Source organism: Microcoleus sp. S13C4 (assembly GCF_036700865.1).
GTDB lineage: Bacteria > Cyanobacteriota > Cyanobacteriia > Cyanobacteriales > Microcoleaceae > Microcoleus.
Window position 1 is genome coordinate 1 of the sequence record NZ_JAUBPS010000039.1, and the last position, 57671, is coordinate 57671.

Below are 57671 nucleotides of genomic sequence, written 5' to 3' on the forward strand. Positions count from 1 at the left end.
GCCGTGTGCCGGGAAATTGGCAAGCACGGTTCCGAATGGGAGGGAGAAGATGGTAACATCTTCTCTCGACCCTAACTGTTAAAGGATAAAAAATCCGTGCTGAAACTTTACGGCGGTGCCCGCAGCAGGGCCTCAATTGTCAAGTGGTATCTAGAAGAAATAGAAGTTCCCTACGAATTCGTCATGCTAGATATGCAAGCAGGAGCACACTTGCAGCCAGAGTATCTCGAAATTAACCCGATCGGCAAAGTACCCGCAATTGTTGACGGAGATTTCAAACTTTGGGAATCCGGCGCAATTCTGTTGTATTTAGCTCAAAAACATGGTAAGATGCCCGATAATTTGGAGCAGCAAGCTCAAATAGTGCAGTGGGTCATGTTTGCTAACGCCACCCTGGGGCCGGGAATATTTACAGAAGCAAGTCGCGATCGCGAAACTCCCAAGTTGTTAAAACCGTTAAATGAAATCTTCGAGAAACAGCCGTTTTTAATGGGTGATGAATTTGGCGTAGCCGACGCAGCACTCGGGTCAATGTTGGCATACATTCCGATGATGCTACAACTAGACCTCAGTGCTTATCCGGCCGTTGTAGATTACATCAAGCGGATCTCAGAAAGACCGGCATTTAAAAGTGCGATCGGCGGTAGCTGAACGCAGAAAGAACAACGAAACAAAACTTAACAGCTAAAAGCAGGGGCAATTTGTGAATTGCCCCTGCTTTTGAGGAAATCAAACTTATCTAAATCCGACAGCCGCCTGCCAAACAAAAGCCAGCAGCAAGAAAAATACGGGAATGACCGGCAAAACATTAACCAAAGGCTCAAAAATCGAATAAGCTTCGGGCAGTTTTGCTAAGAGTAATGCAGCTTCCATGAATCAACCTACCTATCCAACAGAATTTTCATAATTGTCGCATATCTTTACCCAAGGCAATCATGATCGATCGACTCTCGGTGCAAGCCAGTGGGCAAACTCTTCAGTAAATCGATCGGCAAAAATCGCCTCCCGCATCCTCCCAGTAAAGCGAATCAACTCCGTCACATTGTGAATCGCCAGCAAAGTATACCCCAGCACTTCGTTAGCCCGCGCCAAATGGGCCAAATAAGCCCGACTGAATTTTTGGCAGGTATAACAAGGACAAGACTCATCCAGCGGAGCAAAATCCTCCCGGAACCGAGCATTTTTCAAACTCCAGCGTTCCCCACCGACAAAAGCCGTCCCGTGGCGGGCCAGCCGAGTCGGAATCACGCAGTCAAACATATCTACCCCACTCGCCACCGCCAGCGCCATTTCCCGGTAAGTCCCAATCCCCATCAAATAACGTGGTTTATTTGCCGGCAACAGAGGTGCAGTCACCTTTACAATCTCTGCGATCAAATCCCCCGATTCCCCCACACTAACGCCGCCGATGGCGTAGCCTGGTAAATCCAAATCTACCAACTGGTTCGCCGCGCGCGATCGCAAATCGGGGAAAACGCCCCCCTGGACGATGCCGAACAAAGCTTGATCCGGGCGCGAGTGAGCTTGAATGCAGCGTTGCAGCCAGCGGTAAGTGCGATTTGTGGCAGCCTCCACCTCCTCCCGCGTAGCGGGGTAAGGGGGACACTCGTCAAAGGCCATAATCACATCAGCGCCCAACTGATTCTGAATTTCGATCGATCGTTCCGGTGTCAAATTAATCATGCGGCCATCGCGGGGAGAGCGAAAAGTCACCCCATTCTCAGAAATAGTCCGCATTTGGCTCAAGCTAAACACCTGAAAGCCACCCGAATCCGTCAGCATCGGGCCCGGCCAAGCCATAAATTTATGCAATCCCCCGGCGCCTGCGACAATCGCTTCCCCCGGCTGCAAGTGCAAGTGATAAGTATTTGCCAAAACCATTTGAGAACCAGCAGCCTCAAGATGTGCAGGTGTCAAAGTTTTGACATTAGCTAGCGTCCCCACTGGCATAAATTTAGGCGTTTCCACAACACCGTGGGGAGTGGCAAAAACCCCTGCACGCGCTTGGGTATGGCTGCAATTAGCCTGACATTTAAAAGAAAATTTCGCCTTGTCCTCAGTCATTAGTCCCCGATGCTCGTTAACCGCTACTCGGCCGTCCGTGTTATTTAATCTATTGTTGATGACATCGCGACAAAAAAAACTATGACCCCGCCCAAAAACGGAGACAAGTTTCCGACAATCGTCGTGGAGGGCAAAAAATTTTAGACCTTAGTTCTACCTCCCAGATTCAAAGCTGCGAGTAAATCTAAAATCTAAAATCTAAAATCTAAAATCGACTGACTGACCATTAAAAAGGGGAATCATCTTCGTCCAATTGCAGATCCCAGTTGCCTGAGAGTACCTGATCGACAACCGCATCCAAAGCCGCAGCATTTAAATTCCGGGCGAATTGCTCTTGCAAAGGATTGGATAGGGGAATTAACCGCAACTGCCGTCCATCTTGAATCAGGTCAAAATAAGCACCATCTTCAGGGGACTGTTTAAGTTCCAGGTAATCAAAACTATAAACGTTCAAATAAAGCGCATGGTTGGCAATCAGGGTAGAACGGTCCGGGTTGGCGAAGACTTCGAGCACATAACCTTCCCCTTCGCTATAAATCTGGCCATCTTGTATGTGAAGGTAGCGGACACGTCCTAAATCAAACAGCAATCTTTTGATATCGCGTTTGTTGACGACAATCCCTGTATCGATGATGCAAGGAGCAACTACCCTGTTATTCAATTGATCGTGACTCATGGAGTAAAAGCCTCTGTTGTAGTATTTTCCCGTCTTGAAAATCAGGGAGTTAGCTAGAATTCTTGGGAAGGGAAACGCGGATCTTGAGTTTAGTCATTTTAGATAGAGAGCTTGGGGATCGCTGCCGACAGAGGTTTTCCGGGGAAAAGAGCTCGGACAGGAGGAATGCTCGATCCAAAAAAACTAGGGTGTTACAGTCCAATTCTGGCACACGCTAATCGATTGACAACTGCATAACAGATGAAAAATTTTCTATCTTATGGTGCATGATAAATGGGTTCGCTCTACGATCGACTTTTTCCGGAATCAAGGCGCTGCCATCGCAGCCGCAGTCGCTTTTTATACTTGTTTACCCGTACCGGTGTCTTGGACTTTGGAGTTTCGGGGCATTGCCCGCTTGGCACCGGCGATCGGGCTTTTGATTGGGGGGATGCTGGGACTGGCGGATGTTGGGTTGCAGTTGTTGGGAATGCCTGCTCTGACTCGATCGGCCTTGGTGGTAGTCTTGGGCATCGCGGTGACTGGCGGGCTGCACCTAGACGGGGCAATGGACGCGGCGGACGGGCTGGCTGTACCCGACCCGGTACGCAGGCTGGAAGTCATGCGGGACAGCGTTACAGGGGCCTTTGGGGCGATGGCTGCGATCGCGATCGTGCTGCTGAAAACTGCCGCTCTCTCGGACTTGAATAACTATCGGTGGCTGGCTTTGATGGGTGTCGCCGGTTGGGGAAGGTGGGCCCAACTGGTGGCGATCGCCCGCTATCCCTATCTCCGGGCCGAGGGTAAGGGAGCTTTTCACAAAGAATCGATTTATTCTCCTTTTGATTTTATCCCCGGAGTGCTGTTGCTGCTGAGTTTGAGCGTGGTGCAAGTTGTCTTGGAGGGCGATCGGTGGCTGTTGGCGGTGGGGATGGCTTTGGGGGGAAGTGCGATCGGAATTTTTGCCGGAGCCTGGTTTAACCACCGTTTGGGTGGCCACACGGGCGATACTTACGGTGCTGTAGTCGAGTGGACGGAGGCTTTGTTGCTGTGTCTTTTGGCGGCTTTGGAAGGGTGAAGATGCAATGCTTGGGTTTTTTGTTTGCGCTTTTCCTTTACCTATACCCTCGCAGCAATGGCATATTTGGGTTTAAAAAAACGGTTTCAAATGAATGGAAAATGCAACTGCAAATTTTCCATTCACTCTTAATTTTTACGCTTTCGGCTCAACCCAAACCGTCATCCCCTCAACCCTCAAACCTTTGCCGCGAGTGCCGCAATATTGACCGTTAGCAGTAACAGGAGTATCACCTACATTCTGGATGTGAGCCGTATAAAATACATCGTATTTATCAGCTCCCGGCCCAGTCAGCCGCGCGGCAAATCCCTCAATGCGCTTCGCTTTGCCACGGAAACCGGCTAGATCCCCTTCCGAGATCCAAGCAGTATCGCCAACTCCTTCAACGTGAGCCATGTACTGCAAATTTAAACCGGCAACGGGAGGCTCTATTTTAATTTGAAATCCTTCGACGCGGCGGCCTTGAGCTTTAGTGCCTGCATATTCTCGATCGCTAAAAGTTCGATCGCCAATTCCTTGAATGTGCGCCAACACTTTTAAACCCACAGGTGCCGCTTTTTGGGAACTCGCAGACTGCGCGATCCAAACTTTGATGCCCTCTATTCTCAAAGCTTTGCCACGAGTACCGCAATATTCGCCATTGGAGGACACCTCAGTGTCGCCGATATTCTGAATGTGAGCGGTATAAAATACGTCGTACTTATCAGCTTGCGGCCCGCTCAATCGCACTGCAAATCCTTCAATTCGTTTCGCTTGACCCCGAAAACCGGCCAATTCTCCCTGGCTGAGCCAACGAGTATCCCCCACACCTTCGACGTGAGCCATGTACTCGACATTTAAGCCGGGAATTGGCGGATCGATACTAATTTGAAATCCTTCGATGCGGCGCCCTTGAGCTTTTGTACCCGCGTATTCTTGAGCACCGAAAGTTCGATCGCCAATTCCCTGAATGTGCACCAAAACTTTGATTCCCAAACCGCCCTCTACTGCCACCGCTGGTTGAATGTCCCGAGGTGCCCCAAAAACAATGTTCCCGGAACCGGTTGTCTGAAGAGACTTAGGTACTTCCACGCTGGGAACAATAATCACCTCGTGCATGGGGACAGATGGTGCGGGGGATTCCAAAATCTGGATCTGTGGCGCAACTGTAACTTTTTTCGGTGCCACATTTCCTGACGGGATGACAATCACTTCTGGCAAAGGTTCGGCGCTGATTTTTTGTTCGGGCGCTGCTTTAAATGCGGGTTCGACTTTTGCAGGTGTGGCTTTTACCATCTCAGCAATGGTTAATTTGCCTCTGGAAATGGCTACAGCTATTTGTTTGCCAAAAGCGGCGCTGACTGTTTCTTCGAGAATTACCCACTGTTCGTCATCTAATTTGTCTTGCTGTTCCACCAGGGCCAGCACTGCTGAAACTGGGTGTTTGCCGCTGACTAAGGATTCGGCGTCGGAATGCAGTTGAGTTGGGGTGGATTCGGAAATCGCGCGCTGCAGTTCGCGGGCTTTGGCATGAACTGATTGTAAGGGTGCGAAGTCGCTTTGTTCGCGGTGGGCGATCGCCAATACTCGATCGAGCACTTTCAAAGCTGCATCGCGAATTTCTGCTTTACCTTCAGAAGCTGCGGCAGTCTCGACTAAGTTTTGAATGTCTTTGAGGGAAGCAATTTCCCCCGGGGCGATCGCGGATTTGTTTGCTTCGAGAGCTTGTTTTTGGACTGCAGCAAAGTTGCGGCTGTAGGCGGCTACTTCTTGCAGCAAGCTGTCAGAGGGAGGAAGGCCGGAGTCTTGCAGTTGTTTTGCTGCCATTGACAGGCGATCGGCCAAATTAGCATAAGTTTCCGATAGTCGGGCTATTTGTTGTAGCAAATCTTTATGAGCTAGTTCCATATGTCTTGCCGTAAATATTTAACTTGCTGATTATAGACGTTGAGCGTCTTCTGAAGGTAGAAGGCAGTAGTCATTAGTCATTACTCCCAGGGAAAAAGAAAAATGCTTCCCCTCTCCGACTCCTCCACTCGGACACTCTCCGACTCCCCCACCCAGACACCCGGACACTCTCCGACTTCCCACTCTCCGACTCCTCCTCTGGCATCCCCCGCGTGATCGCCGTCACAACCGTGCAAATACTTAGTCACACTCTGCGACTCCGGCTGTCACGACGGGCCTCTCAAAATGTCACACAAATCGAGCCATAGCCGTCACTGCGGACTTGATTTAAACGGTTGATACTGAGGCTATTCAACCAATAAAACGCAGAAGTGTTATGGTACTCATTCGCGACCTCGCCCAACAAGCTCTGACCCAAGGTTATCTAACTATTGAAGCGGAAAATCAACTGCGGCGGATGTTAACTAACACTCAGTATGACTTAGAAGACTTAAATGCTTTTATGACTTTGCAACTAGCAGCTATGTCCGGAGGAGTGAAACAAGAGTCTCGCGAGCTGAAACAATTTGAAACCTTGGGCGAGACCCCTAGGAAATTTCCTATTAGTAATTAGTTGGCTTTTGATACATTAAAAATTAGTAAGGAACATTTCTATTATGCGGATTCGTGAAGTTGTCAAACAAGCTATGGTGGCTGGATTTCTGAGTTGGGAAGCGGAAAATGAAATGCAGAAAATTTTTTCCTCAGCGAAGTGTGATTTGGAAGATCTGAATGCTTTTATGAGCTTGCAGTTAGCTGCAATGGCGGGTCGCGTCAGAAAAGAGTCTTTGGAATCGATCAATTTGCCCAACTTTTCGGGAGAAAGTTAATCCGCTTTATTCCGTCTTCGGGCTGGATATATCTTAACTCCTGTGCCAGAAAACAGAATTATATGATAATTGAATTCTCTCCTAAAGTTTCTACTGTTTAGAGCTAAAGTTGGGGTAGATTTAAAACCAGGTGTGTTAATTTACATTAACTCATCTTAAAAAAATTATTTAAGTTTGTAGTGAGGATTGAAGTCCTAAAAGACAATGCTTGGATGACTGCCAACAATTTTATGAAAATTGATTAACTACACTTGCTGTGAAACAGCTAAGGTTATGTAATTTAGCTCTACCGCTATCAAATTTGTTGGTAATGAGGACTTTATTCCTCATAAAAGTCCCTCGGACTGAAGGCTCACTAAAAACATTATAACGGTTATTTTACCATACCTTATCAGAAAACTGGGTTTAAAACCCCGTCACTTCGGCTACGCTCAGTGCATCGCCTTATAGGACGGCTTTAATTGTAAACCTTTGTTGCCAAGCTTAGTTTTTCCTATATGCATTGGTAACAAGTTAAGCTAAGAAAGCATTTGTCAATCAGCAATTATGCTCAACATTTACTCGGATTTTGGACATAAAACTGAGATTTGGGCGATCGAGGAATCATGCCGAGGGTGATATTTATACTTACTACTTCTCAAATCGTGAATTTTCCACTCCTAAAAAAGCAGTTTTTTTGAGTAATATTACTGATTGAAAGGTGATAATTATACCTAATCCCTCTCAAATCGTGAATTTTCCACTCCTAAAAAAGCAGTTTTTTTGAGTAATATTACTGATTGAAAAATGCAATTAAGTCTTAACTTGTCACCAATGCCTATATGAGGAGTATGAACTCGCTAGAACCAGGGTTTATACAAACTTGACAAGTCCTGCCCATTTATATTGCTCTTGTAAAGATTAGCTTTAGGTACTTGCATAGTTTTGGTACCGCTGTTACAGTGAAAATGTGGAATAAAAAAAGGTTCCAAACAAATCCATCTAAAGTCACTCGGCAAACAACAAAGGGAGTTTCGATAAATGAAAACTACATTATTAAAAGCACTGTGTCTCGCATTCATCTCTCTACCAGTCGCATTACAACAAGCTAAAGCTGATACCCTAACTGTAAACTTGAGTGATGTAACTAATACTAATACTGGAAATTACCCTACACTTAGATTCACCCTTTCAGATACTGGACTTGCGGCTGGCACTGTCAAAGTTAAAGTTGAAGTTGTACCAGGTCCCACCGGCGGTATCGGTGACTTACGTGCTGTTTACTTTAACATACCTAGTGGCGTAACTAATGCTTCGATTACTCCGATCGCAGGAAGTGGTATTACTCAACAAAGTACCACCGGTCCTTCTTTTGGTAAGAGTGCAAATCTAAACGGATCGGGGGCTACTTTTGGTGCTGGTGTTGAAGTTGGTGTTCAAGGCATCGGCGGCAATCCTCCTGACGACTGGAGAAGCACTGAATTTACCGTTAGTGGTACAGGCTTGACCTTGGCTAAATTTGCTTCAACGCAATTCGGCGGCAGAATGATGAGCGTTAGCACTTCCGCCAATGGCGCTAGAACTGCGAGCAGTAAGACTCTCGGTACTGCACCTTCTACCGTCGTAGCATCAGCCCCAGCGCCAGCGCCAGCACCAGCCCCAGCGCCAGCGCCAGCCCCAGCACCAGCGCCAGCGCCAGCGCCAGCACCAGCCCCAGCACCAGCCCCAGCGCCAATTTCACTAACACCATCACCAGCACCAGCGCCAGCGCCAGCGCCAGCACCAGCACCAGCGCCAGCACCAGCGCCAGCACCAGCGCCAGCGCCAGCACCAGCCCCAGCGCCAATATCACTAACACCATCACCAGCACCAGCACCAGCGCCAGCGCCTGCACCAGCGCCATCACTATCACCCGCAACTGAGCCTGAACCAGTAGCAGTTCCAGAACCAATCACAATGGTAGGTATGGGCTTAGGTTTAGGCGCACTGGTCGCACGTCGCCGGCATCAAAACAAAAAGAACTAACTGACACTTAGACTAAAATCCTGCCTTAGCTTTAAGCTGGGGCGGGATACTTCATTTTTGGGATTAACTTTTTATAGCAGAAGTCTGAAGTCTGAAACTATTTAAGGATAATTATATTATTTCTGAGTACAGGGGAATTATATATTTTGTGGTGCGGGCCGGAAAGATAGTAGGGTGCGTCAGTAAATAAGCGTTTCCCATGTATAGTAAGTGTTCTAGGTGACGCACCTTACCTAGAGCGTTAATGGTTTAAATGCGTAACAGCTTAGCTAATATTAGGTAACTTGGCTCGACCGCAATCAAATTTGTTGGTAATGAGGACTTTATTCCTCATAAAAGTCCCTCGGACTGAAGGCTCACTAAAAATATTATAACGGTTATTTTACCATACCTTATACTAATTCTAAAAAATCATGCAACAGTAGCTGTAGGGTGCATACAGTCTTTCACGAAACAAACCAAAAACTTATAACTGTTCCAAGATTTGGGATAATTGGTATTATTATATAATCACTGAGACTATTTCCGACGAGCCCGAGGCTCTAACTTTTTAATTACTCTCAGAACAAACAGTGACATTAAAGCGCCAATTAATGCCAGTTGCCACAACCCGCATCCTGCCGCAGTTCCTAAAGCTGCTGATACCCAAATAGCGGCGGCAGAGGTAAGCCCGTGAACTTCAGGTTTGCCTCTTTCCTGCTGAGATTCCCGCAGGATTTCTCCACCTCCCAAAAACCCAATCCCGGCAGCAATGCCTTGAATTACGCGCGCTACAGCATCTCCTCCGTTTTCATTTTTACCCATTGCCAGCGGCATTAAAACAAACAGTGCAGAACCCATACTAACTAGCATATGAGTTCTCAATCCCGCTGGTTTGTGCCGGAGTTGGCGCTCCCATCCAATAATGCCGCCAACAAACATGGCTAGGCACAACCTTAATAGTATGCCTAGCCAATTATCGGGAGCCCACAAGTTAGCGATCGACAATGTTTTACTGCAAATAATTAATCGGAAGATTCCAATATTAGCGGAGTACGATGTCCGATCGCAATCTCACTGCCAAATCTTGTTCCGGGCGAATCACGATCACGTCAACGCTGCGTCGCCCTAACAATACTCCAGCTAAAGCGCCGATTCCAGCGCCTCCTAATACTTCTTCAGTCGCGATCGCTTTGTCGCCGGTAATCCCTGCTAGTGCTGCTGCTGCTGCTGCACCCAATGCTGCACCTTGCCCTACTGAACCTGCGCCAGCACCTTTTTGGACTCTTTCGGTTCGGGTAATAATCCCAGAATTCCCGTCAATCCGATAGCGTTGGCGGCGGCTGACAATTAACTCTCTGGCAACAAATTGAGTACCCATTTGATTGCCCCTTCTGACAGGTCGTAGTTCCCCGACAATCTGGCTGCCGGCAGGGATTAATACTCTTCCTTGATCTGTGCGGATGTCTCGCGCCACTGTTAAAGTTAACGGTGCAGTTTCTTCGCGGGTGACAACTATTTTGTCTTTTTCATAGCTAACTGGAATGACACTGCCCGACGGAATTCGGATGCTATCAAATTGTGAAATTCGTTGTTGGGCTTCTGCGGGAGTAGCTACCACTAGCGGCGCGCTAGTTCCAACTGTAATGCCCAGTGCGAGGATTGCTGCTGTTGCTGAACGCCATTTTTGAGAAGTAATCATATAAATTGTCTCCTTGCTGCTGTTTTTGTTTACTTAGGAACGCACTACTGCTAAATTTGTTTCTCGTTTCGTATTCATCTGATGTTTTGATTATGGCAGCCCGGAATTATACAAGTTGGGAAGATAAGGTAGATAATCCAGAAGTTGAAAATGTGGAAAAATCGAGAAAATCGGCAAGATAGGGGCGATCGGGAAGATAAGGAAGATAGTCAAAAGTCAGCAGTCAACACTCAACAGTCAACAATTAATTGTTGAGAGCGTTTAAAGCTAACAATCCAGCACCGAAAGCTGGTTCGTATCGGGGCGAAATTACCTGAGCTTTTGGGGCGATCGCACTTATGGCCGCTTCAAACCGACCCCGAAAATTTGCCTCCCCGCCCCACACACCCCCTACGATCACAATTTCAAATTCTTCTGTTTGGTTAAATAGCGCTGAAATGGCTATTTTTGTTGAATAGGTTAATTCTGCCACAGCATTATTGATAATGCCGTCAGCGACGCGATCGCCCTCTGCTGCTGCTTGATCGACAATCGGCGCTAAAGTAGCAATTTCTTTGACTCCCCAACCGCGCCCGTAAACGACTTCTACCAATTCTTCTAGGTTATTGAGGCCTAAATGCTTTTGAAATTTTTCCGCAAGCGTGGTAAAATCTTCGCGTCCGTCATAGAACTTCAAAGCAGCTTGCAAACCCTCAAGGGCGATGTCATATCCGCTGCCTTCATCGCCCAAAATATATCCCCAACCGCCGACTCGTTTAGTTTTCCCTTGACGGTTTTGCCCGAAAACAATCGAACCGGTTCCGGAAATAACGGCAATACCCACTGGATGACCTGTACCGCCAGCAAGTGCGATCGCGCAGTCGCTGCAAATTACTATATTCCTGGGCAGGAATGAGCGGGTTACTGGTAAAGTATTCGTCAACTGCAAGTTCTGCACTACAAATTGCACTATTTCACGATCTTTGGGACGCCCGACGCCTGCTAGTCCCAGACCAATTGCTTCTATGTTGAGATTGCCTACAGCCTCGACCTGAGCGGACAGAACTGCTCGTTCGATCGCCAATTGGATGGATTGTTTTGCTGTCTCAATTCCCAGGGTTTGATAATTAGACGGCCCTGCTTCACCCCGTCCTAAAACAAAGTGGTTGTCATCCATTAAAAGGCAGATAGTTTTAGTGCCGCCGCCATCGATGCCGAATACGTAGCTCATGAATAATTTAGAGAATAATAGAGCAACCCAGATTAACAGATATCTCTCTATTCTACGCTTTGTACAATCCGATTAAATCGACAGAGCAATGCTAATAATAATTAAACCTAATAAAGCTAACCAAACGAGATGGCGCTGACACCAATTTTTGAGTGATTGCGGCCAGCCGCCGCTGATGTAACGGCTCGTCTGTGGCACAAGTGGCTCAGCTCGATCGTGATAAAGCGTGCATTCTTTGGCAAAGGGACGCTGCGGGTAGTTGCAAGTGTCGTCTTCGTGATAAATACAGGTAGCACACAGAAATTCTTCGGGTTTCGATCGATAAAGAGGGATACCCGGATGACCGAAAGCTTTGAGGGAGATTTTGCAGTGTGGACAGGCGAGGGCTTGGGCGTCTACAGGTTGGTGACAGCGGGGGCAATCAGGCATAGACAGCAGGGTGATGGGGTAATGTGGTGGGTAGGCTCATTAGCGGGTTTTCCGAACGCCGATTAGCGCGATCGACTCCCCATCAGGCGGCTGAATGCTCCAAAATAGAAAGGTAGATGTGCGCTGATGTAACTTTAAGTTTACAGATGGTTTCGCAGCGACAGCAGGCGACCTGAGCCGATCGGGAATGAACAGGCAAACAACTGGAAAAATCTATGGATAACAATAGCAACTTACTCAAACAACTGGTAATGCTGGGCATTGGTACTACCTCTCTGGTAGCCGAGAAATTGCAGGAAGCTAGCGAGCAATGGGTCAAAGATGGCAAAATCAATCCCGAGCAAGCCAAAACCTTTGTCGATGACGTGACGGAACACCTCAAGTCTGAGCAGGGCAATTGGGATACGCAGTTGCAGCGGCAATTGCGGAATATTCTCCAAGATATGGGAGTCCCCCGACAGTCCGAAATGGATGAGTTGCGGGGAAGGCTCGATCGTCTCGAACGTCAGATGCGGGATTTAGAAAACCGTAACTGGCGCTGAGTTCGATCGGGTCGCGCGGTTCGCTACTATCTTGTGATAAGATTGTCACCCGAAGGCAGAAGGCTCAAAAAGGCACTTATGTAGAAGCCACTTATGTATAATTACAAACATTTTGACTTCATACTTTTGCCTTTAAAATTATCTGGAACCTGCCATTTTTTGGTGGAAAAATTCCGATAAAATTGGTAGTTTTTTTTGTACTAGATGTCTTAGATATCTGAGATATCGCGGTTAAAAGTATTAGGAGGATTAATTTTGCGAGGAGTTCTAGTCAGCTTGGGGGTAATGCTGGTTTGCTTTGTGTTTTTGATAGTCGCTCAAATGGGCGGTTCTGGGTCCCAAGCAGTTGCCGCCGAATTGAACAATCTTTTACCCGAGACTGCTATTGAGAATTTGTCAGCGCCGTCTTTGAAAGAAGATAGCTTGCTAGTAGCTGATGCTACTTTACCGGAGGTACCAGCTACTATCGCTGGCAATAACATGACTGATAATACTGAGAAAACTGTCACCACAGATTCAGGTCTGAAATATGTTGAATTGAAAGAGGGTAATGGGGCGACTCCAAAAACCGGGCAGACGGTTGTCGTGCACTACACTGGAACTTTGGAGGATGGCACGAAGTTTGACAGTTCGCGCGATCGCAATTCTCCTTTTCAGTTCAAAATTGGCGTGGGTCAAGTAATTAAGGGTTGGGATGAAGGTGTCGGTACGATGAAAGTTGGAGAGCGCCGCAAGTTGATTATTCCCCCTGAACTCGGTTACGGCGCTCGCGGTGCGGGCGGGGTGATTCCTCCTAATGCTACGCTGATTTTTGATGTGGAATTGTTGAAAATCGCTGGCTAGGTAGCTCAATCTAATTCAACGTAAAACTTTTACGGTGTTTAGAAACCCGGTTTTTTTAAGAAACCGGGTTTCTGTGTAAGAGCGCGTTTGGTAAATAACTACAATATTTGTAGTGGCAGGTTTCACCAACAATCTTTCATTCATATCGATACGAAAATATCTATAAACCCGCCCCCACTTAATCGACCAAACATTTATGACTGCCAATTCAACGGACATAATATCAGCCCTAGTTGATTTACGATCGCTTCGGAGATGCCAGATTGCGAAAGCAGGTAAATTGGGCGTCGAATAATAGTTTGATGATTCCTGTGGGGCCGTTTCTGTGTTTGGTAATAATTACTTCTGCAATTCCGCGATCGGGCGAATCAGGGTTGTAATATTCATCACGGTAGAGCATAATTACTAAATCTGCGTCTTGCTCGATACTATTATGAACTATGATGTCATTAGCGACAAAATTATGCAGTGCAGGCACGGTTAAATCGTAAACCTCTGCTTCGCCATCAACTTCTATTGAGGCGATTTCATCCCAGTAAATATCGCTCTTCGATAATAGGGAAAGTTCATCAGATTTAACAATTGTAGCTACTCTCAATGCTCGTTCCCGACCGAGATTGTGTTTGTAAAGGGTTGTACCACAATATAAGTTGCCAAGCTGTACTTGCATCTGGCGTGTAGTTAAACCAAATTGCTGCATAGCAGGAACAGCATACATTTTCCACACATCACGGGGTATGACATCTCTATTAGTATTGCTAGAACGAATTTCAATGTATTCTGCAATTTCTGTCAGAGCTTGCTGTTTGTAGTTACCTACTGCACCAATCAACTGAATAAACTTATCTAAATCAGGTCTTCCAGTAACCCAAACTTGAAGTTGATCTCGCCCTTTCCCTAGCTGGGGGCTTAAAAATAAGCGGGCATTGATACCAAGTCTGAGTAACAGTGACTGAACATCTCTTGCCAATTTTTCACTACTGGAAGCATAGTAAACACTAGGGTAATGACATTTACCCCTACCTGTTTTTATGCAACCATCAGTACACCAAAGATGGCGTAAAAATAAAGCTATTGCTTCTTGAGGCTGCTCAAATATTTGATTAGGGACAAATTTCTGGTACGAACGCAGACCAAAAACACCTAAAGCATCTAGCCATTCAGTTACAGGATTCCTCACATTATGTGTGAGATGATAGGCAGCAGGAAGATAAACTTGATACCAATCACGTTCTTTACAAATACGAGGTATGATTCGCTCTCCAAAGACTTCTATTGCAAGATTTGCAACTGTATTCGCTAAATCTTCCTCTCGAGTAGTGTATTGAATAACGTGTCGAGGTAGAGTACATCCGTCTCCAATCATGTGTCCTAGCAAGGCTATTTCGGCATTGTCCATCGATTGGATGAAGGAACTTGATACGTATCTAGGTAGGGCAATGCGATCGCCTATTTTTAACTCGTCCAATCGTCGCCAGCCGTGAATGGTTAAGAACTTATGATTGCCCGTGGCTCTAATTGCTCGTCCCAAACGAGTTTGCAGTCGTAGTAGAGGCTTAACACCTGTAGCAAACGCATTGCTAACAACGGCTTTTTCTAACTGCATGGTGGCTTCATTGAGCGCCCAAACTGTGAAGCCAGATTTTCCTACTAATTCACGAATGGGTACGCGCACACCAGTATCTGCTAGCATTACCAAACTATCACCTGTTAAGCAGCCACTTTCTCTCAAATCAGACATCATCGGCCGCTTGTTTGTCCTTGCTTCCACACCCCGACTCAACTGAGATAAGGCAATAATCGGCACGTTGAGTTCTCGGGCTAAACCTTTAAGACTTCTGGTAATTCGAGATAGTTCTTGCACGCGGTTGTCGCTGCTACCTTCCATTAATTGCAGGTAATCTAGCAAGACTAATCCTAGTGTTCCGCCTTGTTCTGCTTGGAGGCGGCGGACTTTCGATCGTATTTCTGTGACGGTAATATTGGGAGTATCGTCAATAAATAGTGGCAGTTCTGATAAATTGCCAATGGCTGTACTGATTGGTTCCCATTCGTTTTGACTGATTCTACCCGATCGCAACCGGTTACTTTCTATTTTGGCTTCGCTGGACAGGATACGCTGCACTAGCTGTTCTTTCGACATTTCTAAGCTGAAAACGGCAACCGGCAATTTCTGCAGTCCGGCGGCGATGTGGTGGGCGATGTTGGTACAGAAAGCCGTCTTCCCCATCGCCGGTCTAGCCGCAACGATGATTAAATCCGATCGCTGAAAGCCTCCTGTCATAGCATCTAAGTCATAGAAACCGCAGGGAATGCCGGGAAGCGTGAGACCTTCATTGCGATTTTCTAGGTCTTGAAATGTTTGGTTTAGCGTTTCGCCGATCGACACTAAATCCTGTTGCGGGCGTTCTTGAGTTATGCTGAAAATTTCTTGTTCGGCGCGGTCTAAGACTGTTTCTAGTGGTGTTGCCGTCTCGTAGCCTAATTGTACTATGTTGTTGCCAGCTTCGATTAATTTGCGACGCTGATATTTGTCTTCAACTAAAACTGCATATTGGTCGATGTTGACTGCAGAAACTGTACGATCGACTAATTGTGCTAATTTAGTTAGTCCTCCTACTTGCTCTAACTGGTTGCGGTCGGTTAGCGCAGTTGTTACCGTCATTAAATCGGTAGGTTGACCCTGTAAAAATAGCCCTAATGCCGATCGATAAATGACTTGATGAGCGGTGATGGCAAAAAACTCCGGCCGCAGAAGTTCGGCAATTCGGGAAATAGCTTCGGGGTCAATTAAAATCCCGCCCAAAATTGCTTCTTCTGCCTCTATATTTGTCGGCATCAAATCGCTCATTAGTCAATAGTTCTCAATCATTAGTCATTGGTCATTAGTTATTAGTCATTAGTTTAGAACTTACGCACCAACTCTATCTGTAGGGTGCTTATGAGCGCACCTTATTCCTACCTATAGCGCATTAAACTATTTTTTGCGTAAACCCTATAGTTATTAGTTCCCAGTGATTAGTCTTCAGTTTTAAATCTGCCAGTTAGCAGTCCTCAGTCCTTAGTTAGCGTTACTCACTTCCTCGTTAGCGGTACTCAGTGCTTAGTTGTTAGCTAATTACTAATGACTAACAACTAATGACTGATCACTGATGACTGATGACTAACAATTACATCGGAACAACTTGAATATCAACTTCAGCGGTAACTTCTGCGTGTAGTTTGATTTCAGCTTTGTATGTACCAGTTTGGCGAATTTCGGGTAGGGTGATGCCGCGCCGATCGACTTCTTGACTGGTAGAGTTGAAAATCAGTTCTGCTACTTCTTGGTTGGTAACAGTACCAAAAATCGCGTCTGCTTCGCCAACTTGCTTGGAGATGATGAAAGGCCCAGCCGATTGGAGGGCGGTTTTGCGGACTTCAGCTTGCTGCTTGAGCTCTAGCTGGCGCAGTCTTTCTTCTTCACGGCGGCGCTCTGCTTGCTTGAGAATGCCTGGAGTGGCTCTAAATCCCATTCCTTGGGGTACTAGGTAGTTGCGGGCGTAGCCGGGGGCTACTTCTACTACGTCGCCAGCTTTGCCGAGTTTGCTGACATCTTTATTTAAAACTAATTGAACGCGCTTGGCCATGATCGTGGGTTGTGGGGTTTTAACTGCAACTTTTTATAATAGCGAAGTTTGAGGGGCGATCGCAAGGGAGAAGGCAATTCGGCAACGAGCAATGTACGGGATGTAACGGATGTAAAGGATTTAACGGATGGATGTTGAGATTCGAGGTTCGAGATTCGAGGTTCGAGGGAAGAAACAGGGATAATATTTTTAACGGGCAAATTCAGTTTGAAATTACGCAAAACGAGGGTGCTGTAATGAGCAAAATCCACTAACTTGCCATGTCTTACCGAGAACTCAGGCTTTATTTTCAAGGCGCTTGGCGACGATCGCTCGCGCTACAGTAGCAACTAACAGGGTCGGATCGATCGGCTTGGCTAAGTGTTTGTCAAATCCGGCTTGCAAAACTTGGCGCTCGTTCGCTTCTCCAGCATAGGCCGTTAAGGCGATCGCCAACAACTGCCGATACTCAGGCGCAAGCTGAGTGCGGATGCGATTTATCAACATATATCCGTCCATCTGCGGCATTCCGATGTCGCTGATGAGCAAATCCGGTGCAGTTTGTTCGATCGACTGTAACGCCTCAGCAGCAGATGACAGGGAAATCACCTCTGCACCCGCTTCCTCAAGCACGAAAGCGACAAAATCTCGCGAGTCGAGTTCATCATCTACCACCAAAATTCTCAATCCTGCTAGCGGGAAGGATGAGAGATCGGGACTAGCAGCCCCATGAGGTTCTTCCTCCTCCTGCCTTCTAGAATCATCATTTAATAGCGGTAATCTAACCGTAAACGTCGCTCCTTGACCTTCTCCGGCGCTTTCTGCAAACACCGTTCCCCCGTGAAGTTCGATCAGTTGGCGGACGATCGCCAATCCCAATCCCAAGCCGCCAAATTTGCGAGTTGTAGCGCCGTCTTCTTGTCGAAAATGGTCGAAAACATAAGGCAAGAAATCGGGAAGAATGCCTTTACCCGTGTCCGTGACTTTAATTTGAGCTTTGCCTTCGATTTGCGCTAATCGAACTTCAACTCGGCCGCCTTCGGGCGTGAATTTAACCGCGTTTGATAACAAATTCCACACAACTTGCTGCAAGCGACTTGTATCGCCGACAACTTTCCCGACATCGGGATTTAAGATTATTTGGATTTGAATTTTTTTAGCTTCGGCTGCTAATTGCACGGTTTCCACGGCAGACGGAATAATGGTTGCCAGATTCACCGGAGCAACATTCAATGTGAGTTTCCCTTGCAGAATCCGAGACACATCAAGCAAGTCTTCGATTAATTGAGATTGTAGTCTGGCGTTACGCTCGATCGTCTCAAAGGCCTTGGCGGTTTTAGCTGCACTCAACTTGCCGCCGACGAGCAATTGCGACCAGCCTAAAATCGGATTCAGGGGCGATCGCAACTCGTGAGAAAGCACCGCCAGAAACTCGTCTTTAATGCGGTTAGCTCGCTCGGCTTCCGCGCGAGCAGTTTGTTCTAATTGCAGAACCATATCGCGCTCGGTTTCCACTTGTTTGCGGTCTGTAATGTCGATAACAGAGCCGATATAACCTTCAAATTGTCCGCTTTCGGAAAATCTGGGAGCAGCCGCATCGATCGCCCAAGAGTATCCGCCATCCTTGCGCCCGACGCGAAATTCTACGCGGTAAGGTTCCTGGCGTTCGTTGGCGGTCAAAAATGCTTGTTTGACCTGTTCTCGGTCTTCTGGATGTGCCGCGTTTACCCAACCGAATCCCAAACCAGTTTCCTCCGTTTGACCCGTGAATTCATACCAGCTTTCACTCAGGAAAGTGCAATAGCCTGTGGAGTCTGTTACCCATACCATAAAAGGAGCGTTGTTAGCCATATTGCGGAATCGTTCTTCGCTTTCTTGCAGCGCTGCTTCTGCTTGTTTGCGTTCTGTGATATCCCGACAGACAATCACTCCGCCTTTGATTTCGCTGCTAGCATCAACTACTGGATAACCGCTGATACTGATCCAGCGACCTTGGGAATCTTCGCGGCGGACAAATACCTCTACATCATTGACATATTCACCTTTTATTGCTTTGGCTAGAGGTAGTTCAGCGTCGGGAAAGAGGGTTTTTTTGTCAGTCATAAATAGCCCGTAGGTGCTCGACCATTCCTCATGAGATTTTTCATTCGATAGCAGACCGAATATCCCCACGGCGGCTCGGTTAAACAATACCAACTCCCCTTGTTGGTTGGCCAAAATCAAACCATCCCCTATGCTGTTAATAATTACTTGCAATAACTTAGTTTGTTCTTGCATGGCGACTTCTGCTTGTTTGCGATTTGTGATGTCGCTGGAGATGCCAATCAAGCCGATGACTTCTCCCGCCGGATTGCGGTAGGGAGCTTTCATTACCAGAAATGTCCGAATGCCATCGTGAGATTCTTCGAGGACTTCTGTTTGACCAGATTCCATAATGCGCCGATCGTTTTCCGTGACTCTGGCTGCAAGTTCTACTACTGGGTATAAATCGATATCGCGACCACCAATTACTTCAGAAGCAGGTCTGCCCATTATTTCCAGCGTGGCTGGATTTGCATAAATAATCTGTCCTTCTCGATTTTTGACAAAAATTGGCGTGGGTGCTGACTCGTTAATTACGTTCAAAATCGCATTTTTTTGCCGCAGTTCTTCTTCAGTGCGTTTGCGATCGCTAATATCGCTCCAATAAACCGTAAGTCCTTCGGCCGCTGGATAGGCGCTCACTTCTATATACATTTGGAGTGAAGGCGAAAACTCTTCAAACTTGGCAGAAACTTGCTCGCTAACGACTCGATGAAATTCTTGATATAGCATCGAATTCGATTCTTTCTCGGCGGGGAATAGCTCCCAGATCGATCGACCTAGCAAGTCGTTTCTCGATCGAGAAAGCAGTTTTTCTGCTGTGGCATTAACGTAGGTATAGCGCCATTGTGCATCGATCGCCATAAAGGCATCGGTAATACTTTCTATAATATTGCTGACTTGCTGGGAGGCCGCGCCCGCGGCGAGTTCAGCGTTTTTGCGCTCGGTGATGATTTCGCAAAAAATCATGATGCCGCCAATCTCATTGGCGTTGGTTCGCCAAGGATGAATTTCCCAGCGCACCCAGTCGAGTAAGCCATCAGGGCGGAGAAACTGATCTTCTTGGCAGATTTCGACTGATCCCGCCAGACAGCGCTGGTGGATTTGTTTCAAACGATCGGGCAAATTGGGAAATATGTCGTAGTGCGATCGGCCCACAATGTTTTTAGCACCGATCCCATAACTTGATAGCCAGCGGTCGCTCACCAGCATATACCGCATCTGGCGGTCAAACATCGCCACCCCCGCAGGCGAATGTTTGACGAACAGCCGCAGTTGTTCTTCCTGTTGCCGCAGGAGATTCTCTGACTGTTTGCGATCGCTGATGTCTTTGAAAAGTATGGCGACTTTGCGGCTGTGCGGCTCAGGAGTGCGGAACGCCGAAACATCAAACCAGCGGTTCATGGGTTCCGAGCGGTGCTCAAAGCGCAAGGGTTCCCCCGTGAGCGCGACTTTGCCGTACACCTCAAACCAATAATTTTCGTGATCTGGAACGAGCTGTCGCATCGTTTTACCCGCAGCTTGTTCGAGTCCGGTTTGTTTCACAAAGGCAGGATTGACTTCCAAAAAGCGGTAATCGATCGGCTTGTCGTTGTCGTCAAACAGCATTTCGATGACGCAAAAACCTTCGTCTAGGGACTCAAACAAAGTGCGATAGCGTTCCTCGGAACGGTGCAAAGCAGCAAGAGCTTGTTTGCGATCGCTAATATCCATAAAGGCCGCCACACAGCCACGAACTGCGCCCTGCTCGTCAAATAACGGCACCGCATTCACCAACCAATCAAAGGCCGCCCCGTCCGATCGCACCATTTGAATTTCCACATCTCGCACTTCGACGCCGGAAGCTGCAGCTAGTTGCATTGGCAGTAGTTCTCCCGGAATTTCCTCTCCGTTGCGGAATCGTCTAAACGGAAGGGCTGCGGCTTGCTCTCCGGTTCCAGAAACATTGGTATCGGGCGGCACTATCAACATCGACTGGGCAAATCGGTTAGCGCGAATTACTTTACACTCTGGATCGTCAGCGATCGTAATACCGACGGGTACAGCATCAAGTATCGATTGCAGTTCATTAAGTCGTCGCTCTAGTTCTTGGTTGAGCCGTTGAATTTCTTTTTGGGTAGCTTTGCGATCGGTAATTTCATGCACCGTCACATTCACGCCCAGCACGCGATCGTCCTCGGCCCTCAGTGGATAGAGACTCAACAGCCAATCCTGTTCTAGTCCCCGCTGTGCTGAGTTAGTCCTGCGAACTTCGAGCTGTTGGAGTGGAACTTTAGTTTCAATAACTTCTCGGTAAAGCGGCTCTAAATCATCTGCCATTTCGGGCAAGATTTCGCGCAATGTTTTACCGATGTGGGCGGCGGCTGGAACTCGGTTAATTTCTGCTAGCCGATCGTTGAGGCGGACAAACCGCAACTCAGTATCAAGGAAGCAAAGTCCGATCGGCGCACTAGCATAAATCGCCTCGATTTCTGCTAGTTGTTGCTGCACCGTTTGCGCTTGTTTAATAAAAGCAGCCTTCGCCGCCTTCTGCTCGGTGACATCTTGAAAATAAACGGCAAGTCCCGATGCGATCGGATAGGCTCGTACCGCATACCAAGCATTGAGCGGTGGATAAAAAGATTCAAAACTAACCGTAACTTGGAAGGTGGCGGCGTGGCGATATTCTTGCTCGAACAAACTGCCCACAGCTTCGGGAAACTCTTCCCAAATAGTGTTGCCAATCACCTCTTGCGGGAGTCGATTCAGCCACCGCGCCGCTTGCAAATTGAGGTAGGTAAATCGCCAGTCTCGATCCAAAGCAAAGAACCCGTCCGAAATACTTTCGAGGGTGTCTGACAGTTGTTGCGCGGGCGCGTGAGTGACTGGTTCGGGCTTTTGTTGAGCGAGTTCCGTGAAGGTTGTTACTACCGCATAGGGAGTTGATCGATCTCCCTGAAATAAAGGTTGAGAATTGAGCATCAACCAAATCAATTTTCCATGTGGCTGATAAAAGCCCATGATGACATTTGAGCATGGTTGCCCGGTTTGCAGCGCCACCATCGCCGGATGAGTCTCGCCGGGAAAATCCGAGCCATCTTCACGCACAGTCTGCCGCAGACTGTTGATTGAAGTGCAGCCCTGCATCTGTTGTGCTGTCATCCCCAACAGCTCCTGGGCGTGAGAATTGCACCCCTGAATGCTACCATCTGCTAATTGCAGAAGCATCCCTACATCTGTTGGCGAAGGCGCGCCTGGGTAGAGCGGTTTGTTAGAATCCGTTGAAACAGAGGGGTCGATTTTCGGTTGGAGTTCAGTATTGCGTGGATTTTGCATCGGTTTCTAACAACGCTCGTTTTACTTTTGACCAAGCCAATCGCGCTCATCAATAATAGGGAAATAACCAGAGGAACTTTTGATTTAATCAGGGTGACAATTCAAACCTAAGAGGGATGTGGATCGTCCTGCTGAAATATCTAGAGCTAAACCATTTATTTTAGAGTAGAATCCCACGTCTTAACCAGTTGCGAGATTCAGCACAGGCTACGGGCAATTTTCGGGCTGTTTCAAATCCGAGCAAGTATGGAAAAGCCACGATACTGAAGATATGTCAAAATTGGTCTTTCATGCCGCGCAATCGAGCGAAGGTTTGCACTGGATCGCGGGTGTTGGCGGCTGATTGGATGTTGGGAAAATCCCAGCGCAAAAATGGGTTTGTGCTTTTTTCGAGGCCGATCGATGATGGTATTGTAGGTTGCGATCGACTGCGCGCTTCTTTGACTTCGCCCCAGCGCTGCTGCAGATCGGGATTGTCGCCGTCCACACTCAAGGCAAATTGCAGATTGTTCAGCGTGTATTCGTGGGCGCACCAAACTCTGGTACTGTCGGGCAAGTTTCGCAGTTGTCCCAGAGAGGCTAACATTTGGGCGGGAGTGCCTTCAAATAGTCTGCCGCAGCCTCCGGCAAATAAGGTGTCGCCGCAGAACAATTCGCCGGTTTCGCTGGGGTTGCTGGGGGGGAAATAGTAGGCTATGTGAGCTTTTGTGTGGCCGGGTACGAAGAAGATTTCGGCGGTTCTGCCAGCAAATTCAACGCGATCGCCCGCTTGTAAAAACACTTGCTGTCCGGGTATTCTGCCTCGGTCTTCTGCGCCGCCGTAAACTTTAATTTGGGGAAAGCGATCGATCAGTTGCTGGTTGCCGCCTACGTGGTCGCTGTGGTGGTGCGTGTTGAAAATTGCTGTTAATTCCGCTCCCAGCGAGATCAGTTGCTGCAAGACCGGCTCTGCTTGCGCTGGATCGACGACGGCTGCTGTGTGGCGATCGGGGTCGTGCAGCAAGAAAATGTAATTGTCGGACAGTACGGGAAGCCGATAAACCTGCATAGAAAACTGCCTCTCTAGGAAAAATATTATATAATTAAACTTAGTCTGAACGCTATCCGAAGGCTAAATGCAGACTTATTAAATCCGCACATCTACCTTTGGAAGTAAAACTCTGATACCTTATTTCTGCTGTTGAGCAAATTTAGTTACAGTGTGGTACGCACGATTTTTGGTTTTGGGTAAAAAACAGCAATCCCGTTTAACTATTGTGACATAAAAGCGATCGAATAAATGCGAACATCTCAGAACAAATCGAACTTAACAATTTCTCAAATGGTCGATCGGATTGTAGGGTCTGGCAAAATATCTCGCCGGGAACATTTAGTTTTGACTTCTGCTATCCTCTCAGATGATAAGATTTCAGAAGAGGATCGACATCAAATCAATCGGATATTTGATTATCTGCAAATTAGTCGCCTCAAGTTTATCGATTGAACAGAAGACTTGCTCCGTCAGCATCTATCTGGAGTGTAACAAGCGTTTTTTTAGGAGTGCGATCGTCCCGCACAGCAAAGCCTATATATTTCGCTTGAATCCTCCGGCTCACGCCGAGTGTGAAAGGGTCAGATGTGCAAGTCTCAAATTAACACGGCTCTTGGCAATCCCAGCTACAAAAACAGGCAGAAGAAAATGAGTGCAGAAAAACAAACTATTTTGGTGACGGGTGGAGCTGGATATATTGGCTCTCACGCGGTATTAGCGCTGAAAAACGCCGGTTACGGTGTGGTGATTTTGGATAATTTAGTTTACGGTCACAGAGATATAGTAGATCGGGCTTTGCAGGTCGAGTTGGTAGTTGGCGATACGAGCGATCGCACTCTTCTCGATAACCTGTTCGCTAAGCACAAAATTGCTGCGGTAATGCACTTTTCGGCATACGCTTACGTGGGCGAATCTGTTACCGACCCAGCTAAATATTACCGCAACAATGTCATCGGCACTATTACGCTTTTGGAAGCAATGATTGGTGCTGGGGTGAATAAATTGGTGTTTTCTTCTACTTGCGCGACTTACGGCGTACCGCAGAAAATCCCGCTCACAGAAGACCACCCGCAAAATCCGATCAATCCCTACGGTGCTACTAAGTTAATGGTAGAACGGATTTTGTCTGATTTTGACGCTGCGTACGATTTCAAGTCTGTTTGTTTTCGCTATTTTAACGCGGCTGGGGCCGATCCGAACGGGTTGGTAGGAGAGGATCACAATCCCGAAACTCACTTAATTCCGCTGGTGTTGTTCGCTGCTTTGGGGAAACGAGATTCGATCGCGATTTTTGGCACGGATTACGATACTCCCGACGGTACTTGCATTCGGGATTACATTCACGTTAACGATTTGGCTTCGGCTCACATTTTGGGATTAGAATATTTGCTCAATGGTGGCAAATCTGATTTCTTTAATTTGGGCAACGGCGGCGGGTTTTCTGTGAAAGAGGTGATAGAAACGGCTCGCCAAGTGACGGGAAAAGAGATTAAGGCTGTTGAGTGCGATCGGCGTCCGGGCGACCCTCCTGCTTTAGTTGGTAGCAGCAAAAAGGCGATCGAAACCTTGGGTTGGTCTCCTGAATATCCAGACATCAAGGATATTATCTCCCATGCTTGGCAGTGGCATCAAAAGCGTCACAGTTAGCATAAACTCAAATAAAACAAGTGCAAAAATTGACTCGAAAGTAATGTTAAACAGTCAGAAATATTTTTGTTTTTGCACCTTAGCTTTTGGGAAAAAGTATCGCGAATTAGCCAAACAACTAGCAGCAGACTTAGAAACTCATTCTCTAGGGACGATGCTAGTTGTTTGTACTGACTACCCAAATGACTTTCAGAATTTGACGAATGTTTTCGCCTTTAAAAAAAGTCGCGAAGGTGTAGATTATTGTTATAATGATAAACGATTTGCACTAAAAAAAGCCTTAGAATTCTGCCGAGTGACAATCTTTGTGGATGCAGATACAAGAATCATAGGAAAAGTACCCGAGAGAGAATGGATGTCAGGAATTACTTGTAAAGGGTTTATTCCCATTCTAGAACATCCACCAAATCAATCATTGCCGGGGAGAAAAGAGGCAATTCATAAATTAGCAAAAAAGCTAGAAATACCCTTAAAAAAGGTAAGTTTTGTTCAAGAAAATTTGTTCGTAATTGCGAGAGACAATGGGAAAGAAATTCAGTTTATTCAAGAATGGGGAAAGATTGGAAGATTTTTTGAAGTGCAAAAAGTCAAAACAAAAGACGGTAATCCCATTGGGTTAGCAACTGCTAAAGTTGGGTGGAATATTAGTAATGACGGGTGGCAGGAACTCGCTCAAATTATGGAGCATTCTTTTGCTCATTGGGACTGGCAAAAAAATCAAGTAAGAACCTTTTGGGATAAAGTTGGGGATAAATTGCAGTTTGAGCATTGGCAATACCTCTATCGGTTATTAAAAACACAGTTAATTGCCTTATTAAATTTCGATTTTTACTATCGTTAGAGGAAAGATATGGATAGAGGATTTATCACCATTTTAATTGGATTGTACTCATTTCAAGACTGCATACATTTTCTAGCTTCAGTCAGGAAGTTTCACCGCGAACCAATTATTATTTTAATAGATAGAGTCCCGCGATTTTTATATCCCTTACTTTTGGTGTTCGGAAATGTGAGATTGCAGGCCGCACCGAAACATGAAAATCCTGTTTTAGCATCGCGACAAGCTAAGCTGACTTTGTATCAAGAATCTCCTTTTGAGAAAACTATTTATCTGGACTGCGATATTTGTTTGCTATCGCCAATATATGAAGTTTTTGACTATGTTGATGAAGTAGATTTGCTGGTAACAGAAGACGTGCAGCCTGCCATTGCTAAAGCAGCAAATTTATTAAGAGTCAAGCAGGATATTCTGTCAACTTTGCAGTCGGTCGGGTTGCCGCTAAATGAAAATAGCATTCAATACAATAGCGGATTTATCGCTTTTACGAAAAGCAGTAAAACTCAGGAATTGTTCACAAACTTTAAGAAATATTTCGATAGGGTAGTTGCATATCAAAATGTGCTACAGTTAAAAGACCAGGGAGCTTTTGCGGCGGCTGTTGAATCGGTGAAACCGAAAATGACAACTTTGTCCCCGGTTTACAACTACTTGGATAAGTGGAAAGATGTTTATGCGATCGACCAACCCATTAAAGTAATACACTGCACTTATCCTTACCGCCCTCAGTACGCGAAGAACGTGACGCGATCGCTCTTTACTAGAATAGTCGATCGCACGGCTAAAATATTTTTACCAAATCAACTTAACAATCCCTGGCGTTTAAAATAATTAAATTTTGTTGAAAAACTGCATCAAAAACAACAAAATTCAGCCAACTATTTAAAAACATTAGCCTCAACATATCCAAAAATTTATTTAGAATAAGTATTGCTGGCTTGAATAACAGTCCTGGATGCCTCACTGTTTTTTTTACCAAAATACTTAGTTGCGGCCATTTCCCGTGGTTAAAAACCCGGTTTCTTGGGTCTGGAGCGTGTCAGTCCCCACCGCCTTGACAAAAGCTGGGTTAAGCAGGAAAATCAAACAAATGTTTTAAACAAAATACTCAGTGAAAGTTTCATTAGTAGTAAGCGATTTGTCAGGAGGAGGGGCAATTCGTGCTTTTCTCTTAGCTCAAGTCTTAATAGAGCTTAAATGTGATGTAGAAGTTGTTGGATTTCAGTTTGGCAAGGAATTGTATGCTAATCCTCCCAGAGACATCCCGGTACGTGCGATACCGGGTAAAAATTATCCGGGGTTTTTAATGGATGCTCAAAAACTTTGGAAAAAAATAGATGGGGATATTATTTATGCAGTCAAACCTAAACCTACAAGCTTTGGGTTATCACTGCTAAAAAAACTGGCGAGTCGCCACTTTATAATTTTAGATATAGACGACTGGGAACTGAGCTGGTACGGCGGAGATGAATGGAAATACCGTCCATCTTTTAAACAACTTTATCGAGATATTTTTAAACACAATGGTCAATTGAGAGAACCAGATAATCCGCTCTATCTCAAGTGGATGGAAAGTCTCATTCACCGTGCGGATGCAGTCACCGTTGATACAGAGTTTTTAAAACAGCGTTTTGGTGGTGTATATTTGCCTAATGGCAAGGATACTGCAATGTTCGACCCTGCGAAATACAATCCTGAATTGAGCAGACAGTGTTACGGCTTGTCCGGGTATAGAGTTCTGATGTTTCCGGGGGCACCGCGACCTCATAAAGGCGTAGAGGATGTTTTGATGGCCCTCGAACAGTTAAATGAACCCGATTTAAAATTAGTTATCGTCGGCGGAAGTCCTTATGATGATTATGATGATAAACTTGTGAAACGCTGGGGGCGTTGGATTGTTAAACTGCCAAGGTTTCCCGTCGAGACGATGCCGTCGGTTGTAGCGGCGGCTCATGTTGTCGTTGTTCCTCAGCGAGAAACTCTCACAGCCGTGGCTCAGTTTCCACTCAAGCTGACAGATGGCATGGCAATGGCTAAGCCTGTTTTGTCTACGCGAGTGGGGGATATTCCAGCCATTTTAGGGGGAACGGGTTATTTAGTCGATCCGAGTTCTCCCGCTCAAATTTCACAAAAAATTCAATGGATATTTCAAAATTTGACAGCGGCTAATTTACAAGGAATGAAAGCTCGGGAAATATGTGTTAAAAAATATAGTATTCAAGCAATGAAACCGATACTTTCAGATATAATCGCAGGTATGTAAATGTTATTTTAAAACAACTCGCGGGAGGAAGAAAAACTGGCTGTTATTAAAGAATATTTTGAGATGCCGTACTGTTTAGCTGGGAATGCTTCATGTCTGCCAATAAGCTACTCCTAAAATTTGCCAGACGATATCCCGGCAGGATTCTATTAACTGTGATGCTGGGCTTTTCTGGCGCTTTATTCAACGGTATCAGCACTACTTTGATTGTACCAGTGCTTTTAAGTTTTGTAGAGGAAGCTATCGAGTTGCGTGGTGCTCCACCTCTCATTAAAACTTTGATGTATCCCTTTGAGGGAATGCCCGGAAATCAGCGTTTAATGTTGATGACCGGGGCGATTGTTTTAGCAATTTTTTTAAAAAATGTTGCCAGTTATATCAATACTTTAGTAGCTACTTCTCTGACGCGATCTCTGACTTTTGATTTGCGAGAAGCAGGTTTGCGGTTGTTGTTAGAAGTAGATCTAGATTTTTACTCTAAAACTAAAGTGGGGGATTTGATTAATAGATTGGGCGGAGAGATTGGTCGGACTGCGAGTGCAGTTGGTACGGCGATCGCAATGTTTACTACCTCCATCACTGTTTTGGTGTTTGTGAGTCTGCTGCTTTCTCTTTCGTGGAAACTGACGGTGACAGCTACAGTTTTGCTGTCGTTAGTTGCTTGGACAAATCAATATATTATTAACCGTTCCAAGCATTTTGGCTACCTGCTTTCTGAAATGTCGAAAGATTATTCGGTGAGGGTGCTGGAAACGATTACTGGGATTCGGCTTGTCAAGTCAACGGGGAACGAGGAAAGGGAGTATGAGCGGATCAAGCATTTAATTCAAAGGCGAGAAGAAGCGGATTTTCAGGCTCAGGTAAATTATGCGGCGATCGCCCCAATTAACGAAGTTGTTAATTTAATAGTTATAATTTTGATTGTATTTATAGGTCGCACAATATTTGCAAATCAGATAGAGTCTATTTCTACAATTTTATTAACCTATTTATTGGTACTTTTTCGGCTGATTCCTTTAATTTCTCAGTTGAATAGCGGGCGCAGTCAATTTGCAAATACGTCTGCTAGTGTAGAAGTGGTTAATGATTTTTTGAGGTGCGAGGACAAGCCATTTATGCTGAACGGTTCTGTGCCTTACACTCATTTGCAATCGGGAATTCATTTTAATAAAATATCTTTTAGTTATCCTAACCACAAAAATTTAGTTTTACAAGGAATTGATTTATTTCTACCTCACGGCACTACTTTGGCTTTGGTAGGAACTTCGGGTTCTGGCAAGTCAACTTTGGCAGATTTACTGCCGAGATTTTACGATCCTACTGAAGGTCATATCTCGATCGATGGCAGGGATTTGCGCGAATTTGATCTGAAAAGTCTCAGACAAGCGATGGGTATTGTTAGCCAAGATACGTTTTTATTTAATGCTTCAGTGCGCGAAAATATTGCTTATGCTAGACCCCAAGCGACTGAGGAAGAAATTGTGGAAGCGGCGAAGGGAGCGAATGCTTACGAGTTTATCCAACTATTGCCGGATGGGTTGGAGACTCAAATTGGCGATCGGGGCGTGATCTTATCGGGAGGGCAGCGTCAGAGAATTTCAATTGCTAGAGCCCTGCTGCAAAACCCGGAAATCTTAATTTTAGATGAGGCAACGAGTTCGCTGGATACGGTTTCGGAAAGGTACGTGCAAGCGGCGATCGAGAAATTGAGTTGCGATCGCACAACCTTAGTCATCGCCCACCGCCTCTCCACAGTCCAAAAAGCCAACAAAATCGCCGTGATCGATCGCGGACAAGTAGTAGAAATGGGCTCCCACGAAGAATTGCTAGCAAAAGGAGGTTACTACACTCGCTTGTATTCAGTGCAATTTGCCGAAGAAACCGCTCGCGATGAAGCTCTAATTAGAGGTTCTTACGAAATTCGCACTCGCCTGACTCCCATGATAGCTTACCTCAAAATGCTAGTAGATGAAATGGTAGACTCTCCCGAAGAAAGAGACGAGTTAATCCGAGAATCATTTCATTCTGCGGCTAATATTTTCACTACTTTAGAATTTATAGAAAACACTATTAAGCGTCAGGCTGTTAAAAAGTAGTCAGTGGGCGGTTGGCAGTTGGCAGCAGTCAGTAGTCATTAGTCAACAGTCTGCCCAGTCAACAATTACCCATTACTAATTACCATGTCCAAATATTATGTATTTTTTACCAGAAATATCTTGCCGCAACCCAATGTAGCGAGCTTAGTTCAAGTTGCTCACTCTGCCAATGCCGCAGCAAACCTAGGTTATCCAGCAGTTTTGGTATACCTCCGTAAAGGCTGGAGTGCTTTGAATCCGGTTGATTTGCTTTTTCCTTTTCAACCCAGGAAACCCGATGACAAACTTGCCCAAATTTACAATATTCAAGATAAATTAAAAGTAGCAGATTTACCGATGCCGTGGCCGATCGACCGTTGGGACAGCAAGTGGACGAGTTCGAGTACAATAGTATCCAAATACTATTTACCGATTCACCTGCTTAAATCGACTCAACTTGTCCACACCCGCGACTGGAACTTTGTCAAAGCAGCAGTTAAAAAGGGAATTCCCGCTATCTACGAACAGCACCACCATGAAAACAAGCAATTTGAATCAGAAATTGTCCGCAATTCTCTATTTCAAATTGCTGTAACTGTTGCCGATACAGTGCGAGACAGCATGATTTTGAATGGGATGCCGCCGGAAAAAGTAATTACCCTGCACAACGGTTTCAATCATTTGTTTTTGGCCAGACAAACAGAAGCCGCCCAGAATTGGCGACAGCAATTATTAGAAGATGACAGGCAGCATTTAGCAGTTTATGCAGGCGGACTTTACCCGTTTAAAGGTGTCGATATGTTGGTGGATGTGGCTAAGGAATTGCCGCTGGTTCAATTTGCGATCGCGGGCGGTGATCCATCCCAAGTAACAGCCTACCAGCAGTTAGCAAAATCTAAGCAAGTTAACAACATTAAATTTCTCGGCTACCTCCCTCAAAATCAACTGGCTAGCTTGCTGCAAGCAGCCGATGTTTTGACTCACCCGCACTGTTTGACAGAGGCCGCGACATTCACATCTCCTTTAAAATTCTTTGATTACATGGCATCGGGAACTCCGATTGTAGCGACGGAGATTGCATCTTTAATGGAATTTAAATCGGGAAATATAGCAGCAACTTGGTGCGAACCGGATAACCCGCACCAGTTCGCGCAAAGCATTCGAGATTGTTTAACAAAATATCCGAGGAAAATCGAACCTTATGCAGAAACATTGAATTTTGTCAAGCAATTTTCCTGGGAAAATAGGATACAGAAAATTATGGGTTATGTAGATGACCAAGTGCGATATCCGATAATTTAAAAATCCGTAAGGGCGGGTTTTACCAACAATCATCGCCTAAAATTAATAATCTCATAAACCCGCCCCGCCCACACGCAAAAACCCGATTTATTATTAGATATGAACCCAAAAATCATCGGCACAATCACCACCTACCCAGGCATGAACCAAAGCGACTGGCTGTGGCAACAAACCCCCCAAAACTTCGGCAAATGGGGAAACATTCAAATGCTCGCTAACCACCCAGAACCAGACTTTTTGCTCATGTATCAATTCGACTTTCCTCAACCGCCCACCAAGCAATCTTGGGTCGATAAAATACGTCACTACAGGCATCACAACCAAGAAAACGACCTTCAAGAAAAATTGCGCGGTGTCCCCAAGGAACGCATAATTTACCTGATCCGGGAGCCACCATTACCAGAAGTTATTGAAATTACCAAAGCCAACTACGAACAAGCCAAACTTTATTGCGGTTACGTTTGCGGACCCGACGACTTCGCACCAAAACCCGATTATATGCCCGCGATTTGGTATCACTCTAACTCCTTTCGAGAACTAGATGAAATGCCGGCGCCACCAAAAACTAAATCCTGTTCTTGGATTACTTCAGGTGTTAGCCGCACCGTTAATCACCGACGCCGATTAGACTTTATCAAATTGCTGCGATCGCAAGAATTGGATTTTGACCTTTACGGGCGAAACTTGCCAACTTGGGCGTGCGGTAACGGCACTGTAAACAATAAATGGCACGCCGTGGCACCATACCATTACAACTTAGCTATAGAAAATTATGCCGAAAACGATTTGTATGTCAGCGAGAAGCTTTGGGATGCTTTGTTAGCTTGGTGTTTGCCAATTTATTACGGCGGTTCGGCGGCGGATAAGTTGTTGCCGGCAGGGAGTTTTCTGCGGCTGCCGAGTTTGGATGAGAAAGGAGTAGAATTTATTAAAGAGGTTGTGGCTAATGCGGATTATTGGCATGAAGCGAGGGATAAAATTGCCGAAGCCAGACAAATCATTCTCCATGAATTAAACTTGCTCAATTGGCTGTCTAACTTTGTCTCTTAGGAAATAGCGCAATGATAGAAAACCAAAATCAACCCAGAGAATACGATGCCGTACTCGGCGGTCAAAATCCACCCCCCGTAGGTGCTGCTGTCTTAGGCGGGATTCCCGGCATTAAAACTCGTTTGGCTTCACCGATTGTCGAGGTGAAAATTGCTGCACTATCTGAAGCGCCCAAATATGGAGAAGCTGGCTTAGATTTAATAATTGGCGCGCTGCAAAATGAATCAATGCAAGTAAAATTAGCTGCTTATTCACTGCTGAAAGATAGGGATGACTTAAAGCTTAAACCCCATTTCCATCAAGACTATCTCCCTACATTTGACTTTGATGTCATCACAGTCGATGCTGAAGGAAAAGAAAACAGCCGCCGTAAGTCCTTTGCTCGCTTTTTTCCTGAAGACTTAGGGAAGGGAGTTGTGCTGGAAATGGTTTATATTCCCGGCGGCACATTTATGATGGGTTCGCCAGCAACAGAATCAGGTAGAGATGATGAAAGGCCGCAGCATCAAGTAACAGTACCCGCTTTTTATGCAGGCAAATATCCCATCACCCAAGCACAGTGGCAAGCAGTGATGGGAAACAACCCGTCCGATGATAAAGGTGAAAAACGTCCTGTAGAAACTGTAGGGTGGTACCATGCAGTCGAATACTGTGGCAAACTCTCGCAACAAACCGGAAAAAAATATCGCCTCCTGAGTGAAGCAGAATGGGAATACGCTTGCCGTGCGGGAACAACAACCCAATTTCATTTTGGGGAAACTATTACCCCGGATTTAGTCAACTATGACGGAAACTTGCCTTACGCAAACGTCCCCAAAGGACTTTACCGCAGAGAAACAACCGATGTCGGGAGTTTTCCCCCTAATAACTTTGGAGTCTACGATATGCACGGCAATGTTATGGAATGGTGCAGCGATAGGTGGCACGAAAACTATAACGACGCACCAACTGACGGAAGTTCCTGGGAAACTGGTACAGATGATTGCCGAGTGCAGCGTGGCGGTTCTTGGTACCATTCTGCGGTCTATTGTGGCAGTCACCTTCGTGACTGGTGCTGGGCCGACGATGGGTGGTGGAACAGGGGTTTTCGCGTGGCGGTAGCCTCGGTTTCTCCCTCGTCCTAGTTTTCCCGCGAGGAGTCTTCTCTATCCTTTTACCCTTTAAATGATTCGGCGGTGGAAACCGCAACGACACAAACAAAGTCCGCCTTCGCGAGACTAGAGATATGAATGGAATTTGCACGCTAGCCAACGATACAGTTTACGACCAACTAATTGCCTTGCTCAACAGTATTGAAGTTATCTTAGGCTCAAATATTCCTGTCTGTATTTATCCTTTCGACGAGCAGATAGAGCAAATCAAAGCTGCAATCGTCAACCGTCCCAACGTCTTTATTTATGAAGATAGCGCCTCAATTCAGCGATGGGACAAATTCATGCAAGCAGCAAGTCCTCAAAGTATAAACCGTAAGTACAGAATTTATGGTGGACATCGGCGTTTTTGTGCCTTTGACAACCCCTTTGATAATTTTGTCTATATGGATGCTGATACATTATTAATGAATTCACTAGACGGGGTTTTTCAAAAGTTGAATGATTATGATTGTGTCGTCTACGATTTTCAATTTTATCATCCAGATAAGGTTTATAATATTCAATCAGAAAAACTCTTTAATGTTTTTGAACAGCAGCAACTTAAATCAGAAATATTTTGTTCGGGATTTTACGGTTCAAAGCGAGGTTTGTTTGACCAGGAAAAAATAGAGTGGTTATTGTCTAAGCTCAAGGAAGGAGAATCGGAAATTCTTTACAAAACCGGCGATCAACCTGTTTTAAACTATATGTTTATGCGGTCTGGGATTCCGATTTATAATTTTGCTTATCATTTGCCAGATAGCGAAAAAACCGGGTCGGCGGTGACTTCAAAACATTTTGAAGAACGAGATAAAATTCTCTACGATAAGGGTAATAGACTCACCTATATTCATTATATTGGCATTCCTCCAAGTATTACTAAAGCATTGTGCCTCGGCGAAAATATTGAGTTTCCCTATCGCGATTTGTTTCTGCATTACCGCTATCTCCGCGAACCGGAAAAGCGGCCGGTTTTTCGGGAACCGCCAAAGTCTTATACTGAGGTTTCTGCGCCGAATTGGTTAAAAAGGGTATTGAGAAGGTTGAGGATAAATGTATGAGTCGCGGTATTTATATTGTTGCCAATGATAAGGTGCTAGAAAGTGCGATCGCCCTTTTAAACAGCATACGTCTGTATAATTGTCAAGTACCAATTTTTCTGATTCCCTTCGACGACAATTATCAGCAAGTCGCAGCCGCACTCAGCAGTCTCCACGGGGTGCAATTGTTCCCAAATCTGGAGTTTGTGGAACAGTTTACCAGAGAAATTGGCCAAATGTTCGATCGCAACTTTTTAGCCCTCCCCAACAAAATGCGAAAACTCGCCGCCTGGTTTGGCCCCCTTGACGAATTTCTGTACATCGATACCGATATCATCGTCTTTGAAGACATCGCAGCCAACTTAAACAAACTATCAGAAGTAGACTTTTTTTGCTGCGACTATCACTACCTCAGCGAAAAACTGCGAAATGTATTTTCACCACTTGTAAAAGAACAGAATATCTTTACAGACTCACAGCTTCAAGATGTCTTCAACAGCGGTTTTTGGGCTTCCCGAAAAGGAACTATTACAGAAGCGCAAATGTATGAAATTTTGCGAGAATGTTCGCAGCATCGAGAATATTTTGACTTTACTCAAAATGTCACCGACCAACCTATACTAAATTATATCATTCTTAAACTGATTCCCAAACGCTGCAATCTTGTTAAAGCTTCACCAAGCGAACCTGGAAGCTGGGCGGGTTCCAAGCATTTTCACGAAATAGATTATGTTCTTTATGACAAAGGCAAAAGGTTAAAATATATTCATTGGGCTGGGATACCAATTAAATCCGGTAGTCCTTATTGGAAACTTTGGAAACATTATCGTTATCTCAATGAGGTCGATCAAAAACCAAATTTAGTGCAAAAAATATTTCGATATTGGCATGGATAAATAATATTGTTTGTATTCACACGGCGATTGAAATCTTTAGCAACGCAAGCAGACAAACCAAGTCCACGTGGACTAATAAATTAACTGGTTTCCAGACGAGCATAGTAACGAGTTGAATTCTTCAATCTAAAATCTAAAATCCGATGACTGATGGCATTTATCTACTAGCAAACGATGTTGTTTTCGACCACTTAGTCGCTTTATTGAACAGTCTCGAAGTCAATGGGGCAAAAGATATTCGTGTTTGCATCATTCCCTACGATGATAACTTGAAAAAAGTGCGATCGCACATTTGCCGCCTGCACAATGTAACCCTCTTTGAAAATACCGACTCCATCGATTTTTGGGAAGACTTTGCGACTCAAGCTTGGACATCTCACTGCAAGGCTCAAAAAGTTTGGCAGGCTAAAGGTTGGCAACCAGTTCACTGTTTGGGAATGCACCGAAAATTTTGCTGTTTTGACGGCCCTTTTGACAAATTTGTCTATTTTGACTGCGACACTCTGTTGATGGGTTCTCTAGATTACATCTATCAAAAACTTGATGAATTTGATTGGGTAGCCAACGATTTTCAATACAAATCAGACCTTAATTATATATTTGATTTATCCTCCCAAAAATTGACAGAAATTTTTAATCTTGACCAACTGCAATCTCATATTTTTTGTGCGGGTTGGTTTGCTTCAAAAAAAGGCATTTTAAATCGGAATAACTCAAGCCAACTTTTAGATAAATTAACTTCAGGCGAAGCAGAAATTTTGTCTTTGCGGGGAACTGACCAACCTTTGTTTAACTATTTAGTCGCCCGTAGCAGCATCTCTTTTTATAACTTTGCTTATCATCAACCTGCACAGGTAACGGGCAATCATTGGTCTTCTCAATTTGATGTGATAGATTATGTTCTATACGATAAAGGGCGGCGGCTGACTTACTTGCATTACATGAGTATTTCGGCTGCAAAATTTACTCGATTGTGTGCTGGCGAAGATGTTGAGATTCCTTACCGAGAGGTATTTCTGCACTACCGCTATTTGAATTCGCCGGAAACACAGCCAAAACTCACACCTCCAAATTTATTGGTTCGCTTGCAGAGAAATCTCAAAAGTTGGGGAATTCAAAAAGTTAACAATGTTCAATTTAAGTTGCGGAATTTCTGGGATAGATAGGATTTAACTGTACAAAGACTGAATCCACTCCCATTCGCGCCTTAATCCTTCTTCTAAAGCAACCTGCGGCTGATAACCTAAGATTTTCTGGGCTTTAGACACATCCGCGCTAGTGTGCCGCGCGTCTCCCCTCGCAGCTTCGGTAAAATCTATCCGAATAGGTCGATCGACAATTCTCTCTATTGTATCAATAACTTCTTTCAAAACTACCCGACTTCCCCCACCAATATTAAAAACTTCCCCCGCAGCTTCTGGAACCTCAGCCGCCGCTAAATTCGCAGCAACGCAATCGCTGATAAACGTAAAATCCCGCGTTTGCAATCCGTCGCCGAAAATTGAAATCGCCTCGTCAAACAAAATCGACTTAAAAAACTTGTGAAAAGCCATATCGGGGCGCTGTCTCGGCCCGTAAACGGTAAAATAGCGCAGCGAAGTAGTCGGAAGGCCAAAATTTTTGTAATAAAGCCCGCACAAACGTTCACCGGCTAATTTCGTAATTCCGTAGGGAGAAACAGGCTGGGGACAAGCGTTTTCATTCGTGGGAAAAGATTCAGCATTGCCGTAAATGGAAGAAGAAGAAGCATAGACAAACTTTTGCAATTTTGGCGCATCTTTCGCCGCTTCTAACAATACTTGAGTGCTGTTAATATTGCGTTCGGTATAGCTGCGAAAACCCTCGCCCCAACTAGCACGAACTCCTGCTTGCGCCGCCTGATGAAATATTACCTTAACATCTGATAAAAGCGATCGCCAATTTAGAGACAAAATATCCCCTTCCACCAATTCAAAACCAGGATACTTTTCAAATCGTGCAATATTCTTGCGCTTTAGCTCCGGATGGTAATAATCGTTGAACTCATCAACACCGATCACCGTCTCCCCTCGATTTAAAAGAGTTTCTACTAAGTTAGAGCCAATAAATCCCGCCGCACCCGTAACAATTAAAATACTCATTCGATTTTAGATTTTAGATTTTAGATTTTAAAAATTTTACACAAATTATTGGCTAAGTTGTCATCCTCTTCTTTCTCTTCCTCTGCGTTCTCGGCGGTTCAAAAAGCATCAAATAGGATAATTCTAGATAACTATCAACCCCCTTGCTTCTCACAAAAGAGGTTGATAGTTAACTTTCATTGTTCAAAAGAATCTAAATCCAGCGCTTGAGAACCTCCGCGTTCTAACTCGATCAAAAGCTTACCTAGCTGAGTCCAAACTAGCCAGCCCGTGAGTACCGTCAGTGGCAAAGCTAGGGCATAACAAAGTAGTTTTGGGAAGCCAAAAATCTCCATCCCCGAAGCTAAAAATACGCAAATACCGCCAGCCATTCCCAGAAAAGGTATGACCAATTGCAGCCTTGGCAGGTTAGCCAAGGTGCGAGTAGAACGATTTTTAGACCATTGTTGTACGGATTGTTTGAGAGTTGCTTCAAATGCTACGCCGGAGGCCATACCTGCTAGTAATCCAGCCGACATTAAAAAATAGGGAGGTTCTGGAAAATAATACACAAATAATTCCTTAATTTGGGTAATTGGAAGTTGGGAATGGGGAATGGGGAATGGGGAATGGGGAAGAGTAGAATTATTTTTCTTCCTTCTTCCTTCTTCCTTCTTCCTTCTTCCTTCTAATTAAAATCGAGTTAGCGCGGCTGCCCCTGCTGTGGAAAACTCCGTCAAAGCGCCTAGAGCAACGTTGAACAGGCGACTGGGCTGCAAATCTTCCTTGACTAAGTTCCACAGGCTGCGAACTTCTTCGGTGTGGAGCCGATCGTCCTCAATCAAAGCTAATATTAGCTGGCGCCTCAAAAACGACCCTTCATCTGACAGCAAAAATTGCAAGCCTAGTTGGGCGGTGGGGAGCAGGTCGAAACTGCGATCGGAGCGGGCGATCGCGATCATGTCCTCTAACCTGTTCCACTGGAATTTGCCATCTTTGAATAATACCTCAATCAGACGCCGCCGCAGTGCCGGAGATTCTCCGTTCAACAAACGCCGCGCTACATAAGGATACGCCACTTCGACTATCTTGAAATTCGGATTCAGCGTCAGGGCCAAACCTTCTTCTGTCACCAGAGAGCGAATAATTAAGGCAAATTTCGCCGGCACTCGGAAAGGATAATCGTACATCAACTCCGAAAACTGGTCTGTAATCGTCTTGAAGTTAAAATCTGACACCTTTTCGCCGACGATATCACCCAGTACAGATTCCAACGCCGGGACGATCGGCATAATATCTGTATCTGGAGTCAAAAAGCCAAGTTTGACAAAATCCTTGGCTAACTCTAAGTAATCTTTGTTGATCAAGTGAACGACAGAATCAACCAAAGTTTCTTTAGTTGTTTCTTCCATCTGATCCATCATCCCAAAATCAATGTAAGCCATGCGGCCGTCCGCTAAGGCAAACAGATTTCCCGGATGAGGGTCAGCGTGAAAAAATCCGTGTTCCAGCAACTGCCGCAAACCGCTGCGGACTCCGACTTCAATTAAACTATCGGTATCCAAACCTGCGGCTTTAACACGTTCTATATCTGTCAGCTTGATGCCCTCAATCCATTCGAGAGTCAGAACGCAATTTGATGTATAACGCCAGTAAATACTCGGAACTTTTACAGTCGGGTCGTCGGCAAAATTTGTAGCAAATTTCTCGGCGTTGCGGCCTTCATTGATATAATCAATTTCCTCGAACAATTTGATACCGAATTCATCGACTATTAAACAAAGGTCGTGACCGAGATTCAGCGGCAACAAGGGGCCCAACCATCCAGCGGCCCAGCGCATTAAATAAAGATCCAGGCTCAAGACGGGCAGCAAATTCGGTCGCTGAACCTTGACTGCTACTGCTTCCCCGGTGAGGAGGCGAGCTCGGTAGACTTGACCAAGACTTGCCGCGGCGACAGGTTCGGGGGAGATTTCGCTGTAAGTTTCGCTAATTTTGCGATCGAGTTGCGCTTCAATAATCTCGAAAGCGCGCACCGAGTCAAACGGCGGCAATTGATCCTGAAGTTTGATCAATTCTTCGAGAAAGTCTTTGCGGATCAAATCGGGTCTTGTAGAAAGGGCTTGGCCTACCTTAATGAAAGTTGGGCCCAAGCGAGTGAGTATTTGTCGCAGGTGGGCGGCCCGTTCCGGCTGGTGTGTTGCGACTTCGTGCTGCCAACTGTCCCACAGCATCCCCAGCACGAAGCCCGCAAAAGACCAAATAACGGTAATTGCGCGCCAAATTGCTTTCCAAGGACGTTTGCGGTAATACTGAGCGATCGCTTGTGGATCGTAGCGTCTAGCCTGAGTGAATTGATACTGAGGCACTCGTTTATTTTCCTCTTATCTTCTGAAAATTACAGGTTAAATTGAGAATTGGGCATCGGCCATCGGGCATCGGGCATTAGGCATCAGGCATCGGGCATCGGGGATTGGAAGTCGAAAGTTCAAATATTATTTATTCTTCGTTCTTCGTTCTTCCTTCTTCGTTCTTCCCTCTTCCCTCTTCCTTCTTCCTTCTTCATCATTGACCGATCGCATTGCAAGGTTTAGGCGAGCGGAAAATGCACCCGTTCGAGGCGGATTGCTAGCCTAAATTTGTTTCTTTTCATTAAATATAGTACATAAAAGTACAAGTGATCGGTCAAAATACTTAACAGCTCTCCCTGACCCCTGCACATTCTCACAACACTGCAACCCTGCAATTCTTTTCTCCTCCTGCATTTCCCTCGCTGATGCCATCGCGCCAAAGCTATCGGATGCGATCGGCCTTTGCCAAGCAATCTTTCAGACCATAAATCGTCCGCTCTTGTTGATCCCTCGACAGTTCCGGGAACATCGGCAAAGACAAGACTTCGCGACAAACTTGCTCAGCCTTTGGCAATTGACCTGCTTGATAGGCCAAAGATTTGTAAACAGGTTGCAGGTGCAAAGGTAACGGATAGTAAACCATCGAACCGATGCCAGCTTCCTGCAACTGAGCCCGCATCCAATCTCGAAAATCGCCAGAGGGATTTTGCGCGTCTTCTGGACTTGTCAGCCGGATCGTGTATTGATTCCAAACTCCTTTTGCTTCCGGCAATTCTTTGGGGACGGCAACTCCGGGCACGCGGGAGAGAAATTCGGTGTAAAGTGTCGCGATCGAACGTCGCTGGGCGTTCCAACTGTCGAGATATCGCAATTTAATGCTGAGAATCACCGCTTGCAGGGCATCTAAACGGCTGTTGTACCCGATTTCTTCGTAGAAATATCTAGAAGACTGTCCGTGTTCTTTGAGGACTCGCATCGAAGCTGCGAGGGCTGGATCATTTGTCGTCACCGCCCCACCGTCACCGCAAGCGCCTAAGTTTTTGGTCGGATAAAAACTAAAGCAGCCGACATGGCCGATGCTGCCGACTTTTCGAGACTGCCACTCGGCCCCGACAGACTGGGCGCAATCTTCAATTACGGCTAAATTGTGTCGAGTCGCAATTTCCATCAGCCGAGTCATGTCTACCGGTTGGCCGAAGATGTGCACTGGCATAATTGCCTTGGTTTTGTCGGTAATTGCCGCTTCGAGGAGTTCGACATCCAGATTAAAAGTCCCGCTGTCAATATCGACAAATACTGGAGTCGCACCAACGGCGCTAATTGTCTCAGCCGAAGCAAAAAAGGTAAAAGGAGTGGTAATCACTTCATCGCCAGGGCCAATTTTGAGAGCTCGCAAGGCCAAAATCAGGGCATCTGTGCCGGAGTTGCAGCCAACGCACTCGGAAACTCCAGTGTAGTCGGCGAACTCTCGTTCAAAACTCTTTACGGCCGGGCCGCCTACGTAGCCGCCAGAGGCAAGCACTTTTTGCACCGCAGCGGTTATCTCGTCGCCAATCTGCGCGTATTGGCGGGTTAAGTCGAGGGGGGGAACATTATTCACTCTTCACACCATAAATTTCAAGCATTATCAAAGCAAATTCTTGCAGCAAAACTGTTTCTCAGAAACCTTTATTGCAATATCTTATATTTGGACAGGCAAACAATCACATTATCGAAAGGGTGGGCCGGTGTTAATTGAGCTAGATTTTATAGATTTGGGTTGGGCTTTGGGGATGGTGGCGATCGCGATCGGGCTTTCGGCGTGGCAGGGATTGGGGTTGGAGGGGGCGATCGCGATCGCGGCAGGGCGCACCCTGATCCAGCTAATCTTAGTCGGATACGTGCTCGCCGTCATATTTGACCCGGAGGGGAAAAATCCTTGGCTGGTTTTAGCAGTTCTAGCAATCATGCTGACAACAGCTAGCATGGTTGCCAGCAACCGCATCAGCAAAAAAATCAAGAACTTACTGCCCTTAGTTTGGGGTTCAATTTTTATCAGTACGGCCTTGACTCTCGCCTATACAAACTTGCTAATTTTGCAACCTGACCCTTGGTACGAACCGCAATACCTGATTCCCTTAGCGGGTATGATTTTGGGCAATGCCATGAACTCCGGGGCGATCGCTGGCGAAAGACTTGTCAGTACAGTTAATAGCAGCCAGTTAGAAATAGAAACCCATTTAAGTTTAGGTTCGACGCCACAGCAAGCAGTAAAACAATACCGCAAAGATGCGATCAAAGCTGGGTTAATCCCGACTTTAAACACAATGACCGTCGTAGGAATCGTGACATTACCGGGAATGATGACAGGTCAAATGCTGAGCGGTGTCAGTCCTCTTGATGCAGCATCTTACCAAATTTTGATTATGTTTGTCTTAGCGCTAGCAACTTTAATCGCAACCCTGCTGTTGACTGAGGGATTGTCCCGGAAGTTTTTTAATCAAGATGCACAATTGATAAAATGGTAATTGGGCATTGGGCATTGGGTATTGGGCATTGGGCATTGATAATTGGTAATATGATGTAGGTAGGAACTTACGTTGGGTACTATTTTTATGAACAGGCAAGATGCCTGTTCCACAAGAGTTCACTTTTTGTGGGGTGGGCTTCTAGCCCGCCCGCCCATAATTCAGGAGAATAACCATGATTCAAACAGCAACTAAAACGCTAACTTTTGAAGAATTTGCGGAATGGAAGCCAGAAAACGGACGTTATGAACTGCACAATGGAGAGATTGTTGAAATGTCACAGCCATTAGGAAAGCATGAGAAAGTTGTCGGTTTTTCAGCCAGAAAATTGACCGCGCAATTCGATCGATTAAACCTTCCGTACTTCATCCCTAAACAAGCATTAGTTAAGCCCCTGGAAAATGAGTCAGCTTATTTACCCGATATTCTGCTTTTAAATGAAACCAATTTAGCATCAGAACCTCTGTGGGAAAATTTCTCCACTGTGACTCAAGGGGCATCAATTCCGCTTGTTGTTGAAGTAGTTAGTACCAACTGGCAAGATGACTACATCAAAAAAGTAGGGGAATACGAACTAATTGGGATTCCTGAATACTGGATTGTTGATTATCTCGGTTTGGGTGGGCGCAGGTTTATTGGCAATCCTAAACAACCGACTATTTCGATTTATCGGTTGGTTGATGGTGAGTATGAAGTTAGTCAATTTCGGGGAGATGACAACATCGAATCCCCAACTTTTCCAGAGTTGAAATTAACGGCGCAACAAGTTTTTCAAGCTGGATTGACTGCGGATAAAATTGCTGGTGATGCGTGAGGGTAAATATTTCGATCGCTCTGACAGATTGTTCGCCCTCACCCACCCTACAACTACTTCGGTTCGTGGCTCGCAATCCGCTTGCCTTCGCCATCGTACACCTGCATCGGGATTTGGGCGTTTTCGGCGATCGCCTCCAAAGCTTTTTGCAATGTTTGAACGTGCTTTTCTACAGCTTGGCGAGTCTTCACAGCATTGTTGTTGTTCGCTTGGATGAAAGTTTGTTGCAGTTTCTGCACGTAACCTGGAGTCATCTGCACCGCAATCAAACCTTTGCTAACAGTATAGTCGCAAATCTTGGGGTTGCCTTTGCAAGTTCTATCTAAATCCGTGCGGGCTTTTTGCAGATTCCTTTCTTCCTGCAACCTTACTTCTGCTTGCTGCAAGGAAGTTTTGTAGGAAGCGATCAGCGGTTGGGCTTTCTGAGAATATGCAGTTGCTGCAGGCACTTGCTCCGCGTAACTCAAAGCTCTTCGCCAGTATTCAGATGCTTTAAACCAGGCGTTTTTGCCCTCGAAAATTTGAGCTTCCGCTGCTAAAGTCACAGCTTGAGTATACGCATTTTCCGAAATTCCTTCGACATTTTTGCGCTCGCGAGCGTCTGAAAGTTTGGTTTCGTATTTGGGAACAAGCAGTTTAGCTTGTTGGTAAGATGTCGTGCTCGTGGGAATTGCTGATAGGGTTTCGAGGGCTTCTTCCCAACCTGATTGCACTTGAGTCCAAGTCTCGGCTGTATGAGCTACTGCTTCGCGAGCTTCTGCTATTTGGGCTGTACTTTTGGCAGCGAGCAGCGTTTTTTCGGCTTGTTTCTCTGTACTTAACTGCCGATTTCCAGTTGCTAAATTTTTCCGGTATTCTTTTGACTTTTTCTGAGCAAATGGATAAGCTGGGCTGTCTGGGGGGATTTCTCCGAGTTCGGCGATCGCACTTTGCCACAGAGCTTGCGCTTCCTGCCCGTTATCGGCAGAATAAGGGGGATTTTGGGTTTTCTGGGCTGCTGACTTTGCGAGGCGCGCTGCATCGATCACAGAGTTTAAATTCTGATTTTGCGAACGGTAGCTTTCCAGAGCGCTTTGAGCTTCACCGCGATGAATTGACCAGGAGGGAATCGGTTCCAAAAGGGCGATCGCCTGTTTTAACTGTCGCTGCGCTTCTTGGGGGGTGTTGGCAACTTTTGACGTTTTCAGCGTCTTCGTCGAATTCTCGCTCAACTGTTTGGCATTAGCTAAAGCAGGACATCCTCCGATGACGCAGGGGCGGCTCAGCAGGTAATAACCCCCTGCCAAAACTAGCGCCGCCATGCTGATGATTCCTGCAGCAGCCAGCATCGCAAACGGTGAATGCTTGGGTTGTTGGGGAACTGTTACCGCTTCCATATCCAGCGGATTGAAGGGATTGTCTCCAATATCTGCCGGGATTGCAGCTACCCTAAAGGCGATCGGCTCGGAATTGCTGGAACTCTCAGACACATTGGGGAAATATTCTTCATCCCACGCATCTTTCTCATCCGTTTCTAACGGTATCTCCTCCTCTACATCCCCCGCCGGGGTCGCATTTTCTGTTAAGACTATCCCGGTTTCTGCTGGCGAGATATTCTCTGTTTTTTTGAACAACTGCACTGTTTTGGGTCTTGACAAAACAGGGTTGTGCATGGTAAAAGAATGGAAAGCATAAGGCTGTTTTTGCCCGGTAATTTTCAGGCAAAGTCCAATCTGTTGAATAGATTCTGGTTCTATTTCAAGAATTGCTGCTTCTAGCACCGCAAAAGTCGGTTTGGCTTTGAGAACTAAACTGCGGGGGTGTTCTCCCACAACCGTTAAAGATTCATCTCGAAAATCGCAACTAATATAAAGCGGTAAGTTTTTAAATCCGGCTGCTTGCAAGTGTTGCTGCAATTTTACTTCTAGAATTTGTGCGTTGCTTTGTCGCGTTGCTATTGTCATATTTTTTCCTCTGTCTGATATCACCACTTGAAATTTTAGATTTTAGATTTCGGATTGCGAAATTGTAGGTATTTCCGATTGGTTTGAACTTGTACCGACTCCTTCAACTCTCAGATCTCAAATCTTAACTCTCAAAATCTTAACTCTCAAATCTCAATTTGCAATGCCTGTCCATAACTTTCGCTGTAATAAACTTGAGTCACCTCAAAACGCCCGCCATATTGTTTGAAAGGTTCTGCTGCATAACCAAGTGGCAGCAAGCAGCAAACATCTACTTCTTCGGGAATTTGAAAGGCTTCTTTCACCTTAGCGCTGACAAAACCTTCCATCGGACAACTGTCTACCCCAAAACTTTTAGCTGCAATCATTAAGTGGGCTACTGCAAGCATTGTATGTCTGTTTGTCCAAGTTTCTAGGGACTCGAAGCAGGGACGGTTCTCGAACAATTGCGGGATTGCTTGTCGCATATAACCGGCTAAATTGTCATTCATTGCCCCTGTGGCTTTGCCCAATTCGATGACGGCTTCGGTGTTTTCGGGCCCGGCGGCGCGCCGATCGCCACAACAGATTAATACTGTTGGGGCTTCTACCACTTGGCGCTGATCGAAGGCGCAAGCTTTTAATTTTTCTTTGCTGGCTGGGTCTTGAAGTACAATAAACCGCCAAGGCTGCAAGTTGTAACCAGAGGGCGATCGCACTCCCAATCGCAAAATCTCTGCCAATATTGCTGGGGGAATCGGATCGGGTTTGAAGCTGCGGGCGGCCCGGCGGCTTTCGATCGCGGTTTTAACATTAATTGAAGGTTGGATTTCAATTGTCATGAATAATCCTCATGGGTAATTGGTAATCGGTAATTGGGCATTGGGCATTGGGCATTGGGCCTTGGGATTCGGGCATGGGGCATTGGGCATTGGGATTCGGGCATTGGGATTGGTAACTTAAAAAAGTTGAATTGTTGTTTTTCCTTCTTCCTTCTTCCCTCTTCCTTCTTCCTTCTTCCTTCTTCCTTCTTCCTTCTTCCTTCTTCCTTCTTCCTTCTTCCTTCTTCCTTCGTCATCCCAAGCCCAACTCGCGCTTGAGTAAATTAATCGACTTAGAGCCGATGTAATTTTCGGAGCATATCAGTTGCGGGGGACGAATAATATCTTCTCTAGCCGCATTGATGGCAGCTTTTACTGTAGCAAAACTCGGTTGGTCGCAAAAAATTGTTCTGGCCGATCGCACGATCGAGTTAATCTTGTACTCGTCTGACACCAAGGCCGTCATCACCAGCAAATCCTCTCCCCGGAGGCTGTGGATGATGACTTCGGTCGATCGCAGCATTCCCGGACTCAGGCTGACGAGGCCTAAATAACTATCTTTCGGCAAACCCCCCACTAACTGGATTTCCTGGCTGTAGTCGTAGATGTCTACGGGAATAACTCGCACCGAACGCGGTGCCGAAATCGATTCTGCTTCTCCGATAAAATATCGACTCGTGATCACAGTTCCCGAAGAAATTTGATCCAAAAAAGTACCTAGCTGTTCCATCGGCACTAACTGTATGGGAATGCGAAGAGCTTGTTCGAGTTCTTTCGCCATCAGTTCACCCACGCCGATGTCTTCTGTGGGGGCTGTGACGACCACGCGGGCGCTGCACCTGAGCCGCCAGTCAATTTCGGCCAAAAATAATTCCCTCGCTTGGTTGAGCGTACAGCCCTGTCCCAGCAGTTGATCGATACTTCCTTGCACTATTTTGTTGGCAAGGGGATATTCTTCGAGGATCGGAGATTTGAGTTTGTTGCCGTGTTCGTTGCCTTGAGCACGGACGTAAATACCCGATCCTGCTTGGGCTTCTACGAGTCCGGTATTTTCGAGCTGGCGGTATACTTTGCTGATGGTGTTGCGGTGCAAACCCGTCTGCATGGCTAGCTGTCTGGTGCTGGGCAAGCGGTGTCCGGGCGGAAATTGTCGCGAGGCGATCGCAAACCTGATTTGATTGAATAGTTGGGTGGATGCTGGAATATCGCTATCGGTTTGAATATGAAATTGAACCATTATTAAAGGCTCCGACGACTTCAACTTAGTATTTTTATAACGTCGAGTACCGCGCCTAGGATTGCTCGGATATCTCTGTCTATAGCATAATCTTATTTGGTTGATCTGCAGCAGCCGTTCTGCCACAGGACGATCGCGCCTTCGAGGCGATCGATCGCAGCTTCCGGCATTTCCTCAACAATCAGGTACTTTCAAGTCTTAGTTTTATTTACTCTGCAATTTTGAGATCGCTTGCTGTTTTTCTCCCCGTCAGTAAATAAGTCCGCATTTTCCCTTGGCCTTTAATCTCGATCTCGCCACGATCTTCAAATTCATATTTATCCTGTAGCAACTTATGAGTATAGTGGCTGACTTGAATGCGACCTATTATGCCGTGAGATTCCATGCGGCTAGCTGTATTCACGGCATTTCCCCACAAATCGTAAATGAATTTTTTAGTGCCGATTACCCCCGCTACCACCGGGCCGCTATTAATCCCGATGCGAAGGTCAAATTTCGCGTCTAGCTTCACATTTAATTCCTTAATTGCTGCTAGCATATCCAGCGCCATTTCGGCGATCGCCTCTGCGTGGTCTGGACGTTCAATGGGAATACCGGCTGCTACCATGTAAGCATCCCCGATCGTCTTGATTTTTTCTAAGCCGTGCTTCTCACTCAGTTGGTCAAAAACTGAGAAAATTTCATTCAGTAAGTATACTAATTGAGTGGCGGGCATGGTAGTAGAAATTTGGGTAAAATTCACCAAGTCAGCAAAAAGAATTGTTGCTTTTTCAAACTTGTCTGCAATTACCCCCGGTTTATACTTCAACCTGTGGGCGATCGGTTCGGGCAAAATATTTAGCACTAACCTTTCAGTTTTTTTCTGTTCTTTCTTGAGTGCAGCTTCCATCTGCCTGCGCTTGGTTATGTCGTGAAAAAACACAGAAATGCCGTCGTGAGAAGGAAAAACCCGGACTTCCACCCACACTTTCAAGGGACGATAATATTGTTCAAAAGCCACTCCAACTTGTTTGGCTACAGCTCCATGATATTCTTTATAAAACTCCGAATTCACTAAGTGTGGAAACTCTTCCCAAAAATTTTTACCATAAAGTTCTTCCGGGGATCGCTGCAAAAATTGTGCTGCTTTATAATTGATGTAAGTAAATCGCCACTGCGTGTCGAAAGCAAAAAAAGCATCGCTCATTCCTTCTAAAAAATTGACAATTTGCTCGTCTGTAGAACGGAGTTTTGCTTCTACTTGTTGGTTCCTGATCTGTGCGCGTTTTAATTTAGTCAGATTTATTCGCAACTCCATTTGGTGAATAATTTGCCGCCCTAAAGTCCGCAGCGCTTCTAGCTGTTGTGGGCTGAGATTACGAGGAACTGTATCTATCGCGCACAAAGTGCCGATCGGATAACCGTCAGGAGTTACTAGCGGGGCTCCAGCATAAAACCGAATATTTGGATCGGAAGTTACTAGCGGATTGCCGACAAAGCGATCGTCATCTAAAGCATTGGGTACAACTAGCAATTCGTTGGGATTTAAAATAGCGTGGGCACAAAAAGATGACTCTCTCGGAGTTTCTGGCACTTCCAGACCCTCTTTTGATTTAAACCACTGTCGATTAGAATCTATTAAGCTTACTAAAGCTATAGGAGTGCCGCAAATATAAGATGCTAAAGCTGTTAGGTCATCAAAAGCGGCTTCGGCCTCTGTATCTAGAATGTCGTAGCGGTGAAGTGCTTCTAGCCTCTCTTCTTCGTTGCTGGGCAAAGGTGCAGCTTGCATCGGAGGCGGCGGCGAGGATATAGGTTTACGAACAATGCGTGGAAGTATTAGTGCTGCGAATTTTCTGACTTGCGAGATCACTTTTTTAACTAATATCAAAAGACTTGTTTGCCAACCTTTATTCATCTTTATTTATTTTTTTTCACACCTGATGGAACTGCGTATGTGCGCTCGAACTCGGCTCTACTTACGTATTTACCGCAACTAACTCCTCAATCTCCGGAGCTTTTGTGGGCAATTTTCCTGTCAATAGTTCTCTACCCTCATCGATGACAAGTATATCATCTTCTATGCGTATCCCCCGCACATCGGCAAATTTTTCCAACTCGTCCCAGTTTACGAAACCTTGATATTTGGCGCGGTTTTCTGGGTTATTCAAAATTGCCGGAACTTGATAAAATCCCGGTTCGATCGATACCAGCATTCCCGGACGCAAAACTCGATTCAGCCGCAAAAACCCCAACCCAAACCGACTGCTTCTCGTTCTTCCTTCTTCATAGCCAGCCAAATCTCCTAAATCTTCCATATCGTGAACATCCAAACCGATTAAATGTCCGATTCCGTGCACAAAAAACAGCGCGTGAGCATCCATTTCAACCAAATCCTCAACATTGCCCCGCAAAAAACCTAAATCAACTAATCCTTCCGCCATAATCCGAGCAGCTAACAGGTGAATGTCTTGATATTCCACCCCCGGACTAACTTTATCAATACAAGCATCGTGGGCTGCCAAAACTACATCATAAATCGCTCTTTGAGTCGCTGAAAACTTTCCAGACACCGGCCAAGTGCGAGTCACATCAGCCGCCCATCCCGTTGATGTTTCCGCACCAACATCTGCTAACAACAAATCTCCGGTTTGTAGGGAATTGTGATAATGTTCGCTGTGCAGCACTTCTCCATGCACAGTCACGATACTAGGATACGCATAGGTCATATTTTTGGAGATGATGACACTTTCCATTGCAGCGCGCACCCCTGCTTCAATTTGAGCATTTCGAGTTGCCGCCATCCCCGCTTTGTGAGCTTCTACAGTAACAGCCGCAGCTTGACGCAATTCGGCAAAACTGCCTGCATCGTGGCTCAGGCGCAGAGATACGATCGCCTGAGTTAATTCTAGGTCGATTCCGGTTGGCGAGTTGGGCGGTGCCAGAGGGCGCTCAAGAATTTGAGACTGTTGCAACTTAGTCCAAGAATCCTGAAGGGCGATCGTTGCTGCATTTGTCGATCGCGATTTCAATTCGGCCATTGGAAAAGCAGCATCAGCCCCAATTAGTTCGGCAATTTCTGCTCTTTTCGGCATTTCTCCGTGCCAAAGAGTGCTGCTAGCAGGTGCGTCATCTAAGAACAATTCTAATTTGCCCGATTCTAAGCGAATGGCAGCATTTTCTAAGGGCAAACCAGCAAAATATAGAAAGTGACTGCTGGCACGAAAGGGATAAGTAAGTGCCGGATAATTGCGAGGAATTCTGCACCCCGACCAGAGAATTACCGGAAAATTAATTAAACTAGCCAGTTTTTGGCGCCGTTGGTGTAGAGTATTAGTTAACAAATCATCACCTTGTGTAATTGTCATGGGTAAAAACCTATAATTTTGAGTTGGGTTTGCAGTCAGCCATAAGTTTTTTCATTCTCAGCATTAAAGCACTAAAATTTTGACTGCCAAGTTGGCAGCCATTTTTGAGAAAATTCTCATCTAGAACTTCTTTCTTGCTAGCATTTATAGGCTGTGTTTTTTATAGTCTTTGTCGTCATCGCCTGGATGATTGGGTTAAGCAGTAAGCCTGAGCCACAGGCAGGAAAACAGGCTGAAGGTGCTACTCGGCAAGCAATTAGCAGAAATCTCACAACACCCGCAATTAGTCAAATTCCTTGGTCTGGTTTTTGTTGATTGGCCGACGTGAGCGATCGCCTCTATTGACTGTTTGATATATGAGACTTTAAAGTATAAGTAAAATTAACTGAAAAAACATGAAAATTTCTCATAAAGCTCCTCAAACTTCTGTGCAACTACGCGACTGGCCGATCGGACATTTACCGGGATTGAGCAAGGAAAACCAATCTCAACTGGAAGAGTGCAGCATCACCACAACCGGACAACTAATTCGCATGACGAAAACGCAGGCGGCGAAAGTGCTGCTAGCCAACCAATTACACATTAACATTCAATCTGTTAATAAATGGGTAGCGATGGCAAATTTGGCTCTAATTCCAAGTGTAGGGTGTCAGTATTGCGGGCTGTTACTTCACGCCGGCGTTGCTTCGCCGGCTCAATTGGCTCAAATGCCCGTGGAGAGATTACACCAACAAGTTTTAAGGCTGCACGTAGCGACAATGCAGCGCAATGACTTGACTCCTTCAGTCGATCGCGTGCAAAAATGGGTTCAACAAGCTAGATTAGTCAGTAGTCATTAGTCAGTTGTCAGTTGTCAGTTGTTATTAGCCAACAGTCAGCAGTCAGCAGCCAGCAGTCAACAATCAACAATCATTATTATGTCAATTCAAGTTTACGGAATCCCGAACTGCGGCACCTGCAAAAAAGCTTTCCAGTGGCTCAAAGATAGCGAGGTTAATTACGAGTTCATTAACACAAAAGAACAGCCACCGACTCGCGAAACAATTCAAAGCTGGGTAGCTGCTTTGGGCTTTCAACCCATGCGAAATACTTCCGGTCAATCTTACCGGGCTTTGGGCGATGACAAGAAAAATTGGACTAGCGAACAGTGGGTGGAGGCTTTTGCTAAGGATGCGATGCTGTTGAAACGTCCTCTTTTCGTTAAAGATGGAACTGCTGTTTTAGTAGGTTTAAAAGAAGATGTAATTCGAGAAAAGTTGGGGCTTTCAAGGAGCTAAGTTCAGCCTGTTGTTCGCCGCATCAACTTCATTTCGCCCACATCATCCGTGAAACCCCAACGCTCGTAAAACGGCATCATGTTCGGCAAACAGTTAAGAGCAAAGTTCTCGACAGCTTGCAATTCTGGATGATTTAAAACTGCATCCATCAACTTTGCACCCAGTCCCATCTTTCTGTGTGTCGGCTTGATAATGACATCAAAAATCATGGCTCTGTATACGAAATCGGTAATGACGCGAGTAATGCCAATTAGTCGATCGCTCTCATCTACCAAACCAATGATAACATCAGTCGTCGCCAGCATTTTCACGACATCTTCCCGCTTCCGCTTGTTGCTCCAAAACTCGTTTTTGTATAAATCCATCAAGTCGGAAACCTGGCTGTCCGTCAAAGTTTCGACAATTCGGTAGTTATCCATATCTTCCCTCATAAAAATTAGAAGACTAAAGTCCTGACCACCAACCAACTTATTATTGTTTTACTGTTACCAAGCTAGACATTGCAATCACCCCTACCAGGAATTTTACTGCTGCACTTCCGTTTCCGAGCTTTCAAATACAACTTTTGCATAAATCTCGCTCATCGACATTGGCACTCCCAAGGAAGCAAAAGAAACTGTTGCTGTCTCTCCCTCATATTCCCGAAATAACCATTCATTCGATTCTGTTTTAATATATTGTGCGACTAAAAACTCAGATTGATTGACTAACACATATTCACAGAATTCAGGGATCGATCTATAAAACCGAAACTTATCCTCTCGATCAAAATCTTTGGTAGACTTAGAAAGCACTTCCACGATGAGCATCGGATTAAGGATCTCATCACTGCGTCCCTCGGTAAAAACTGGCTCCCCTTCAATTACCATCACATCCGGGTAAGTTCCCCGTCGGTACCGAGGAATCCACAACCGCAAATCGTTGTGAAAAAGCTCATAGGGCTGCCCCTCAAGCAAATTTCCCAAGACTCTACTCAAATTTCGGATAATCCGGCTGTGATTAATACTACCACCACTCATTTTTACAATTTCTCCATCGCGGTATTCATTTCTAAATTCAGCAGTTTCCTCTAACTCGCGGTACTCATCTGGAGTATAAAACTTTTCCTTAGTTTGTACTAACATTGTTGCCTCTGTACTAACTTTTATCTGCATTAATCTGCCTACATCTGCGGTTAAAAATCATAATTAACAGTATATCACAACAAAAAAGAAACGCCCAACTTCACAGAGTCAGGCGTTTTCCACTATTTCACAACCAGGAAGAATTAATCCCGGCGAGACACCAAATTCGATTCAATTTTCGCACCCACAACAGGTTGCACATGACTCAGTGCCGACTGCAACATGGGAGTTTTGGTAACAGCATCATTAGCCAAATTAAACAAAGGGTTAGACAGAATTCCCGCCAATGTTGTTGCAACCAAAGTGAGTACAACGCTGACTTGCAAAGGCCGCATTCCCTGAAGGTTCCAGCGAACTTCGGGATAATTTTTTACCGCGTCTGACATTTCTTGAGGTTCTTTTACTACCATCATCTTGACAACGCGGATGTAGTAGTAAATAGAAACTACACTGGTAATTAATCCCAGGATAACTAAGCCGTAAAGTCCAGCTTGCCAGCCGGCCCAGAATAGATAGATTTTGCCGAAAAATCCAGCCAGGGGAGGAATTCCACCGAGAGAAAGCAGGCAAATACTTAAGGCTAAAGTTAACAGCGGGTCTTTTTGGTACAAACCTGAGTATTCGCTAATTTGGTCGGTTCCAGTCCGCAGCGAGAACAGGATGATGCAGGCGAAAGCACCCAAGTTCATAAACAGGTAAACCAACAGATAAAATATCATGCTGGAGTAACCGGCTTCTGTTCCTGCAATCAAACCCAGCATCACAAAACCGGCTTGGGCGATCGACGAATAAGCCAAAAGCCGCTTCATGCTAGTCTGGGCGAGGGCAACCACATTTCCCAACACCATGCTGAGAATAGCTAAGGCCGTGAACACGAAGTGCCACTGTTCGATAAGTGCGGGGAAAGCAGTTGTTAACAAGCGGATTGCTAGGGCAAAACCTGCTGCTTTGGAACCGACAGAAAGAAAGGCAACAACGGGTGTAGGAGAACCTTCGTAAACGTCAGGAGTCCACTGGTGGAAGGGAACCGCAGAGATTTTGAAGGCGATTCCGGCGATCGCAAAAACCAAAGCAATCACCAAACCGAGAGATTGACCTTCATTGACAGTAGAAAGGTTAGCCGCGATCGCACTTAACTTAGTTTCGCCGCCCGACAACCCGTACAGCAGCGAAATCCCGTAGAGAAACACCGCCGAAGAAGAAGCCCCAATTAACAAATATTTCAAAGCAGCTTCATTGGAACGCGGGTCGCGTTTTGTGTAACCCGTCAGCAAATAAGACGAGATACTCAGAGTTTCCAACGAAATAAAAATCATCACCAATTCATCAGCGCCGCTGAGGAACATTCCCCCCAAAGTAGCGGTGAGTAAAATGCCGATAAATTCCGCCAAAGCAGTACCAGTTTGCAGTACATAGCGGACGGATATCAAAATAGTGACAGCCGCAGTCAAAGCGATAATTGCGCGAAACACTAAACTCAAGGCATCGCTGTTAAAACCGCCCAGAAACGAGATGGTATCCGTGTTATCCCACTGCAAACACAAAGCAGCGACGGCGGCCAACAAACCCGCAACGGCAACGTAGGGAGTCCAACCCGAGGAACTGCGGCCTACGATTAAATCGCCGACGAGAACAACCAAGAGGGTGATGATGACAATTCCCTCTGGCAAGATAGTTCCAGCATTTAGCTGGGCAGCAAGAGTAGCAAAATCCATATTTTCAGGCAGGTTGGGTAGTACAAGCCGCAAAGGCTGTAATGGGCTGTGAACTTGTAAAAATTCTTTACCAAACAAAGATTGTAGCGGATTACAGCTTCGCGATCCCAGTTGGGCGGGTGTTTGTTGCCGGAGAGTTGATACTCGGTAGCGGTTTTGCATACATTTGCGGGCATTGTAGAGATTGCCCCCTGATGTCACCTGCGACGAGAGTCGCGATCGACCATAACTGCCACAATGTAGAAAGTTAAACCATAATTCGGCATGACTGACTCGCTAAGTGCCTACAAACGGCAGATTCTCAATGACTTCAACAACCCTCCGGACTACGAAAATGAATTTCACAAACAGGCTGCAACTCGGTTAGTAGAATTGGCAAAAGTGCGATCGGGCAAGCTTGTTCTAGATATAGCCACCGGAACAGGTTTAGCAGCGATTGCGGAGGATGCACTTAGGTCGATCGGGTTCCAGAAAATATCAGTCGCCTTTTCTACACAAGGAATGCTATAGCTAGTATGTCTAGACTACTCAATTACATCTGTATATTTATTATTACCTGTTGGCTGCTGTTTGCTTGTCATTCTTCGCAACCTTTAAAAGTAAAACGTCCTCCCCTAAAAGTATCTTTTGTCCCTTTTGTTAGCTATACACCTCTGATCATTGCTCAAGAAAAAGGATTCTTCAAAGCGCAAGGGATAGACGTGGAACTGAGGTATGTAGACTACTCACAATTGCAAGACGCAGATTTCAGTGCAGGGAAGTATGACGGGATCGGATTGACCTTGGGGGATTTGGTGATATTGAGCGCCACCAATCCAGATATACAAGCTGTGATGGTTTTGGATGAATCAACAGGTGCAGATGTGGTAGTCGCACAATCGGATATTAAAACAATCCCTAACTTGAAAGGAAAAAAGCTTGGTGCAAATCTAGGCAGCTTTAGCGAGGTTTTCGTTACTGAGATGTTGAAAACCTCTAAACTGACGAGCGATGATGTTAGCCTGGTTAAAGTCGAGGCTTTAGAAGTTCCAGATCGCTTACAAAACAATGCTATCCAAGCAGGGCACACTTGGGCACCGTACCTTTCTGAAGCATTAAAATTAGGGGCGCATATCCTGTTTACAAGCAAACAAACCCCAGGCTTAATTTTAGATTTGGTCGCGTTTCGGGGTGAGGTGATACGCGATCGCCCCGAAGATATTCGCGCCTTTGTGCGAGGCTGGCTTCAAGGCTTGTTATATTGGGAAGCAAATATTTCCGAAGGAAAGGAGATCGTAAGCAAAGCGCTGAATATACCCAGCAATAAACTCTCTTTCGAGGGAATAGACTTTACTGACTTTGCAAATAATCAAAAGTTCTTTCAATCAGACAGTCCTAATTATATCTCCAAAACCGCCAAGAAATATGCGGACTTTTTTATTCGCGCTGGCAATGTGACGCGCCTTCCCAATCTAGAAACCTTGTTCAATTCTTCTTTCTTAACCCCCCCTCCTAGCCTGAAACCATGAAGCGCTCCTTTTTCAACAGTCTCTTTATTATTACCTGCTGCCTGCTGTTTGCTTGTCATTCTTCGCAACCTCTAAAAGTAAAACGTCCTCCCCTAAAAGTATCTTTTGTCCCTTTTATTGGCTATATACCTGTCGTCATTGCTCAAGAGAAAGGATTCTTCAAAGCCCAAGGGATAGACGTGGAACTGAGCAATGTAGACTACTCCATGCAACAAGCGGATTTCAGTGCAGGGAAGTATGATGGGATCGGATTGCCCTTGGGCAATTTGATTATCTTGAGTGCCACAAATCCTGATATACAAGCTGTGATGGTTGTGGATGAATCGACAGGTGCAGATGTGGTAGTCGCACAATCGGATATTAAAACAATTCTTAACTTGAAAGGAAAAAAGCTTGGTGCAAATCTAGGCGGCTTTAGCGAAGTATTCGTTACGGAGATGTTGAAAACCTCTAAGCTGACGAGCGATGATGTTAGGCTGGTTAAAGTCGATGCTTTAGAAGTTCCAAATCGCTTACAAAACAAGGCTATTCAAGCAGGGCACACTTGGGAACCGTATCTTTCTGAAGCATTAAAATTAGGGGCGCATATCCTGTTTACAAGCAAACAAACCCCAGGCTTAATTTTGGATTTGGTCGCGTTTCGTGGTGAGGTGATACGCGATCGCCCCGAAGATATTCGCGCCTTTGTGCGAGCCTGGCTTCAAGCCTTGTCTTATTGGGAAACAAATATTCCGGAAGGAAACGAGATCGCCAGCAAAGCGTTGAATATTCCCAGCAAGAAAGTCTCTTTCGAGGGAATAGACCTCACTGACTTTGCAGAAAATCAAAACTTCTTTCAATCAGACAGTCCTAATTCTATCTACAAAAACGCCAAGAAATATGCGGATTTTTTTATTCGCGCTGGCAATGTGACGCGCCTTCCCAATCTAGAAACCTTGTTCAATTCTTCTTTCTTAACCCCCCCTCCTAGCCTGAAACCATGAAGCGCTCCTTTTTCAACAGCATTCGTACAAAGTTAATCGTGTCGTTTCTCCTCGTTGCTCTAATTCCGTTGCTGCTGTTAGCATTTATCAACAAGCAGACAACTCAAAAGGCATTGACCGACAACGCACGACAAGCCCTATCTGCGGCGGCTAACGAAACCGCTTACAGAATAGATGGGTTTATCGATGGGAATCTCAATGCCGTGCGCGTAGAAGCGATTTTACCAGGTTTGGCCGCCTATCTGGGCCTACCTCCAGAACGGCGAAATGGTAGTCCCCAAGAGATGTTAGCGACTGAAACCTTAACCCGGCTCAGTCGCAAAGATATGCTTAATATTATCTCCTATGCCTTGCTTAACTTAAAGGGACGGAATGTACTCGATACGAATACACCGGATGTTGGACGAGATGAATCCGGTCAAGAT

General features: G+C 45.6%; 54 protein-coding genes (1 of these 54 running past the window's edge). 27 read left to right on the forward strand and 27 right to left on the reverse strand.

Translation table 11 applies throughout. The features are described 5' to 3' along the window. Positions 1 to 96 precede the first annotated feature (96 nt). Positions 97 to 651 (forward strand): glutathione S-transferase family protein, encoded by a 555-nt coding sequence (locus QT996_RS17130; RefSeq protein WP_333047902.1) that lies wholly within the window; start codon positions 97 to 99, stop codon positions 649 to 651. A gap of 84 nt (positions 652 to 735) precedes the next feature. Here the strand turns inward: QT996_RS17130 and QT996_RS17135 are convergent, their stop codons facing one another. From QT996_RS17135 to QT996_RS17145, 3 genes are all read right to left on the reverse strand, one after another. Then, a complete protein-coding gene (locus QT996_RS17135; protein WP_006634808.1) occupies positions 736 to 873 on the reverse strand; it encodes a photosystem II reaction center protein K in 138 nt (45 codons plus the stop codon). A 60-nt stretch (positions 874 to 933) separates the two neighbouring features. Then, positions 934 to 2064, reverse strand: a complete 1131-nt coding sequence (gene tgt / locus QT996_RS17140) for a tRNA guanosine(34) transglycosylase Tgt (protein ID WP_333047903.1) — start codon at positions 2062 to 2064, stop codon at positions 934 to 936. 226 nt (positions 2065 to 2290) lie between these two features. Further along, positions 2291 to 2740, reverse strand: a complete 450-nt coding sequence (locus tag QT996_RS17145; RefSeq protein ID WP_333047904.1) for a hypothetical protein — start codon at positions 2738 to 2740, stop codon at positions 2291 to 2293. Positions 2741 to 2999: 259 nt separating this feature from the next. On the opposite strand from QT996_RS17145, the gene cobS reads away from it, so the two are divergent. Then, entirely contained in the window at positions 3000 to 3797 is a 798-nt protein-coding gene (cobS, locus tag QT996_RS17150) for an adenosylcobinamide-GDP ribazoletransferase (RefSeq protein WP_333047905.1), read from the forward strand. A gap of 135 nt (positions 3798 to 3932) precedes the next feature. Here the strand turns inward: cobS and QT996_RS17155 are convergent, their stop codons facing one another. Next, positions 3933 to 5684 carry a hypothetical protein gene (locus tag QT996_RS17155; RefSeq protein WP_333047906.1) on the reverse strand — a complete coding sequence of 584 codons (1752 nt, stop codon included), beginning with the start codon at positions 5682 to 5684 and terminating at the stop codon, positions 3933 to 3935. A gap of 80 nt (positions 5685 to 5764) precedes the next feature. Beyond that, positions 5765 to 5932: a hypothetical protein gene (locus QT996_RS17160; protein WP_333047907.1), complete on the reverse strand. Its 168-nt coding sequence runs from the start codon at positions 5930 to 5932 to the stop codon at positions 5765 to 5767. A 128-nt stretch (positions 5933 to 6060) separates the two neighbouring features. Between QT996_RS17160 and QT996_RS17165 the strand changes: the two genes are divergently transcribed. After that, positions 6061 to 6297: a hypothetical protein gene (locus tag QT996_RS17165; protein WP_333047908.1), complete on the forward strand. Its 237-nt coding sequence runs from the start codon at positions 6061 to 6063 to the stop codon at positions 6295 to 6297. Positions 6298 to 6340: 43 nt separating this feature from the next. After that, positions 6341 to 6553: a hypothetical protein gene (locus QT996_RS17170; protein WP_333047909.1), complete on the forward strand. Its 213-nt coding sequence runs from the start codon at positions 6341 to 6343 to the stop codon at positions 6551 to 6553. A 1594-nt stretch (positions 6554 to 8147) separates the two neighbouring features. Here the strand turns inward: QT996_RS17170 and QT996_RS17175 are convergent. Continuing rightward, positions 8148 to 8483 (reverse strand): hypothetical protein, encoded by a 336-nt coding sequence (locus tag QT996_RS17175; protein WP_333047910.1) that lies wholly within the window; start codon positions 8481 to 8483, stop codon positions 8148 to 8150. 14 nt (positions 8484 to 8497) lie between these two features. On the opposite strand from QT996_RS17175, the gene QT996_RS28675 reads away from it, so the two are divergent. Next, positions 8498 to 8557, forward strand: a complete 60-nt coding sequence (locus tag QT996_RS28675) for a hypothetical protein (protein WP_445301191.1) — start codon at positions 8498 to 8500, stop codon at positions 8555 to 8557. A gap of 519 nt (positions 8558 to 9076) precedes the next feature. Here the strand turns inward: QT996_RS28675 and QT996_RS17180 are convergent. The 4 genes from QT996_RS17180 to QT996_RS17195 form a co-directional block, all read right to left on the reverse strand. After that, complete coding sequence (locus QT996_RS17180; protein WP_333047911.1) at positions 9077 to 9544, reverse strand: MgtC/SapB family protein; 468 nt, start codon at positions 9542 to 9544, stop codon at positions 9077 to 9079. A gap of 37 nt (positions 9545 to 9581) precedes the next feature. After that, on the reverse strand, positions 9582 to 10238 hold the full coding sequence (locus QT996_RS17185) for a hypothetical protein (RefSeq protein ID WP_333047912.1): 657 nt from the start codon (positions 10236 to 10238) through the stop codon (positions 9582 to 9584). A 244-nt stretch (positions 10239 to 10482) separates the two neighbouring features. Then, positions 10483 to 11448 (reverse strand): BadF/BadG/BcrA/BcrD ATPase family protein, encoded by a 966-nt coding sequence (locus QT996_RS17190; RefSeq protein WP_333047913.1) that lies wholly within the window; start codon positions 11446 to 11448, stop codon positions 10483 to 10485. Between the two features lie 72 nt (positions 11449 to 11520). Further along, positions 11521 to 11877 (reverse strand): zinc ribbon domain-containing protein, encoded by a 357-nt coding sequence (locus QT996_RS17195; RefSeq protein WP_333047914.1) that lies wholly within the window; start codon positions 11875 to 11877, stop codon positions 11521 to 11523. Positions 11878 to 12092: 215 nt separating this feature from the next. Here QT996_RS17195 and QT996_RS17200 point away from each other — a divergent pair, with 215 nt between their 5' ends. Further along, the gene (locus QT996_RS17200) at positions 12093 to 12419 is read left to right on the forward strand and encodes a phasin family protein (protein ID WP_333047915.1); all 327 of its coding nucleotides are present in this window, start codon (positions 12093 to 12095) and stop codon (positions 12417 to 12419) included. A 255-nt stretch (positions 12420 to 12674) separates the two neighbouring features. Further along, positions 12675 to 13262 carry an FKBP-type peptidyl-prolyl cis-trans isomerase gene (locus QT996_RS17205; protein WP_333047916.1) on the forward strand — a complete coding sequence of 196 codons (588 nt, stop codon included), beginning with the start codon at positions 12675 to 12677 and terminating at the stop codon, positions 13260 to 13262. A 238-nt stretch (positions 13263 to 13500) separates the two neighbouring features. Here the strand turns inward: QT996_RS17205 and QT996_RS17210 are convergent, their stop codons facing one another. The 4 genes from QT996_RS17210 to gloB form a co-directional block, all read right to left on the reverse strand. Further along, positions 13501 to 16113, reverse strand: coding sequence for a replicative DNA helicase (locus QT996_RS17210; RefSeq protein ID WP_333047917.1), 2613 nt, complete (start codon positions 16111 to 16113; stop codon positions 13501 to 13503). Between the two features lie 319 nt (positions 16114 to 16432). Next, complete coding sequence (gene rplI, locus QT996_RS17215) at positions 16433 to 16891, reverse strand: 50S ribosomal protein L9 (RefSeq protein ID WP_006634794.1); 459 nt, start codon at positions 16889 to 16891, stop codon at positions 16433 to 16435. A 276-nt stretch (positions 16892 to 17167) separates the two neighbouring features. Further along, positions 17168 to 22267 carry a PAS domain-containing protein gene (locus QT996_RS17220; protein WP_333047918.1) on the reverse strand — a complete coding sequence of 1700 codons (5100 nt, stop codon included), beginning with the start codon at positions 22265 to 22267 and terminating at the stop codon, positions 17168 to 17170. A 274-nt stretch (positions 22268 to 22541) separates the two neighbouring features. Continuing rightward, positions 22542 to 23315 (reverse strand): hydroxyacylglutathione hydrolase, encoded by a 774-nt coding sequence (gene gloB, locus QT996_RS17225; RefSeq protein WP_333047919.1) that lies wholly within the window; start codon positions 23313 to 23315, stop codon positions 22542 to 22544. A gap of 231 nt (positions 23316 to 23546) precedes the next feature. On the opposite strand from gloB, the gene QT996_RS17230 reads away from it, so the two are divergent. The 12 genes from QT996_RS17230 (at position 23547) to QT996_RS17285 (ending at position 36707) form a co-directional block, all read left to right on the forward strand. Beyond that, a complete protein-coding gene (locus tag QT996_RS17230; protein ID WP_333047920.1) occupies positions 23547 to 23750 on the forward strand; it encodes a hypothetical protein in 204 nt (67 codons plus the stop codon). Between the two features lie 195 nt (positions 23751 to 23945). Beyond that, positions 23946 to 24944 (forward strand): UDP-glucose 4-epimerase GalE, encoded by a 999-nt coding sequence (galE, locus tag QT996_RS17235; protein ID WP_333047921.1) that lies wholly within the window; start codon positions 23946 to 23948, stop codon positions 24942 to 24944. A 196-nt stretch (positions 24945 to 25140) separates the two neighbouring features. Beyond that, entirely contained in the window at positions 25141 to 25785 is a 645-nt protein-coding gene (locus QT996_RS17240; protein WP_333047922.1) for a hypothetical protein, read from the forward strand. A 9-nt stretch (positions 25786 to 25794) separates the two neighbouring features. Further along, positions 25795 to 26613: a hypothetical protein gene (locus QT996_RS17245; RefSeq protein WP_333047923.1), complete on the forward strand. Its 819-nt coding sequence runs from the start codon at positions 25795 to 25797 to the stop codon at positions 26611 to 26613. 280 nt (positions 26614 to 26893) lie between these two features. Further along, complete coding sequence (locus QT996_RS17250; protein ID WP_333047924.1) at positions 26894 to 28045, forward strand: glycosyltransferase family 4 protein; 1152 nt, start codon at positions 26894 to 26896, stop codon at positions 28043 to 28045. A gap of 92 nt (positions 28046 to 28137) precedes the next feature. Next, on the forward strand, positions 28138 to 30141 hold the full coding sequence (locus QT996_RS17255; RefSeq protein ID WP_333047925.1) for an ABC transporter ATP-binding protein: 2004 nt from the start codon (positions 28138 to 28140) through the stop codon (positions 30139 to 30141). 84 nt (positions 30142 to 30225) lie between these two features. After that, positions 30226 to 31422, forward strand: coding sequence for a glycosyltransferase family 4 protein (locus QT996_RS17260; RefSeq protein WP_333047926.1), 1197 nt, complete (start codon positions 30226 to 30228; stop codon positions 31420 to 31422). 99 nt (positions 31423 to 31521) lie between these two features. Further along, complete coding sequence (locus QT996_RS17265; protein ID WP_333047927.1) at positions 31522 to 32472, forward strand: glycosyltransferase family 10 domain-containing protein; 951 nt, start codon at positions 31522 to 31524, stop codon at positions 32470 to 32472. An 11-nt stretch (positions 32473 to 32483) separates the two neighbouring features. Beyond that, a complete protein-coding gene (locus QT996_RS17270; RefSeq protein WP_333047928.1) occupies positions 32484 to 33596 on the forward strand; it encodes a formylglycine-generating enzyme family protein in 1113 nt (370 codons plus the stop codon). A gap of 101 nt (positions 33597 to 33697) precedes the next feature. Then, positions 33698 to 34666, forward strand: a complete 969-nt coding sequence (locus QT996_RS17275) for an Npun_R2821/Npun_R2822 family protein (RefSeq protein ID WP_333047929.1) — start codon at positions 33698 to 33700, stop codon at positions 34664 to 34666. Continuing rightward, entirely contained in the window at positions 34663 to 35541 is an 879-nt protein-coding gene (locus tag QT996_RS17280; RefSeq protein ID WP_333047930.1) for an Npun_R2821/Npun_R2822 family protein, read from the forward strand. Before QT996_RS17275 ends, QT996_RS17280 begins: the two co-directional genes overlap by 4 nt. A 143-nt stretch (positions 35542 to 35684) precedes the next feature. Beyond that, positions 35685 to 36707: an Npun_R2821/Npun_R2822 family protein gene (locus tag QT996_RS17285; protein WP_333047932.1), complete on the forward strand. Its 1023-nt coding sequence runs from the start codon at positions 35685 to 35687 to the stop codon at positions 36705 to 36707. 3 nt (positions 36708 to 36710) lie between these two features. Here the strand turns inward: QT996_RS17285 and QT996_RS17290 are convergent, their stop codons facing one another. The 4 genes from QT996_RS17290 to QT996_RS17305 form a co-directional block, all read right to left on the reverse strand. Next, on the reverse strand, positions 36711 to 37661 hold the full coding sequence (locus QT996_RS17290; RefSeq protein WP_333047933.1) for an NAD-dependent epimerase/dehydratase family protein: 951 nt from the start codon (positions 37659 to 37661) through the stop codon (positions 36711 to 36713). Positions 37662 to 37837: 176 nt separating this feature from the next. Further along, a complete protein-coding gene (locus QT996_RS17295) occupies positions 37838 to 38212 on the reverse strand; it encodes a hypothetical protein (RefSeq protein WP_333047934.1) in 375 nt (124 codons plus the stop codon). A gap of 120 nt (positions 38213 to 38332) precedes the next feature. Continuing rightward, the gene (locus QT996_RS17300; protein WP_333047935.1) at positions 38333 to 40009 is read right to left on the reverse strand and encodes an AarF/ABC1/UbiB kinase family protein; all 1677 of its coding nucleotides are present in this window, start codon (positions 40007 to 40009) and stop codon (positions 38333 to 38335) included. 424 nt (positions 40010 to 40433) lie between these two features. Then, positions 40434 to 41591 (reverse strand): DegT/DnrJ/EryC1/StrS family aminotransferase, encoded by a 1158-nt coding sequence (locus tag QT996_RS17305; RefSeq protein ID WP_333047937.1) that lies wholly within the window; start codon positions 41589 to 41591, stop codon positions 40434 to 40436. Positions 41592 to 41718: 127 nt separating this feature from the next. Here QT996_RS17305 and QT996_RS17310 point away from each other — a divergent pair, with 127 nt between their 5' ends. Then, a complete protein-coding gene (locus QT996_RS17310) occupies positions 41719 to 42498 on the forward strand; it encodes an ABC transporter permease (RefSeq protein WP_333047939.1) in 780 nt (259 codons plus the stop codon). 175 nt (positions 42499 to 42673) lie between these two features. Beyond that, complete coding sequence (locus QT996_RS17315) at positions 42674 to 43312, forward strand: Uma2 family endonuclease (RefSeq protein ID WP_333047940.1); 639 nt, start codon at positions 42674 to 42676, stop codon at positions 43310 to 43312. Positions 43313 to 43365: 53 nt separating this feature from the next. On the opposite strand, the gene QT996_RS17320 is transcribed toward QT996_RS17315, so the two are convergent. From QT996_RS17320 to QT996_RS17345, 6 genes are all read right to left on the reverse strand, one after another. Continuing rightward, positions 43366 to 45255 (reverse strand): hypothetical protein, encoded by a 1890-nt coding sequence (locus QT996_RS17320; protein WP_333047941.1) that lies wholly within the window; start codon positions 45253 to 45255, stop codon positions 43366 to 43368. A gap of 146 nt (positions 45256 to 45401) precedes the next feature. Beyond that, a complete protein-coding gene (locus QT996_RS17325) occupies positions 45402 to 46076 on the reverse strand; it encodes a nitroreductase family protein (RefSeq protein ID WP_333047942.1) in 675 nt (224 codons plus the stop codon). Further along, complete coding sequence (locus tag QT996_RS17330) at positions 46073 to 46312, reverse strand: hypothetical protein (RefSeq protein ID WP_333047943.1); 240 nt, start codon at positions 46310 to 46312, stop codon at positions 46073 to 46075. Before QT996_RS17330 ends, QT996_RS17325 begins: the two co-directional genes overlap by 4 nt. Beyond that, positions 46309 to 47292, reverse strand: a complete 984-nt coding sequence (locus QT996_RS17335) for a GntR family transcriptional regulator (RefSeq protein WP_333047945.1) — start codon at positions 47290 to 47292, stop codon at positions 46309 to 46311. The genes QT996_RS17330 and QT996_RS17335 overlap by 4 nt, the downstream gene beginning before the upstream one ends. Before the next feature lie 208 nt (positions 47293 to 47500). Further along, on the reverse strand, positions 47501 to 49063 hold the full coding sequence (locus QT996_RS17340) for an adenylate/guanylate cyclase domain-containing protein (RefSeq protein WP_333047946.1): 1563 nt from the start codon (positions 49061 to 49063) through the stop codon (positions 47501 to 47503). 187 nt (positions 49064 to 49250) lie between these two features. Next, positions 49251 to 50639 (reverse strand): aminopeptidase P family protein, encoded by a 1389-nt coding sequence (locus QT996_RS17345; protein WP_333047947.1) that lies wholly within the window; start codon positions 50637 to 50639, stop codon positions 49251 to 49253. Between the two features lie 395 nt (positions 50640 to 51034). Between QT996_RS17345 and QT996_RS17350 the strand changes: the two genes are divergently transcribed. Together QT996_RS17350 and QT996_RS17355 are read left to right on the forward strand one after the other, a co-directional pair. After that, on the forward strand, positions 51035 to 51478 hold the full coding sequence (locus tag QT996_RS17350) for a DUF4332 domain-containing protein (protein WP_333047948.1): 444 nt from the start codon (positions 51035 to 51037) through the stop codon (positions 51476 to 51478). A 78-nt stretch (positions 51479 to 51556) separates the two neighbouring features. Beyond that, on the forward strand, positions 51557 to 51916 hold the full coding sequence (locus QT996_RS17355) for a Spx/MgsR family RNA polymerase-binding regulatory protein (RefSeq protein ID WP_333047949.1): 360 nt from the start codon (positions 51557 to 51559) through the stop codon (positions 51914 to 51916). A 2-nt stretch (positions 51917 to 51918) separates the two neighbouring features. Here the strand turns inward: QT996_RS17355 and QT996_RS17360 are convergent, their stop codons facing one another. The 3 genes from QT996_RS17360 to QT996_RS17370 all read right to left on the reverse strand — a co-directional run bounded on the left by QT996_RS17360 (position 51919) and on the right by QT996_RS17370 (position 54755). Beyond that, positions 51919 to 52335: a GNAT family N-acetyltransferase gene (locus QT996_RS17360; protein ID WP_333047950.1), complete on the reverse strand. Its 417-nt coding sequence runs from the start codon at positions 52333 to 52335 to the stop codon at positions 51919 to 51921. 105 nt (positions 52336 to 52440) lie between these two features. After that, on the reverse strand, positions 52441 to 53040 hold the full coding sequence (locus QT996_RS17365; RefSeq protein WP_333047951.1) for a Uma2 family endonuclease: 600 nt from the start codon (positions 53038 to 53040) through the stop codon (positions 52441 to 52443). A 143-nt stretch (positions 53041 to 53183) separates the two neighbouring features. Continuing rightward, complete coding sequence (locus QT996_RS17370; RefSeq protein ID WP_333047961.1) at positions 53184 to 54755, reverse strand: NAD(P)H-quinone oxidoreductase subunit N; 1572 nt, start codon at positions 54753 to 54755, stop codon at positions 53184 to 53186. 264 nt (positions 54756 to 55019) lie between these two features. On the opposite strand from QT996_RS17370, the gene QT996_RS17375 reads away from it, so the two are divergent. The 4 genes in view from QT996_RS17375 to QT996_RS17390 are tightly spaced (at most 5 nt apart) and all read left to right on the forward strand, a layout consistent with a single transcriptional unit that may run on beyond the window. Beyond that, a complete protein-coding gene (locus tag QT996_RS17375) occupies positions 55020 to 55265 on the forward strand; it encodes a hypothetical protein (protein WP_333047952.1) in 246 nt (81 codons plus the stop codon). A 5-nt stretch (positions 55266 to 55270) separates the two neighbouring features. After that, the gene (locus QT996_RS17380) at positions 55271 to 56263 is read left to right on the forward strand and encodes an ABC transporter substrate-binding protein (RefSeq protein WP_333047953.1); all 993 of its coding nucleotides are present in this window, start codon (positions 55271 to 55273) and stop codon (positions 56261 to 56263) included. Next, positions 56260 to 57246, forward strand: coding sequence for an ABC transporter substrate-binding protein (locus tag QT996_RS17385; protein WP_333047955.1), 987 nt, complete (start codon positions 56260 to 56262; stop codon positions 57244 to 57246). Before QT996_RS17380 ends, QT996_RS17385 begins: the two co-directional genes overlap by 4 nt. Next, positions 57243 to 57671, forward strand: partial view of a SpoIIE family protein phosphatase gene (locus tag QT996_RS17390; protein WP_333047956.1) — the start only. The gene runs 1668 nt beyond the window's last position; the window shows 429 of its 2097 coding nt (coding positions 1-429); its start codon is at positions 57243 to 57245; its stop codon lies beyond the right edge, outside the window. The genes QT996_RS17385 and QT996_RS17390 overlap by 4 nt, the downstream gene beginning before the upstream one ends.

What these genes read in the sequence shown, in the direction of transcription:
- QT996_RS17135 (WP_006634808.1), bottom strand. Translation starts at nt 873, where the DNA reads ATGGAAGCTGCATTACTCTTAGCAAAACTGCCCGAAGCTTATTCGATT.
- tgt (WP_333047903.1), bottom strand. Translation starts at nt 2,064, where the DNA reads ATGACTGAGGACAAGGCGAAATTTTCTTTTAAATGTCAGGCTAATTGC.
- QT996_RS17145 (WP_333047904.1), bottom strand. Translation starts at nt 2,740, where the DNA reads ATGAGTCACGATCAATTGAATAACAGGGTAGTTGCTCCTTGCATCATC.
- cobS (WP_333047905.1), top strand. Translation starts at nt 3,000, where the DNA reads ATGGTGCATGATAAATGGGTTCGCTCTACGATCGACTTTTTCCGGAAT.
- QT996_RS17155 (WP_333047906.1), bottom strand. Translation starts at nt 5,684, where the DNA reads ATGGAACTAGCTCATAAAGATTTGCTACAACAAATAGCCCGACTATCG.
- QT996_RS17165 (WP_333047908.1), top strand. Translation starts at nt 6,061, where the DNA reads ATGGTACTCATTCGCGACCTCGCCCAACAAGCTCTGACCCAAGGTTAT.
- QT996_RS17170 (WP_333047909.1), top strand. Translation starts at nt 6,341, where the DNA reads ATGCGGATTCGTGAAGTTGTCAAACAAGCTATGGTGGCTGGATTTCTG.
- QT996_RS17185 (WP_333047912.1), bottom strand. Translation starts at nt 10,238, where the DNA reads ATGATTACTTCTCAAAAATGGCGTTCAGCAACAGCAGCAATCCTCGCA.
- QT996_RS17190 (WP_333047913.1), bottom strand. Translation starts at nt 11,448, where the DNA reads ATGAGCTACGTATTCGGCATCGATGGCGGCGGCACTAAAACTATCTGC.
- QT996_RS17195 (WP_333047914.1), bottom strand. Translation starts at nt 11,877, where the DNA reads ATGCCTGATTGCCCCCGCTGTCACCAACCTGTAGACGCCCAAGCCCTC.
- QT996_RS17200 (WP_333047915.1), top strand. Translation starts at nt 12,093, where the DNA reads ATGGATAACAATAGCAACTTACTCAAACAACTGGTAATGCTGGGCATT.
- QT996_RS17210 (WP_333047917.1), bottom strand. Translation starts at nt 16,113, where the DNA reads ATGAGCGATTTGATGCCGACAAATATAGAGGCAGAAGAAGCAATTTTG.
- rplI (WP_006634794.1), bottom strand. Translation starts at nt 16,891, where the DNA reads ATGGCCAAGCGCGTTCAATTAGTTTTAAATAAAGATGTCAGCAAACTC.
- QT996_RS17220 (WP_333047918.1), bottom strand. Translation starts at nt 22,267, where the DNA reads ATGCAAAATCCACGCAATACTGAACTCCAACCGAAAATCGACCCCTCT.
- gloB (WP_333047919.1), bottom strand. Translation starts at nt 23,315, where the DNA reads ATGCAGGTTTATCGGCTTCCCGTACTGTCCGACAATTACATTTTCTTG.
- QT996_RS17230 (WP_333047920.1), top strand. Translation starts at nt 23,547, where the DNA reads ATGCGAACATCTCAGAACAAATCGAACTTAACAATTTCTCAAATGGTC.
- galE (WP_333047921.1), top strand. Translation starts at nt 23,946, where the DNA reads ATGAGTGCAGAAAAACAAACTATTTTGGTGACGGGTGGAGCTGGATAT.
- QT996_RS17245 (WP_333047923.1), top strand. Translation starts at nt 25,795, where the DNA reads ATGGATAGAGGATTTATCACCATTTTAATTGGATTGTACTCATTTCAA.
- QT996_RS17255 (WP_333047925.1), top strand. Translation starts at nt 28,138, where the DNA reads ATGTCTGCCAATAAGCTACTCCTAAAATTTGCCAGACGATATCCCGGC.
- QT996_RS17260 (WP_333047926.1), top strand. Translation starts at nt 30,226, where the DNA reads ATGTCCAAATATTATGTATTTTTTACCAGAAATATCTTGCCGCAACCC.
- QT996_RS17265 (WP_333047927.1), top strand. Translation starts at nt 31,522, where the DNA reads ATGAACCCAAAAATCATCGGCACAATCACCACCTACCCAGGCATGAAC.
- QT996_RS17270 (WP_333047928.1), top strand. Translation starts at nt 32,484, where the DNA reads ATGATAGAAAACCAAAATCAACCCAGAGAATACGATGCCGTACTCGGC.
- QT996_RS17275 (WP_333047929.1), top strand. Translation starts at nt 33,698, where the DNA reads ATGAATGGAATTTGCACGCTAGCCAACGATACAGTTTACGACCAACTA.
- QT996_RS17280 (WP_333047930.1), top strand. Translation starts at nt 34,663, where the DNA reads ATGAGTCGCGGTATTTATATTGTTGCCAATGATAAGGTGCTAGAAAGT.
- QT996_RS17285 (WP_333047932.1), top strand. Translation starts at nt 35,685, where the DNA reads ATGACTGATGGCATTTATCTACTAGCAAACGATGTTGTTTTCGACCAC.
- QT996_RS17290 (WP_333047933.1), bottom strand. Translation starts at nt 37,661, where the DNA reads ATGAGTATTTTAATTGTTACGGGTGCGGCGGGATTTATTGGCTCTAAC.
- QT996_RS17315 (WP_333047940.1), top strand. Translation starts at nt 42,674, where the DNA reads ATGATTCAAACAGCAACTAAAACGCTAACTTTTGAAGAATTTGCGGAA.
- QT996_RS17320 (WP_333047941.1), bottom strand. Translation starts at nt 45,255, where the DNA reads ATGACAATAGCAACGCGACAAAGCAACGCACAAATTCTAGAAGTAAAA.
- QT996_RS17325 (WP_333047942.1), bottom strand. Translation starts at nt 46,076, where the DNA reads ATGACAATTGAAATCCAACCTTCAATTAATGTTAAAACCGCGATCGAA.
- QT996_RS17330 (WP_333047943.1), bottom strand. Translation starts at nt 46,312, where the DNA reads ATGACGAAGGAAGAAGGAAGAAGGAAGAAGGAAGAAGGAAGAAGGAAG.
- QT996_RS17335 (WP_333047945.1), bottom strand. Translation starts at nt 47,292, where the DNA reads ATGGTTCAATTTCATATTCAAACCGATAGCGATATTCCAGCATCCACC.
- QT996_RS17340 (WP_333047946.1), bottom strand. Translation starts at nt 49,063, where the DNA reads ATGCAAGCTGCACCTTTGCCCAGCAACGAAGAAGAGAGGCTAGAAGCA.
- QT996_RS17345 (WP_333047947.1), bottom strand. Translation starts at nt 50,639, where the DNA reads ATGACAATTACACAAGGTGATGATTTGTTAACTAATACTCTACACCAA.
- QT996_RS17350 (WP_333047948.1), top strand. Translation starts at nt 51,035, where the DNA reads ATGAAAATTTCTCATAAAGCTCCTCAAACTTCTGTGCAACTACGCGAC.
- QT996_RS17355 (WP_333047949.1), top strand. Translation starts at nt 51,557, where the DNA reads ATGTCAATTCAAGTTTACGGAATCCCGAACTGCGGCACCTGCAAAAAA.
- QT996_RS17360 (WP_333047950.1), bottom strand. Translation starts at nt 52,335, where the DNA reads ATGGATAACTACCGAATTGTCGAAACTTTGACGGACAGCCAGGTTTCC.
- QT996_RS17365 (WP_333047951.1), bottom strand. Translation starts at nt 53,040, where the DNA reads ATGTTAGTACAAACTAAGGAAAAGTTTTATACTCCAGATGAGTACCGC.
- QT996_RS17370 (WP_333047961.1), bottom strand. Translation starts at nt 54,755, where the DNA reads ATGGATTTTGCTACTCTTGCTGCCCAGCTAAATGCTGGAACTATCTTG.
- QT996_RS17375 (WP_333047952.1), top strand. Translation starts at nt 55,020, where the DNA reads ATGACTGACTCGCTAAGTGCCTACAAACGGCAGATTCTCAATGACTTC.
- QT996_RS17380 (WP_333047953.1), top strand. Translation starts at nt 55,271, where the DNA reads ATGTCTAGACTACTCAATTACATCTGTATATTTATTATTACCTGTTGG.
- QT996_RS17385 (WP_333047955.1), top strand. Translation starts at nt 56,260, where the DNA reads ATGAAGCGCTCCTTTTTCAACAGTCTCTTTATTATTACCTGCTGCCTG.